59 protein-coding genes and 1 riboswitch (1 of these 60 running past the window's edge) are annotated in these 57,062 nt (G+C 48.1%); of the genes, 20 read left to right on the top strand and 39 right to left on the bottom strand.

All coding sequences use genetic code 11. The annotated features are described in order from the left end of the window. On the bottom strand, positions 1-358 hold the start of the coding sequence (locus ODZ53_RS27525) for an aminotransferase-like domain-containing protein (RefSeq protein WP_372681446.1). 1,091 nt of this gene lie to the left of the window's left edge; 358 of the gene's 1,449 nt are visible here — the first part of the coding sequence; its start codon is at positions 356-358; its stop codon lies beyond the left edge, outside the window. A gap of 147 nt (positions 359-505) precedes the next feature. Between ODZ53_RS27525 and ODZ53_RS27520 the strand changes: the two genes are divergently transcribed. The 4 genes from ODZ53_RS27520 to ODZ53_RS27505 all read left to right on the top strand — a co-directional run bounded on the left by ODZ53_RS27520 (position 506) and on the right by ODZ53_RS27505 (position 3,748). After that, entirely contained in the window at positions 506-1,120 is a 615-nt protein-coding gene (locus tag ODZ53_RS27520) for a LysE/ArgO family amino acid transporter (RefSeq protein ID WP_015893143.1), read from the top strand. Positions 1,121-1,202: 82 nt separating this feature from the next. Beyond that, positions 1,203-1,820, top strand: coding sequence for a DUF47 domain-containing protein (locus ODZ53_RS27515; RefSeq protein WP_142497011.1), 618 nt, complete (start codon positions 1,203-1,205; stop codon positions 1,818-1,820). Positions 1,821-1,838: 18 nt separating this feature from the next. Then, a complete protein-coding gene (locus ODZ53_RS27510) occupies positions 1,839-2,846 on the top strand; it encodes an inorganic phosphate transporter (protein ID WP_372681444.1) in 1,008 nt (335 codons plus the stop codon). Positions 2,847-3,070: 224 nt separating this feature from the next. After that, positions 3,071-3,748, top strand: a complete 678-nt coding sequence (locus ODZ53_RS27505) for a GNAT family N-acetyltransferase (RefSeq protein ID WP_372681442.1) — start codon at positions 3,071-3,073, stop codon at positions 3,746-3,748. Positions 3,749-3,978: 230 nt separating this feature from the next. On the opposite strand, the gene ODZ53_RS27500 is transcribed toward ODZ53_RS27505, so the two are convergent. Genes ODZ53_RS27500 through ODZ53_RS27490 form a run of 3 tightly spaced genes read right to left on the bottom strand, consistent with a single transcriptional unit; the run spans position 3,979 to position 7,586 of the window. Beyond that, positions 3,979-5,427, bottom strand: coding sequence for a hypothetical protein (locus tag ODZ53_RS27500; protein WP_372681440.1), 1,449 nt, complete (start codon positions 5,425-5,427; stop codon positions 3,979-3,981). Then, entirely contained in the window at positions 5,408-5,950 is a 543-nt protein-coding gene (locus ODZ53_RS27495; RefSeq protein ID WP_015893149.1) for an RNA polymerase sigma factor, read from the bottom strand. The genes ODZ53_RS27500 and ODZ53_RS27495 overlap by 20 nt, the downstream gene beginning before the upstream one ends. A 16-nt stretch (positions 5,951-5,966) precedes the next feature. Next, on the bottom strand, positions 5,967-7,586 hold the full coding sequence (locus ODZ53_RS27490) for a YcdB/YcdC domain-containing protein (RefSeq protein ID WP_372681437.1): 1,620 nt from the start codon (positions 7,584-7,586) through the stop codon (positions 5,967-5,969). A 242-nt stretch (positions 7,587-7,828) separates the two neighbouring features. On the opposite strand from ODZ53_RS27490, the gene ODZ53_RS27485 reads away from it, so the two are divergent. Continuing rightward, positions 7,829-8,218, top strand: a complete 390-nt coding sequence (locus ODZ53_RS27485) for a cupredoxin domain-containing protein (protein ID WP_016742915.1) — start codon at positions 7,829-7,831, stop codon at positions 8,216-8,218. Here ODZ53_RS27485 and ODZ53_RS27480 read toward each other — a convergent pair. The 3 genes from ODZ53_RS27480 to panE all read right to left on the bottom strand — a co-directional run bounded on the left by ODZ53_RS27480 (position 8,208) and on the right by panE (position 11,421). Continuing rightward, positions 8,208-9,428 (bottom strand): MFS transporter, encoded by a 1,221-nt coding sequence (locus ODZ53_RS27480; RefSeq protein ID WP_372681435.1) that lies wholly within the window; start codon positions 9,426-9,428, stop codon positions 8,208-8,210. The two genes, ODZ53_RS27485 and ODZ53_RS27480, sit on opposite strands and share 11 nt — an antisense overlap. A gap of 67 nt (positions 9,429-9,495) precedes the next feature. Further along, entirely contained in the window at positions 9,496-10,431 is a 936-nt protein-coding gene (locus tag ODZ53_RS27475; protein ID WP_173626728.1) for a 4-hydroxy-3-methylbut-2-enyl diphosphate reductase, read from the bottom strand. 60 nt (positions 10,432-10,491) lie between these two features. Continuing rightward, positions 10,492-11,421 carry a 2-dehydropantoate 2-reductase gene (gene panE / locus ODZ53_RS27470; protein WP_372681433.1) on the bottom strand — a complete coding sequence of 310 codons (930 nt, stop codon included), beginning with the start codon at positions 11,419-11,421 and terminating at the stop codon, positions 10,492-10,494. A 225-nt stretch (positions 11,422-11,646) separates the two neighbouring features. On the opposite strand from panE, the gene glnA reads away from it, so the two are divergent. Together glnA and ODZ53_RS27460 are read left to right on the top strand one after the other, a co-directional pair. Further along, a complete protein-coding gene (gene glnA, locus ODZ53_RS27465; protein ID WP_372681431.1) occupies positions 11,647-13,065 on the top strand; it encodes a type I glutamate--ammonia ligase in 1,419 nt (472 codons plus the stop codon). Positions 13,066-13,187: 122 nt separating this feature from the next. Next, a complete protein-coding gene (locus ODZ53_RS27460; RefSeq protein ID WP_372681429.1) occupies positions 13,188-13,901 on the top strand; it encodes a L,D-transpeptidase family protein in 714 nt (237 codons plus the stop codon). Positions 13,902-13,923: 22 nt separating this feature from the next. Here the strand turns inward: ODZ53_RS27460 and ODZ53_RS27455 are convergent, their stop codons facing one another. From ODZ53_RS27455 to ODZ53_RS27435, 5 genes are all read right to left on the bottom strand, one after another. After that, positions 13,924-14,208, bottom strand: a complete 285-nt coding sequence (locus ODZ53_RS27455) for a hypothetical protein (RefSeq protein WP_173606895.1) — start codon at positions 14,206-14,208, stop codon at positions 13,924-13,926. A 73-nt stretch (positions 14,209-14,281) separates the two neighbouring features. Beyond that, positions 14,282-14,365: a YjcZ family sporulation protein gene (locus tag ODZ53_RS27450; protein WP_041749637.1), complete on the bottom strand. Its 84-nt coding sequence runs from the start codon at positions 14,363-14,365 to the stop codon at positions 14,282-14,284. A gap of 112 nt (positions 14,366-14,477) precedes the next feature. After that, the gene (locus tag ODZ53_RS27445; RefSeq protein ID WP_372681467.1) at positions 14,478-14,879 is read right to left on the bottom strand and encodes a hypothetical protein; all 402 of its coding nucleotides are present in this window, start codon (positions 14,877-14,879) and stop codon (positions 14,478-14,480) included. 136 nt (positions 14,880-15,015) lie between these two features. Next, on the bottom strand, positions 15,016-15,570 hold the full coding sequence (locus ODZ53_RS27440) for a delta-aminolevulinic acid dehydratase (RefSeq protein ID WP_372681427.1): 555 nt from the start codon (positions 15,568-15,570) through the stop codon (positions 15,016-15,018). Positions 15,571-15,770: 200 nt separating this feature from the next. Next, a complete protein-coding gene (locus ODZ53_RS27435) occupies positions 15,771-16,265 on the bottom strand; it encodes a hypothetical protein (RefSeq protein WP_372681425.1) in 495 nt (164 codons plus the stop codon). Positions 16,266-16,463: 198 nt separating this feature from the next. Between ODZ53_RS27435 and ODZ53_RS27430 the strand changes: the two genes are divergently transcribed. Further along, positions 16,464-16,925: a DIP1984 family protein gene (locus ODZ53_RS27430; protein ID WP_199927301.1), complete on the top strand. Its 462-nt coding sequence runs from the start codon at positions 16,464-16,466 to the stop codon at positions 16,923-16,925. Between the two features lie 284 nt (positions 16,926-17,209). On the opposite strand, the gene ODZ53_RS27425 is transcribed toward ODZ53_RS27430, so the two are convergent. From ODZ53_RS27425 to ODZ53_RS27385, 9 genes are all read right to left on the bottom strand, one after another. Next, positions 17,210-17,374, bottom strand: a complete 165-nt coding sequence (locus ODZ53_RS27425; protein ID WP_172801895.1) for a hypothetical protein — start codon at positions 17,372-17,374, stop codon at positions 17,210-17,212. A 55-nt stretch (positions 17,375-17,429) separates the two neighbouring features. After that, positions 17,430-18,278: an energy-coupling factor ABC transporter ATP-binding protein gene (locus ODZ53_RS27420; RefSeq protein ID WP_372681422.1), complete on the bottom strand. Its 849-nt coding sequence runs from the start codon at positions 18,276-18,278 to the stop codon at positions 17,430-17,432. Further along, positions 18,275-19,072, bottom strand: a complete 798-nt coding sequence (gene cbiQ, locus ODZ53_RS27415) for a cobalt ECF transporter T component CbiQ (protein WP_372681420.1) — start codon at positions 19,070-19,072, stop codon at positions 18,275-18,277. The genes ODZ53_RS27420 and cbiQ overlap by 4 nt, the downstream gene beginning before the upstream one ends. After that, complete coding sequence (locus tag ODZ53_RS27410; RefSeq protein WP_372681418.1) at positions 19,069-19,353, bottom strand: energy-coupling factor ABC transporter substrate-binding protein; 285 nt, start codon at positions 19,351-19,353, stop codon at positions 19,069-19,071. The genes cbiQ and ODZ53_RS27410 overlap by 4 nt, the downstream gene beginning before the upstream one ends. Then, positions 19,350-20,114 carry an energy-coupling factor ABC transporter permease gene (locus ODZ53_RS27405; RefSeq protein WP_016742902.1) on the bottom strand — a complete coding sequence of 255 codons (765 nt, stop codon included), beginning with the start codon at positions 20,112-20,114 and terminating at the stop codon, positions 19,350-19,352. The genes ODZ53_RS27410 and ODZ53_RS27405 overlap by 4 nt, the downstream gene beginning before the upstream one ends. A gap of 142 nt (positions 20,115-20,256) precedes the next feature. Beyond that, a riboswitch (cobalamin riboswitch) is annotated at positions 20,257-20,450 on the bottom strand. A 133-nt stretch (positions 20,451-20,583) separates the two neighbouring features. Beyond that, complete coding sequence (locus ODZ53_RS27400) at positions 20,584-21,675, bottom strand: quinone-dependent dihydroorotate dehydrogenase (protein WP_372681416.1); 1,092 nt, start codon at positions 21,673-21,675, stop codon at positions 20,584-20,586. A gap of 282 nt (positions 21,676-21,957) precedes the next feature. Beyond that, positions 21,958-23,082: an alanine dehydrogenase gene (gene ald / locus ODZ53_RS27395; protein WP_015893170.1), complete on the bottom strand. Its 1,125-nt coding sequence runs from the start codon at positions 23,080-23,082 to the stop codon at positions 21,958-21,960. Positions 23,083-23,213: 131 nt separating this feature from the next. Continuing rightward, positions 23,214-24,452: a PucR family transcriptional regulator gene (locus ODZ53_RS27390; protein WP_372681414.1), complete on the bottom strand. Its 1,239-nt coding sequence runs from the start codon at positions 24,450-24,452 to the stop codon at positions 23,214-23,216. Between the two features lie 81 nt (positions 24,453-24,533). Further along, positions 24,534-25,103, bottom strand: a complete 570-nt coding sequence (locus ODZ53_RS27385; protein WP_372681412.1) for a helix-turn-helix domain-containing protein — start codon at positions 25,101-25,103, stop codon at positions 24,534-24,536. Positions 25,104-25,340: 237 nt separating this feature from the next. Here ODZ53_RS27385 and ODZ53_RS27380 point away from each other — a divergent pair, with 237 nt between their 5' ends. Next, the gene (locus tag ODZ53_RS27380) at positions 25,341-26,327 is read left to right on the top strand and encodes an ornithine cyclodeaminase family protein (RefSeq protein WP_372681410.1); all 987 of its coding nucleotides are present in this window, start codon (positions 25,341-25,343) and stop codon (positions 26,325-26,327) included. A gap of 68 nt (positions 26,328-26,395) precedes the next feature. On the opposite strand, the gene ODZ53_RS27375 is transcribed toward ODZ53_RS27380, so the two are convergent. Both ODZ53_RS27375 and ODZ53_RS27370 read right to left on the bottom strand, forming a co-directional pair. Further along, on the bottom strand, positions 26,396-26,749 hold the full coding sequence (locus ODZ53_RS27375) for a response regulator (RefSeq protein WP_015893174.1): 354 nt from the start codon (positions 26,747-26,749) through the stop codon (positions 26,396-26,398). Between the two features lie 119 nt (positions 26,750-26,868). Then, the gene (locus tag ODZ53_RS27370) at positions 26,869-27,060 is read right to left on the bottom strand and encodes a hypothetical protein (RefSeq protein WP_041749638.1); all 192 of its coding nucleotides are present in this window, start codon (positions 27,058-27,060) and stop codon (positions 26,869-26,871) included. A 172-nt stretch (positions 27,061-27,232) separates the two neighbouring features. Here ODZ53_RS27370 and ODZ53_RS27365 point away from each other — a divergent pair, with 172 nt between their 5' ends. Beyond that, positions 27,233-28,243: a BMP family ABC transporter substrate-binding protein gene (locus ODZ53_RS27365; RefSeq protein ID WP_064201563.1), complete on the top strand. Its 1,011-nt coding sequence runs from the start codon at positions 27,233-27,235 to the stop codon at positions 28,241-28,243. A 5-nt stretch (positions 28,244-28,248) separates the two neighbouring features. Then, positions 28,249-30,069 (top strand): ATP-binding protein, encoded by a 1,821-nt coding sequence (locus ODZ53_RS27360; RefSeq protein ID WP_372681407.1) that lies wholly within the window; start codon positions 28,249-28,251, stop codon positions 30,067-30,069. Here the strand turns inward: ODZ53_RS27360 and ODZ53_RS27355 are convergent. After that, positions 30,066-30,866 carry an alpha/beta hydrolase family protein gene (locus tag ODZ53_RS27355; protein ID WP_372681465.1) on the bottom strand — a complete coding sequence of 267 codons (801 nt, stop codon included), beginning with the start codon at positions 30,864-30,866 and terminating at the stop codon, positions 30,066-30,068. The two genes, ODZ53_RS27360 and ODZ53_RS27355, sit on opposite strands and share 4 nt — an antisense overlap. A 5-nt stretch (positions 30,867-30,871) precedes the next feature. Continuing rightward, positions 30,872-31,759 carry a LysR family transcriptional regulator gene (locus ODZ53_RS27350; RefSeq protein WP_372681405.1) on the bottom strand — a complete coding sequence of 296 codons (888 nt, stop codon included), beginning with the start codon at positions 31,757-31,759 and terminating at the stop codon, positions 30,872-30,874. A 119-nt stretch (positions 31,760-31,878) separates the two neighbouring features. On the opposite strand from ODZ53_RS27350, the gene ODZ53_RS27345 reads away from it, so the two are divergent. Continuing rightward, a complete protein-coding gene (locus ODZ53_RS27345) occupies positions 31,879-32,265 on the top strand; it encodes a rhodanese-like domain-containing protein (protein ID WP_372681403.1) in 387 nt (128 codons plus the stop codon). A 52-nt stretch (positions 32,266-32,317) separates the two neighbouring features. On the opposite strand, the gene ODZ53_RS27340 is transcribed toward ODZ53_RS27345, so the two are convergent. From ODZ53_RS27340 to ODZ53_RS27320, 5 genes are all read right to left on the bottom strand, one after another. Continuing rightward, on the bottom strand, positions 32,318-32,731 hold the full coding sequence (locus ODZ53_RS27340; RefSeq protein WP_015893180.1) for a S1 RNA-binding domain-containing protein: 414 nt from the start codon (positions 32,729-32,731) through the stop codon (positions 32,318-32,320). Positions 32,732-32,858: 127 nt separating this feature from the next. Beyond that, positions 32,859-33,977, bottom strand: a complete 1,119-nt coding sequence (locus ODZ53_RS27335; protein WP_015893181.1) for an acetate/propionate family kinase — start codon at positions 33,975-33,977, stop codon at positions 32,859-32,861. A 61-nt stretch (positions 33,978-34,038) separates the two neighbouring features. Next, the gene (locus ODZ53_RS27330) at positions 34,039-34,542 is read right to left on the bottom strand and encodes a VanZ family protein (RefSeq protein WP_372681400.1); all 504 of its coding nucleotides are present in this window, start codon (positions 34,540-34,542) and stop codon (positions 34,039-34,041) included. A 108-nt stretch (positions 34,543-34,650) separates the two neighbouring features. Further along, complete coding sequence (locus tag ODZ53_RS27325) at positions 34,651-37,896, bottom strand: efflux RND transporter permease subunit (protein WP_372681398.1); 3,246 nt, start codon at positions 37,894-37,896, stop codon at positions 34,651-34,653. After that, a complete protein-coding gene (locus ODZ53_RS27320; RefSeq protein WP_372681396.1) occupies positions 37,889-39,136 on the bottom strand; it encodes an efflux RND transporter periplasmic adaptor subunit in 1,248 nt (415 codons plus the stop codon). The genes ODZ53_RS27325 and ODZ53_RS27320 overlap by 8 nt, the downstream gene beginning before the upstream one ends. A gap of 265 nt (positions 39,137-39,401) precedes the next feature. Here ODZ53_RS27320 and ODZ53_RS27315 point away from each other — a divergent pair, with 265 nt between their 5' ends. From ODZ53_RS27315 to ODZ53_RS27305, 3 genes are all read left to right on the top strand, one after another. Then, positions 39,402-40,094: a CoA transferase subunit A gene (locus ODZ53_RS27315; protein WP_137032680.1), complete on the top strand. Its 693-nt coding sequence runs from the start codon at positions 39,402-39,404 to the stop codon at positions 40,092-40,094. A 46-nt stretch (positions 40,095-40,140) separates the two neighbouring features. Beyond that, positions 40,141-40,797 carry a CoA transferase subunit B gene (locus tag ODZ53_RS27310; protein WP_015893186.1) on the top strand — a complete coding sequence of 219 codons (657 nt, stop codon included), beginning with the start codon at positions 40,141-40,143 and terminating at the stop codon, positions 40,795-40,797. A gap of 185 nt (positions 40,798-40,982) precedes the next feature. After that, on the top strand, positions 40,983-41,663 hold the full coding sequence (locus ODZ53_RS27305; protein ID WP_372681393.1) for an alpha/beta hydrolase: 681 nt from the start codon (positions 40,983-40,985) through the stop codon (positions 41,661-41,663). Here the strand turns inward: ODZ53_RS27305 and ODZ53_RS27300 are convergent. Then, positions 41,641-42,855 (bottom strand): MFS transporter, encoded by a 1,215-nt coding sequence (locus tag ODZ53_RS27300; protein ID WP_372681391.1) that lies wholly within the window; start codon positions 42,853-42,855, stop codon positions 41,641-41,643. The two genes, ODZ53_RS27305 and ODZ53_RS27300, sit on opposite strands and share 23 nt — an antisense overlap. A gap of 125 nt (positions 42,856-42,980) precedes the next feature. Between ODZ53_RS27300 and ODZ53_RS27295 the strand changes: the two genes are divergently transcribed. Continuing rightward, positions 42,981-43,874, top strand: a complete 894-nt coding sequence (locus ODZ53_RS27295) for a LysR family transcriptional regulator (protein WP_372681389.1) — start codon at positions 42,981-42,983, stop codon at positions 43,872-43,874. Positions 43,875-43,961: 87 nt separating this feature from the next. On the opposite strand, the gene ODZ53_RS27290 is transcribed toward ODZ53_RS27295, so the two are convergent. From ODZ53_RS27290 to ODZ53_RS27260, 7 genes are all read right to left on the bottom strand, one after another. Continuing rightward, the gene (locus ODZ53_RS27290) at positions 43,962-45,734 is read right to left on the bottom strand and encodes a DUF4179 domain-containing protein (protein WP_372681387.1); all 1,773 of its coding nucleotides are present in this window, start codon (positions 45,732-45,734) and stop codon (positions 43,962-43,964) included. 5 nt (positions 45,735-45,739) lie between these two features. Then, positions 45,740-46,285 carry an RNA polymerase sigma factor gene (locus ODZ53_RS27285; RefSeq protein ID WP_372681385.1) on the bottom strand — a complete coding sequence of 182 codons (546 nt, stop codon included), beginning with the start codon at positions 46,283-46,285 and terminating at the stop codon, positions 45,740-45,742. A gap of 162 nt (positions 46,286-46,447) precedes the next feature. Beyond that, positions 46,448-47,344 carry a formyltetrahydrofolate deformylase gene (purU, locus tag ODZ53_RS27280; protein ID WP_015893190.1) on the bottom strand — a complete coding sequence of 299 codons (897 nt, stop codon included), beginning with the start codon at positions 47,342-47,344 and terminating at the stop codon, positions 46,448-46,450. Between the two features lie 111 nt (positions 47,345-47,455). Continuing rightward, entirely contained in the window at positions 47,456-48,136 is a 681-nt protein-coding gene (locus ODZ53_RS27275; RefSeq protein WP_016742878.1) for a TetR/AcrR family transcriptional regulator, read from the bottom strand. A 17-nt stretch (positions 48,137-48,153) separates the two neighbouring features. Then, complete coding sequence (locus tag ODZ53_RS27270) at positions 48,154-49,293, bottom strand: ABC transporter permease (protein ID WP_064201574.1); 1,140 nt, start codon at positions 49,291-49,293, stop codon at positions 48,154-48,156. Further along, on the bottom strand, positions 49,290-50,048 hold the full coding sequence (locus ODZ53_RS27265; protein ID WP_188066028.1) for an ABC transporter ATP-binding protein: 759 nt from the start codon (positions 50,046-50,048) through the stop codon (positions 49,290-49,292). The genes ODZ53_RS27270 and ODZ53_RS27265 overlap by 4 nt, the downstream gene beginning before the upstream one ends. Then, the gene (locus ODZ53_RS27260) at positions 50,045-51,235 is read right to left on the bottom strand and encodes an HlyD family secretion protein (protein WP_372681383.1); all 1,191 of its coding nucleotides are present in this window, start codon (positions 51,233-51,235) and stop codon (positions 50,045-50,047) included. The genes ODZ53_RS27265 and ODZ53_RS27260 overlap by 4 nt, the downstream gene beginning before the upstream one ends. Positions 51,236-51,562: 327 nt before the next feature. Here ODZ53_RS27260 and ODZ53_RS27255 point away from each other — a divergent pair, with 327 nt between their 5' ends. After that, a complete protein-coding gene (locus tag ODZ53_RS27255) occupies positions 51,563-51,940 on the top strand; it encodes a VOC family protein (protein ID WP_199927371.1) in 378 nt (125 codons plus the stop codon). A 53-nt stretch (positions 51,941-51,993) separates the two neighbouring features. Here ODZ53_RS27255 and ODZ53_RS27250 read toward each other — a convergent pair whose 3' ends face one another. Continuing rightward, complete coding sequence (locus ODZ53_RS27250) at positions 51,994-54,192, bottom strand: DNA topoisomerase III (protein ID WP_372681381.1); 2,199 nt, start codon at positions 54,190-54,192, stop codon at positions 51,994-51,996. Positions 54,193-54,436: 244 nt separating this feature from the next. On the opposite strand from ODZ53_RS27250, the gene ODZ53_RS27245 reads away from it, so the two are divergent. The 3 genes from ODZ53_RS27245 to ODZ53_RS27235 are packed head-to-tail and all read left to right on the top strand — an operon-like array spanning position 54,437 to position 56,923. After that, the gene (locus tag ODZ53_RS27245; RefSeq protein ID WP_372681379.1) at positions 54,437-54,925 is read left to right on the top strand and encodes a MerR family transcriptional regulator; all 489 of its coding nucleotides are present in this window, start codon (positions 54,437-54,439) and stop codon (positions 54,923-54,925) included. Between the two features lie 13 nt (positions 54,926-54,938). Beyond that, entirely contained in the window at positions 54,939-55,379 is a 441-nt protein-coding gene (locus ODZ53_RS27240) for an SRPBCC family protein (protein ID WP_372681377.1), read from the top strand. After that, the gene (locus ODZ53_RS27235; RefSeq protein WP_372681375.1) at positions 55,376-56,923 is read left to right on the top strand and encodes an MFS transporter; all 1,548 of its coding nucleotides are present in this window, start codon (positions 55,376-55,378) and stop codon (positions 56,921-56,923) included. The genes ODZ53_RS27240 and ODZ53_RS27235 overlap by 4 nt, the downstream gene beginning before the upstream one ends. Positions 56,924-57,062: the final 139 nt, after the last annotated feature.

The raw sequence follows: 57,062 nt of genomic DNA, 5'->3' as shown, positions 1-57,062 counted from the left end.
CTGGCTCATAACGATTGATATCCTGAATCGTCGGCGAATTGGGGAGATGCGCTCCTGCTTGCGCGTAGCCCAGCCAATTGGGTGGCGGCGCGGTCGTCAATAAGGACCACGTGTTGTTACTAACGACGGAGCCACTGCCTACGGTTGCTTCAATGAAACCATCCGCTTTTAGCTCTTCCAACGCCGTCACCACCGTACTGCGGTTTACCTCAAAAGCTTGCGCCAACGCTCTTTGTGTTGGCAATTTACTATTGATCGGCCATTCTCCACCTGCAATTTTACCCTTCATATAAGCTACGATCTGCGCGTAGATCGGTATGTCAGATGATTTGTCAGGCTTCCAGTCTATCGTTAGCACAGGCATATTCCTCCTCGTCTGATCATTGTACAAATTGGTTGGTTTGGATGTAAACCAATTGGCTGGAGACAACAGATTCACAACCGTGAATAATGAAAGTAATGCAATTAGCCTTTGCATCGAGAGAGAAACGGGGAGGAAACGATCATGCTGGAAGCGATTTTGCACGGTTTTGTGCTTGCTTTTGGACTTATTTTACCGCTCGGCGCACAAAATGTTTTCGTTTTTAATCAAGGGGCTCTACAACCTACATTACTTCGCGCCATGCCCGTCGTACTGACTGCGGCACTCTGCGATACCCTGCTCATTTTATTGGCAGTATTGGGAGTCTCTTTGGTTGTATTGACAGTCACATGGCTGAAAACGGTGCTGTATGTCATCGGCTTCTTCTTTTTGGTTTACATGGGATATTTAACGTGGCGTAGCCGTCCAGATACTGAGGCTGGGGAGAAAGAGCGCTTTTCGGCCAAAAAGCAAATCATGTTTGCTGCCTCTGTCTCTTTGTTGAACCCGCATGCGATTCTCGACACGATCGGGGTCATCGGCACCAGCTCACTCAGCTATTCGGGAACAGAAAAGTGGGGCTTTACTGTTGCCTGCATCCTCGTATCCTGCTTCTGGTTTTTCGGCCTTTCTGTAGCTGGTCGTACAGCTGGACGATTGGACCGGTCCGGAAAATTGCAGCGTGGCCTGAATATGGTTTCGGCTGTGATTATGTGGGGAGTGGCCTTCTATATGGCAGCCCAATTACTCATCTCGTAAAGAGTTCATGAAAAAGTGAATAATCCCCATCCCCTCCACTCAAAATACTCCTATTCGGGTTTTCGAAGTGGAGGTTTGTTTAATGCTTTTTACCAAATCGGATGCACTCTTGGATGACTTGTATGAGATTGCGAAAAATGTGCATCAGACGGCGATCTATTTTAACGAATACAAAATCACTTCACTAGAGACTGTCAAAACCTTTGCTACAGAGATGAAGGAGTACGAAACAAAGGGAGACAAGCTCATCCATGAAATCATCGTGCAAATCAACAAGACATTTATTACCGCAATCGAGCGTGAGGACGTTCTGGACCTTGCCGTCAAGCTGGATGATGTGCTGGACGGATTGGAGTTTTGCGCTTCGCGACTCTATATGTACGATATCATGGAACCAGATCAAACGATGGTGCGATTCGGTCAACTCATCGAAGAAGCTACCAAGCAAATTCTTCTCGCCATCGAACTACTTCAAAAGCAAAAGTTGTCTGCTATGAAGGAGTACATCATCCGCATTAACGATTTGGAAAGCGAAGGGGATGAATTGGTGCGGAGCAGCATTCGGCAATTGTTCAAAAACTCAAGCGATCCCATTCACATTATGCAGCTCAAAGAGGTTTACGAAGTGCTCGAAGATGTCATGGATCATTGTGAGGATGTCGCGGATGCGATGGAATCCGTGATCATGGGCAACTCTTAAACAAGGAGACCTACTTTCATGTATACGAGCCTTCCTCTTGTGATTGCCGTTATCATTTTGGCTGTTTTCTTTGATTTCATCAACGGGTTTCACGACACTGCCAATGCCATCGCAACCACCGTATCCACCAAGGCTCTCCCGCCTAAGATTGCCATTTGCCTAGCGGCTATCATGAACTTTATCGGTGCCCTGACATTTACCGGGGTCGCCAAGACTATTGGTGGAGATATCGCCGATCCTACCAAGCTGGAATTCGGTGTGCTTGTGGTCATGGCTGCTCTATTAGCTGCGATCCTTTGGAATTTGATTACGTGGTGGTACGGTATCCCCAGCAGTTCGTCTCACGCTCTCATCGGCTCGCTCGTAGGGGCAGTCCTCGCTTCCGCAGGGAGTGCGCAAATCAACTGGGCTGGTTTTTCAAAAATATTCGAGGCACTTATTGTGTCACCGGTTATTGCGCTGGTTGCCGCTTACCTCATGATGAATTTAGTTTATTTCATTTTCAGTCGGATCATGGTTCCTCCTTCCAAGGTCAACCGGGGATTTCGCTTCTTTCAGATTTTCACGGCGGCCCTGCAATCCTTTACACATGGAACGAATGACGCACAAAAAGCGATGGGCATTATCGTGTTCGCTCTCGTTGCCGCTGACCTGCATGCGGATACAAGCACGATTCCTTTCTGGGTGCAGTTTATTTGTGCCCTCGCGATGGGCTTGGGAACCTCTATCGGAGGCTGGAAAATCATCAAGACGGTCGGGGGCAAAATCACCAAGATTGAACCGATTAACGGAGCCACTGCCGATCTCACTTCGTCTTCGATCATTTTTACCTTTACGCAGTTAGGCTTGCCTGTGAGCTCTACTCATGTCATCTCTTCGGGGATCATGGGGGTCGGCGCAGCCAAACGGCTGAAAAGCGTCAATTGGGGCGTTGCCAAACGAATCGTGATCACTTGGTTTATTACGCTGCCAATCTCTGCCTTACTGGCTGCGGCCATCTATTTGTTGTTACATGTATTTATCTAAAAGCAAAAGGGACGAGTAACAGGCTCGCCCCTTTTTTCTGTTATCCGAATGAAAAGCCCAAGTAAGACTATCGCGGAGAACCGTACCTCAAATATGACGAAGACAGTTCAAAATGCTTCTGAAAGATGATATCTTGAATGCAGATTATGCCGAGAGCGAGTGATCTTTGATGATAATGAAATGGTACAGGGAAAGGGTGAGTGATCAATAGAGGAGGTAAGCCTTTGTACAACCATTTAGAACTAATGAGCATTCAAGCAAGAGTACTCTATAATCATGATCATGCTGGACGTATCACAACGATTAATGAGCCAACGAACCAACCTGCTCCTCGATTTTTTTGGGGACAGACGTCTGCTGGCAGTATTGTAAGATTTCACAGCGACGTACCAAATCTCATCATCCATGACATCATACAATCCCTGAATCAGGGTGATTCAACCGAGCAACTGCCTCATGTTATTCACGCGTTAGAGAAAGACAGAGAAATGAGAGGCTTATGGATGGGGCCGGCTTTTACATTTCATGAAACCGTAAAGGATTACACAGACGCCACTTTGGTCACTGAAGAGAATAAACATTGCTTGGAACCAGGGTTTCCTACCCTTTTATCGGAGCTTAAGTTTCGAGGACCTTGTTTTATGGTGACGGAAAACAACATGGCCGTATCTGTCTGTTTTAGCGCAAGAAGTAGCGATAAGGCTGCAGAGGCCGGGGTCGAGACATTAAAAGATTATAGAGGAAAAGGATATGCGATACACGTAACGTCCTCATGGGCACAAGCGATAAGACAGTCTCAAAGGATTCCTTTATATAGTACATCATGGGATAATTATTCTTCGCTGTCCATTGCAAAACGCCTTCGTCTTCACCTTTATGGAACGGATATTTCGATATATTAAAGTTTACATCAAAATGAAAGGCCATTCCGGAAAGGATGGCCTTTCCGTCTCCCCCTTTTGTTCGATCCAAAAATAAAAAAAGCAATGCATAACATAGAAGCTGCTTTGCTGATTCACATAGCGACCGTCGCTGTTTTCGAAAATGGTATTAAAATGCTTCTACTCACACAAAAAAACAAGACCACTCAAAAAGTTGAGATGGTCTTGAACAAATAGGCGGCCCGGTCGTTTTATTGTTTCACCTGGTACACCAGATAGGGTGCTGGCGTCCGTTTTCCGTTTAATTCCGGCCAAACATAAAGCAGTTCCAGTGGGGGGCCGTTACCTTTAATAGGCTCAGTTAATACCTTCCCGCCCTCAGTAAAATCCCCCTCCATCCCTATTACTTGCTTGCTCGTGCCATCCACCCAGACTTTATACCGGTAACTGTCTAATCGTACTCCCTGTTCAGTCGCAGTAAAATCAAGCCTGATGGCAGACCCCTCCACCGCCGCACCATCCATTGCAAGCTGCGTGATCGATGTTGGCAGATAGGACTCCAGTTTTTTAGCCCCAATTTGGGCAGCTTCTGCTTGGGACAGTTCCGGGAGAGTTTCTGAATCCGTCCGTTTTTTCATTCGATATGTCAGCAATTGACCAGACGGGCTTGCAAATCGTGCAGTGAGATAGGTAGCATCTGCGACTTTCCATGTGTATTCCATGTACGTTTCGTTCTCAACCGTTGCCAAAGGACGGTTTTCCCCTCCTATATGAACACCGAACTCATGCTGGATAAGGGAAGCTATCTCTTCTTCTGAGCTGGCCTTTAATGGCTTCGCTTGTGCCTGAATCGGGATGAGGTTGTAGCCGCTACCTGCTGTCAGGCTTTGAAAATGTTTGTCCAGCACTTCTCCATTCAATGCATTGATATAGCCAGAGAAGGTCGCCGCTTCTTCTGGTTTCAAATTGACCGTCAGTCTTTGAAGGGCCTCTTCTTTGGAAATCGCCTTTGCTGGACTGGGAAATAACGAAAGCTCTGCCTCTGCATGGATACTCTCTTCCATAACCATTCCCCTTGGCCTTCCATCCTCCGCCAGTCGAACCTTCACGACGCTATCCACGAAAGGAACACCGTTGATCTCGCGTTGAAAGACGGCTGTATTCGTTTCCTGTTGGCTCGAAACCATTCGATACTGCTTGCTTTTATCACCCAGTTTTTGTTGCATATATTTCTCTATAGACAGCGCAGGTCCATTGCTTTTGGATGTTGCTTCTTTTTGCTGTGCTTGCTTATTCGCGAACGACTGCGTCTTCGGTTCAACAGCTTGTTCTCTGCTTTGTTTGGTCTGTCCTTCCTCCCGCTTCACTGGCGGTTGTTTGCTAACAGGTTCTTGCGGTGTTACTCCCATTTTTTCCGATGGAGGTACAGACACTGGACGTTCCTCGGAACGGATACTGCTCGTTCCCTCTGGCGATTCTTTTCCAACAGGCATAGCCACGAAAAGAGCCAACACTACTGCGGCGGCTGCACCTCCTGTCACCGACAGCACGTGGTACACTTTTTGCCTCATCTTCATCTGCCTTGCCTGTTTAACCAGCGTCTGATCCAAATAGGTGACAAATTCCTGACGGGGGGGTGGGTCTTGCCTTCTTAACCCTCGCAGTTGGACCGTCAGCTCCTCATCCTCTAGCCCACTCATTTAGAAAGCCCCCTTCCTCCGTATCATCCATCATTTCTTTGACCAGCTTTAATGCCCGATGGGTGTTTACTTTCACCTTGGATTCCGATACACCCAGGATTTCTGCCGTCTCCTTGACGCTGTATTCCTCGATGCAACGCAAAATCAGAACCAGACGATAATGGGGCGCTAGCTTTTGGATCGCTTGCTTCAGCTCACGAACGTTTTCCCGCTTGGTCAGGACATTTTCCGGACTCCCTTCCTTGGTCGCCAGCTTCATCAGCCAGTTTTCTGAGAAAAAGGACTTGACCTTCTGCTTGCGATGCTGGTCAATCGCCGCATGCTTGGCAATGGAGAAGAGCCATGTTTTCAGAGTGACTCTACCATCAAATCCGGCGAGCCCCTTTAACACTCTCGTAAAAACCTCCTGCGTCAAATCCTCGGCATCATTCTGGTTGCCCGTAAAATGGAGCAGAAAGTAGTAAACGTCCTGATAGTGAGCATGATAGATCGCACTGATCCTCTGCTCGATATCCTCCTGCACGGGTTAGCCTCCTGTCTTAGTACGGACTTTTATGAAATTCAGCTGCAGTAGTAAATTTGCCGGTTAGGGCATCCATTTCTTGGTGGTCTAGGGATATGGCTGTTCTGTACACCAGAATGGGTTGATAACTTGGGTTATCCGACAAAATATCGGCTTCCGGTGTGAGATATTGCAGCTCCAGTGGACGCACTTTCAAGTATTCCTTTAGCGCCTGCTCATGTGATACAGCCTTTTTGGGGTCAGGCAGAATGAGTGGTTCCCAAGATACATCATACATATGCAGACCTTTCACCTCTCCCGTGATACGGTCTATTCTGATAGAAATCTCATCATCCAGAACGGGAATCCCTTCGTGCACATTTACAAACTTGAAACCCTGCTCAGCGCCTCTCTGTCGAAACTCTGCTGTCCCAATCGGCATCACTTCTTTTACATGCTTTGGTCCGTACTTTTCCAGCGCAGTAATAGCTAGTTTCATCGATTCTTCTGGCGTTAGCCATTTCTTTCCGTTTGGATCTTCTTCAGGGTATTCTCTTTCTTTCTTTTTCTTGTCAATCACACCGTAGCTCATGAATCGTCCTGTTTCTTCCTCCGTTACAATGATAGCCTCCAAGTCTTTATTGATTTCATGTGTATATTCCTTACCTTTCGTATCTTCAGAAATGCCTTCTTTTATTGTTTCAGCTTTGCTCTCGATCCCAAAAGCAGCGAACATAGCTGCTGCCTCCTCTGTCGTCTTTACGGTTACTTCCTTACCGACAGGATTCACTTTGACAATGGAATTATAAGCACTCCCCGAACCTTCATAATCAGGAACTTCCTTGCCTGTTTTGGCATCGATAAATTCCGAGAATTCCGATTTGTAGCGTAAGGTAGGAGAGCCATACAAGTATTTCTTCGTTTTCTCGTCCCATCCCTCTGCTGGCTGTTTCAAATAAAAGAGCTTCAGATGTTTGGCGAAGGCTTTTTCAGCCTGATCCTTGGATATGGCTTCCTTAGGATCAGCAAACTTCAAATCTTCGAGGGCTGGTGCATCATCGCCCCCGAGATTATATAAGCCTGACCCTTTCGATATGACTTCCCCCTTGCTGTTTACGGTTAGACGAACATTGATATTCAGATAGGGAAGTCCGTTTACCAGTTTTGTAAAATGGGCCTCGTTGTCGTGTGAATAGTTAGGGTTATAGGCAAAACCGCCCATATCTGGACCATACCATTGTTTCATAAAATCTGTTGCCTTACTCTTTACTTTGTCATGCTCAATATTCGGCCTTCCTTCTTCGGGAAATTCCTCGTAGTAGCTAAACCCCTTGGGATTCCCTTGTTCATCCAAACTGAATTCAAAAGACGGTTTCTTCTTCTCCTTGGACGTTTGCAAGATGACTCTGATGCGATTCCTTCCATCATTCTTTTCTAAAATCTCAAGCGTACTGTAAGAAAAATCGGCTAAATATGGCAGCCTTTCCTTTACCTTTTGGATTGCAAGCTCTACCTTCATTTTCCATTCAGGTGCAAGCTCCTTTGCCTTGCTCTCCTCCGCCAGCACTTGACCATTATTCGTCAGATAGATTGGCGTAGTAGCAAGTAGAGTTGCAGTTGTTACCGAAAAAATCACTTTATTCAGCTTTTTCATCATTTACATCCTCCCGTATTTTTCAACATTAATTAATCGTAAGAAATAGCAAAAGGTTACAAAAAATACAAAATAAAAAAGGCTGTTGAATCAATCAACAGTCTTTTTTATTTTGCATGACAGGGAAAGATACGTTTTCCACCTCTTGTTCAATCGAATAGGGAAAAAGTGTTTATCCCCCTCACTCCGGGGACAGGATAATAGTAACTTCCCATGCTATTGTCCTCAAAGGAGTTGAAAGCACAATGTCTCGTCACTGGTATCGGCAGCTTCGTTATCCAATCATCGCTCTGGCTGTGACATTAACGCTACTTTGGACACATCATCACCATCGCCTGCCCGCTTCGTACGCGATCGCCACACGGACACATACCGTTACGATTTCTAGCGCTGGCTTTTTGCCCAATCAATTGACTGCACACGAAGGAGAGCGAGTCTCGTTGATGATCGTCAACACCGATACGCGCCCTCACAATCTATCCATTCGTGATCTAAACCTTACATCCACAGAATTGAAGCCGACTCAATCGACTCTCTTACAGTTTTCAGCCGCCAAACGTGGTCGGTATCATTTCGTATCAGACGCACCTGGCTATCCGGAAACAGGCTTCCAAGGCATGCTCGTCATTGACTAGCTTGCACTTCTTCGACTGGTGATATTTGCTTCCACCGTCCGAATTTTATCATGAGCAGAGGAATGATCCCAATCGCGGTGATGATTCCAAAAAACAAATAAATGGCGAGTACCGAAAATGAATCTTTGATCCACCCTGCTACCAAATTGCAAAACATCGAACCAAGCCCGCCTCCCACCGAAAAGAAGATGGCCAACGCCGTCACTTGAAGGGATGCGGGCGTATTTTCGCGCACAAATTGGGCCGCCGTTGCCAAATAAAAGCCTACTGAAATTCCCTGCACAAAGAACATCGTAATCACGGCAGTCGTACTTGGAGCGGAGCTATACCAAAACCAGCGCATCGCGCAAAAAATCGCTGATAGAAGCAACGTCAACTCCAGTCCCCACCTGCGGACAATATAACCCGCCAGCTTCATAAAAGGAGCCTCACTGCCTGCAAACAACAAGAAGGCAAGACCGATCCCGGCAATGGTTCCTCCGATATCCTGATAAAACAGGGAAAACCAAATATTATTGGCGTTTACAGAGCCCATCATGCAGAACGATGAAATCAAGAACAACGCAAATCGCGGAATTCGTGCCAAATCCCTTATCCCCGCAAGCATACTGACGCGAAACCGCGAAGCCTCTGTCACTTCTTCCGGAACCTTCCTAAGAAACAGAATGGCAATCAGAAACGCCAGGCAAAACGAGTAAAAAAGAACATGTGGCCCCCACTGCTCAACGAGAAGACCCGTGATGAATGCCGCTAGTGCAAAGCCGATTGCTCCCCACAAGCGAATGTCGCCGAACTGAAGGCCATGTCCCTTAGCATAACCAAGAGCCAAGCTATCAGAGATGGGAACAACGGCACTTTGAAAAAACGACAACAATATGTAGAGCAAAAAGACGTAGACAAAGGTGGAGACACCCGTAAAGAGGAGTCCCACCAACCCGGTGATGATCAATGTCAGAATCAGCACAGTTTTGCGAATTTGATAGCGATCACAGATCATACCCCACATCGGCTGTGCCACGATGGAAACGATCGGCGCGACTGCACTGATGAGACCAATTTGGGTCCCCGTTAGATGGATGGATTCGTAGTATTGCGTAATAAGCGGAGCAAAAGCGCCAAACCCGTAGTAAATAAAAAGATAAAGGGCGCAAAGACTAGCGTATCTGCCTTTTGCGCCCCCCAGCCCGAAACCGGAAAGTGATTCTGGCATACAACTCTCCTATTTTGAGGTTAATTAACCGTGTAAGAAAACATAACACAGAGCATGCCTACATGATTTATTTTACCGTTGGCAATATTTTCGCCATGTTAACGGTCCGTTTTTTCTCCCATGTAGCCGGGTTGAACTCATCGAACTGCTCCAGGAAGGAGATGACTTCCTTCGTCAATGGAGTCGGCGTCGAAGCGCCAGAAGTAACCGCCACATTTTTCTTTCCACGCAGCCATTCTATGTCGAGCTCAGACAAATCAGCGATCCGATACGACGGAACATCCGCGATTTCTTCTGAGACCTGTGCCAAACGATTGGAGTTGTTGCTGCGCGGATCGCCTACGACGATACACAAATCTGCCTCTCCTACTTGCTCCGCTACAGCTTCCTGACGAACCTGCGTAGCGAGACAAATTTCATTATGCACTTCCACGCCAGGAAAACGCTTAAGAATGGCGTCCATCAGATGTTTGACATCCCATTGACTCATCGTCGTCTGGTTCGTAACGATCAGCTTGTCTGTTGGCAGATCGAGTGCGTCCAGCTCTTCCAGCTTTTGAACCAGATGTACGTGATCCGGCGCAATCCCCATAGCGCCCTCTGGCTCTGGATGTCCTTTTTTTCCGATGTAGAGCACATGATAGCCTTCCGCTACTTTTTCACGGATCAAATCATGTGTCTTCGTTACATCTGGGCAAGTCGCGTCGACAACGGTCAAGCCTTTATCGCGCGCTTTCTTGCGCACCTCAGGAGACACGCCATGGGCAGTGAAGATGATCGTTCCCTCCTGAACCTGATCCAAGAGAGCGAGCCGATCCTCTCCATCCAATGTTTTTATCCCTTGTTTTTCAAACGCCTCGACGACGTGAGCATTGTGTACGATCATGCCCAAAATATGAATCGGGCGGGGCAAGTCAAAGTTTTGCGCTGTTCGCAGTGCCAATACCATGGCATCTACCACACCGTAACAATATCCACGGGGGGAAATCTTGATGACTTCCATCTTTACCCCTCCTACTTTTTATAATGCGTAAGCGAAAGACATTTCACCCAGTATTATACCTTATTTGTCTCCTGCACGCTTCTGTTCGTAAACCTTCAGATTATTGTAGACAACTTTTAAAAGCGGTGTGGACACGCCTTTTTGTTCTGCTCGCTCCAAGAGGTAGCCTTGAAGATGATCTGCTTCCACCGGAAGACCTTTTTCCATATCGCGCAGCATGGACGATTTCGTTTGAGGACGCTGATTTTGGAAAGTCTCCATTTGTTTATCGACGATATCTGGCTTAATTGGTGCCTCCAAAGCATTCATGACAGAAGCGATTTCGTCTGCGAGCTGACGTGTCAGCTCTACACCCCAAGCCGATTCCCGGATCGGTCCAACAGCGGAATTCATCAGTGTGGTAATACCGGAAAACGTCGCAATAAACAAGTATTTGTGCCAGGCTTCCCTTTGAATATTTGTACTAGCACGCATCGTTCCGTTGATCTTGGAAAAGGCTTGCTCCATTCGCTCTACACGCTCACTTTTGCCACCTTCCCACTCACCGAAAACCGCATTATGAATAGGACTTGTCTGCACGACATCGCCATCAGCATTCAGCGTCGTCTCAATGAAACAAAGACCCCCGAGCACGCGCTCCCGCCCAAAACGATCCCACAACACTTCCATATGCGCAATTCCGTTCAGCAGCGGAATGACGACTGTGTCCTCGCCTACGTACGGAGCGATGGCATCCACGCTTTCTTCCAGCGTGTAGGCTTTGTTGGATAACAGCACAACATCAAATGGTCCTGCTTCCTCCCCTGCTTGAATCAGTTGTGGCTGCTCCAAAAGCAAATCTCCATGAATGCTCTGAATGCGCAAGCCTCGCTCCTGCAACTGTTTGTATCTACGCTCACGCACAAGAAACGTTACATCTACTCCCGATTCAACCAGCCTGCCACCAAAATAACCGCCAATGCCCCCTGCTCCCAGTACGAGAACCTTCATCTATATCGCCTCCGCGTTTATAAGTCTTGGTTTGTCTACATTTTATTAGAAAGTAACCATTTTCTAAACCCCACAATATAATGTTAGAAAACCTCACAACAAACGTAAGAAAACCTCTTGACGAACAATTATAACTGTCGATATAATTCAGAATATAGAAACCGAGGAAAAACCGAATGTTGATAGTGAATTCATAAATTTAATTCGTGAATGGAGTGAATCTTGTTGGATATGAAAACAGTCCTGTCCACAATTGACGCGGAAAAAGTGGAATATGTAGATTTTCGCATCGTTGACCTGCTCGGCCGCCAACACCATGTCACCGTTCCTGCCTACGCGGTAGATGAAGGAACATTCCGCAATGGCGTCGCATTTGACGGCTCCAGTCTAATCGGCTACAAGTCCATTGAAGAAAGCGACATGGTGGCAATGCCCGATCCGGCAACCGCCTTCATCGATCCTTTCGTAGAAGCCAAAACCATGAATATCATCTGCAACATCGTCAACCCAGACAACACCGTCTACACACGCGATCCTCGCGGCATTGCCCTCAAGGCTGAAGCCTATCTGCAACAATCCGGCCTCGCTACCGCTGCTTACTTTGGCCCTGAATCCGAATTCTTCCTCTTTGACAACGTACGCTTTGCCTCTGGTCCGTCCGGTTCCTTCTTCCACATCGATTCAGAAGAAGCTTTCTGGAATACGGGTAAAGAAGGACAAAACCTCGGCTACAAGGTACGCAACAAGGGCGGATACTTCCCTGTTCAACCAACAGACTCCCAAATGGATATCCGCAATGAAATGTGCACATTGATGACGAAATGCGGTTTGCATGTCGAGCGCCATCACCATGAGGTGGCAACTGCCGGTCAAGGTGAGATCAATTTCCGCTTTGATACACTGACTCGTACAGCAGACAATTTATTGCTATTCAAATACATCGTGCGCAATGTAGCTGCCAAACACGGCAAAACTGCTACCTTCATGCCAAAACCAATCGTTGGAGACAACGGATCTGGCATGCACGTTCACCAAAGCTTGTTTAACGGCGATACCCCATTGTTTTATGAGCAAGGCGGCTACGCAAACCTAAGTGAGACTGCGCTGCACTACATTGGTGGTATTTTGCACCACGCCCCTGCGTTGATCGCCCTGACTAACCCGAGCACCAACTCGTTCAAGCGACTGGTTCCCGGCTACGAAGCACCAGTGAATCTGGTCTTCTCCAAAGGAAATCGCTCTGCTGCCGTTCGAATTCCGATTGCCGCCGTTACGCCAAAAGCGTCCCGCATTGAGTTCCGCACTCCGGACTCTACTGCTAACCCGTACTTGGCTTTTGCCGCCATGCTGATGGCTGGCCTCGATGGCATCAAGCGCAAGCTCAACCCGCGTGAACTGGGCTTTGGGCCAATGGATAAAAACATCTATGACTTGTCCGATGCGGAAAAGCACGAGATCAAGAGCGCTCCCGCCTCTCTCGCTGAAGCACTTGTCGCCCTTGAACAAGACCATGATTTCTTGCTCGAAGAGAATGTTTTCACAAAAGAAGTAATAGAAGGCTGGATTGCACAAAAACGTGGTGAGATTGAACAAGTCGAGCGGACAGTGAATCCAAAAGAATATGAGCTGTATTACGACCTATAAGCAAAGAAACAGCCCTTCTCTTGATGAGGAGGGCTTTCACTTTCTCCCGAATAAAATGCTGTTTCCATTCACAAATTAAAGTTGTACTGTGAAAAAAACAGATGATCGGATGAACATAGACAATGGTGAATCGAACGATAACCAACTTGCTTATTTGTTTTGCTGCCATTCTTCTCCTAACCATTAGCTTTCCTGTAGAAATTGAAATCGGTCAAAAAATTGTTTACGCCGAGCATTCGTTACCAATCATTAGCGACCAAGGGATTTTTACGATTGAGGTTTATCCCAGGAAACACAAGTTAATTGTCAAAAAGCATGGGAAAACAGTAAAAACGTATCCCGTTGCCGTTGGTAATCCTTCTACACCTACACCAGTTGGAGAATACAAAGTCATATACAAAGGAAAAGATTGGGGACCCTCATTCGGTCCACGATGGTTGGGCTTAAACGTCCCTTGGGGAATTTATGGCATCCACGGCACAAACAAGCCATACTCCATCGGACAGCATTTGAGCCATGGTTGTATCCGCATGCGAAACAACGACGTCATCGAACTGTTCAAGATGATTCCACTCGGAACAAAAGTAACGATTTACGGTCATGTATTAGGGGACCCGAGCCACGATCCTAGAGATTTAGCCGAGGGCGATGTTGGTGGAGATGTACAGCTCATTCAATCTCGATTGAAGAGCGCTGGTTATTATCACGGGATATGCGATGGCAAGTTTCGATCCTCGACAACTGCTGCTCTAAAGAAATTTCAACGGGATCGAAAATTAATACCAAACGGTGTCGTGTCCAGCAAGGTTTACCAAGAGCTGGGGTTGCTGGAATAGCTCCCAACAAGATTCATGATCACTACATGAACCTTTTAAACATACTTCCAAGCCCATTTGCTCCTTGGAACGTTCTGAATACCTCGTTTGCTATGCGTACACCATTTAAAATGGTACCCATATCAAGGTTTAGATTGGAAACCCTTGGCGGTCGAGACTCTTTTCTCGTCCTACGGCTTGTTTTTGCCCACTCTTGATAATACTGACCAAGGGATTCAGGATTTTTTTGCAGCTTTCTGACCGAAACCTTATTTGACTTGAGCCAGTCAGAGAACTCAGGGGTAAAACCATTGATTTTTCTAGCCAATTTTCCTCCTCACCTCCATTCGTAAATGAATAATGCAAAGGGATTGTATGTCCCTTTGCATTACTTTGTTACCCTAACAATCACAACCGACAATTACCAACAAAATGAAAAGGACCAGGATCAGAGCAAAGTCATCGAAGCCATCAAAGAAACCCATTCTGTCTCCCCCTTTCCTTAGACACACTACTCTATGCGCTTTTCTCATGATTTGCCTGTACCCTCACCTAATAGCAAAAGGACGCAAGCATTTGCCTGCGCCCTTTTTCATCCTATTGCAGTCCGATTTGCGACTTTACTTGCAGAATTCCGCCTTGGAAAGAAAAATTCGCATTTGCTCCAATCGACCCTTCTCCCTTATACATATAGACGATCGTGTGTCCTTCCTCTCCCTTTTTCCCAACCTCAGCAAGCAGTTCGCCTTCTCCGCCCACTATTTTTTTCACTTCCTCCAAGCTCATCCCATTTTCAATCTGTTCAAATTCACTCTTCGTGATCGTTGCTTTCTCTGTCTCTGCAGGAGCAGTCGCTTCTTGTGCTGGTGTAGCTGGCGCGGTTGCTTCAGCTGGAGCCGTGCCAGCTGGCGTTGTTGGCACAGGTGCTACCGTATTCGTTGATTGCCCGGAGCTACATCCAGCCAACATGATGGCGAAAGCCACTATGAAAAAAGCCATTTTTTTCAAAGAAATTCCCCCTTAATTGAAATAAATCTCTCCTACCATAATCCAAAATATGACTACCAACAAGAATAACAGCCTGACAATTCTCGACACAAAAAGAGCCTCGTACAAGGCTCCCTTTGCGTTGTCATTACTCTTTTACATAAAGCTGGTACATCTCGGTTTCTTCATCAGTTGCTTTTGCGATTCGAAAAGCTTCTTCCACGCTTTTCTTGTTTTGAATTACCTCGTAGAAAAAGCGCAGGGCGAACATCAGCGCAGAACTTCCGTCCGGGTAATCATCTGGCCCAATATACATATGGCAACCACTTTCCAGAAAGGCCTTCGCTAATTCGGGATCACCCAGCGAGCATCCGTTACCTAACACGATTTTTCCATCCAGCTTGGAAAAACGTCTAACCTCGTCAGGACCAAAATTATCCTTTGGTTCTCCTTCCTCGTAAACGTCCTCGCCCAGCTCTGGCATGATGAGGCTTCCCTCATCGCCATGGAAATTCAAAATAATCATGTCGGTATTTGGGTAGAGGTCGCTGCCATTCAATACATCGATCAAATCGCTTGGTCGACCAATCCAGTACGTAAAGACTCGAGCTCCAAAATACTCAAGTGTATTTCGGATTGCTTGGCTATCCTGGTCCGTATCCGGACCGACTACTAGGGCAACGTTCATTTCAGGTTTACTCATTGTGATATTCCTCCATTTTGTTGTAAGTGGTTTTTATTTGTGGGTAAACAAAACCATTTACGTGGAGGGGGGCGGGCCAACTGGCGAATGGCAAGACGTTACTTCTTAATCATCAAGCAGGAAAACTCCTCTTCAATTGGAATATTTTATAAATTTTCAGTAGTATATCACCCAAAACTTGGCGTGTAAAGTTTCTCTAACTATGCAAATCCTTTTTTGATTTTGGACTTTATGTCACGATACAGCTCCCCGTATGTAATCGCATGCTCGATATGCGAATAGGAAAGAACGGAATCGCCATCCTTGCTCTCGCAGCAAGCAAAGAACAGGCTTTCCATCAGATTGTGATTTTCGATGGAATTGGTAATATGAACGCACTCCTCAATCGAATCCTGAGCGTCATGCTTGTAAAAAAGAAACGTCCCTTCTTTGAACGCCCCTTTTTTGTTGGCGTCTTTCCAAATGAGCATGCCTAAGGTAATAAAGTACCCTTCCTGAAAGCGGATGACGCCTGTAATGACCGAATTAATCGTAGTCGGAATGATCGCAATCGAGTCATTGAGCTGATTGACGTATTCAAACAACACTTTATTGGATTCTTGAAGATCAGCGATTGGTACATGAAGAAGCTGCTTGTCTCTTAATTTTTCTACGAGCTGCTGAACGCATAGCGTCTTATTCAAAGTTGAAATCACAACCTCATCACTTCTCCCATTGTAAGTAAGTGCCTTCTTTACGTTATTCGTGATGAATGGACATATCCCTACAAAATTCGTACAAATCTTCTTACCTTTTCAGCGGAATCCAAGTTTTCCTATATTTTATTTTTTTCACCACAACCAATCAAACAAACAAGCGTATAAACTATCAGATTGGTTTAGGGGGTTACGGTTGTGAAACTCGCGGAAGCGTTAATCATTCGTGCCGATTATCAAAAGCGAATCGAACAGTTGGGAGACCGCTTGCACCGCAGCGCAAAGGTCCAGGAAGGTGAACAGCCTCCAGAAAATCCTGACGATCTCTTATCTGAGCTGTATCAGTTGTTTGACCAGCTCGAGCGTATTGTTCAGCAAATCAATCGAACCAATGCGTCTTGCCGCTTTAACGAAACAATGACGCTCTCCGATGCGTTAACCAAACGTGATGTTCTCGGTTCAAAACGCAATGAGCTGGCCGACCTGATCAAAGCAGCTACAGTCAAGCATGATCGCTACAGCCGTTCGGAGGTCAAGATTCACTCGACTGTTAATATTGCCCAGTTGCAAAAGCAAGTCGACGAGCTGTCCAAGCAGTACCGGGAACTGGATGCAAGCATTCAACAATTCAACTGGTTAACGGAGCTGCAAGAAACCTGATGTAAGAGACATGGAAGTCGGTAGTCTGTCTGCAAAAGGCGAACACGTCCCCATTCAACAGGGTTAATGTTGAAAACTCATTGGTCGGGTCGAGGGGCAACCCTGAGGGTTCAAATCCCTCTCTCACATAAAACGCCCAGTAATGTGACATGAGTAATGTGTACTTGGTATTGTAACTACCGTGTGTTGATTTTGTCTGACAGACGAGGGTGGGTACGGGGATCTTTCCATGTAAAAAAGCCCTTCGCGCCTTTATGTGGCGAGAAGGGCTTCTTGGCGCAAATTTACGCCTTTCCTTTTAGGTAATCATCCTTTATCTTCTTTTCCTGTTCAGCGGTGGTCATGTCTTTCTCCAACACTTGATACATCAGTTCATCCTTCACTTGGCGAGGGATTCCTTTTTCCTGATGATTCGGGACAGATGAACTCGAGACAGAGTCATGTTCCATACTGCGTACCTCCATGGCTTTTTGGGGTTAGCTTACCCGAAAGCGCCCACTCCATTCACCACACCCGCTGAACACTGAGCATTTTTCTCAGCTCGTCGACCGAACGTGGAATATTTCCGCCCAACTCTCGCTTCCACTGTTCAGGCAGTGCCTCCCACACATCAACGAGCAACGGCATACCCAGATGAAGGCTTTCCAGCATGTCTCTGTTTTCCAATGCCTCCTGCGGATCTCCCGCGAATACAAGCCTGCCTTCATCCATGATGCAAATCCACTCGGCCCATTCAAACGCAATATCCATATCGTGTGTTGCCATCAAAACAGTCGTTCCTTGTCGGTGAATGGCATCGAGCTCCCGCAGCAAATTTTTGGTCTGATAGCGATCCAGATACGCAGTAGGCTCGTCCAATAGCAAAAGCTCTGGCTCCATGACCATGACCCCCGCGAGTGCCAGTCTCCGTTTTTGTCCCAGGCTCAAATGATGAATCGGAGCTTCTGCCAGCTCTCTTAACCCGAATGCATCCAGCACCTTTTCTACCTTTGCCCGGATTACGTCCACGGGCAGCTTCTGATTGCATAAACCGTAGGAGATATCTTCCGCCACTGTGCTTGCGATCAACTGATGCTCGGGATCTTGAAAGACCAAGCCTACCTTTTGCGTCATCTCTTGCAATGCGACCCGTTTGTAGACAAGCGGTTTCCCCTTCCACAGCACCTGTCCCTGCTGTGGCTCGATGATCCCGTTTCCATGCAAGAACAAGGTCGACTTCCCACAGCCATTCCGCCCCAAAAGAACACACTTTTTCCCCTCTGGAATCCATAAGGACAGCCCTGACAGGACTGGTCCCCGCCCTCCCGGATACGTGTACTGCAAATCGATGAACTCCAACAACCGTGATGTCATAACCGCCAACCTCCTGTCCACCACTCAAGCAGCACCAGCAGCATACAGCCTGCGATTGATTCCCACTCATAGCGGCGCGAGCGGGCATGGGAATGAAACGAGAGCACCTGCATGCTCTCCCCGAAACCTCTTGCCGCCATTCCTTTGTGCAGAGCTTCGTATTTGCGCATCGCTCTGACAAACAATTGCGCAACGAGAACCCCTGCATCCCGAAGTGTCGCCCGGAAGCCGCGATGACCTCCGCGCGAACGTTGGGCAATCCAGAGCTGGTGAGAAATCGTTACCAACACAAAAATAAACCGATACATGATCATTAATAAGTCAGTCACAAGAACAGGCATATGAAGCCGGCGAAGCACCTGCAAGATTTCGGCAAACGGCACGGTAAACAAAAGGAAAGCAAAGCAAGATAAGCTCGCCATGGTCCGCCAAAATAAAATCCAAACTTTACTGAAGGAGGACATCGGCACATAGAGCACATACGAACCGAATTCCCATGCTGCCGCGACCTGGACCTGTACTCCTCCTGCTCTCGCCCCTTCAATCAATAGTGCAGGGAGCCCCGCCGCGAAAAACGAGAGTGACACGATCATAAAGGCACAGTAGATACGGACCGGAATACGGGCATACACCACTACCCATATCGTCATCCAAACCACGACCGCCATCTGCATCCATACATGTCCCACCAGGACGAGCAGTAACATTGCACTCGCCAGCAATAGCTTATGAGCTGGCGGCAGATGTTTTAGCCTGTTTTGATAAGAGAGAGAATCAAGCTGCAGCCCGTTCATTTTTTGCGTTTATCCAACCGACCTTTGTACAAGCCCACGGCGTAGCCAACCACTCCCGCTCCCAACGCCGCCTGCACCGCAAACAATAGACTCTCCGTCTCTCCCCCTGGCGGTTCTATCAGCGGTTGAAACCACGGTTCGTAGCTCGGAGCGATTTCCTTGATCGCTTCTTCTGCCACGCCGTCTGCGCCACCAAATTCCGAATCCTGCACCAGCAACAACGGGACAGTAGCCAGTACGATTACCCCCAAGAGTAAAAGCCAGTTCCATCCTTTTTTCACAGCGATTCCTCCCGTTTGAGCAAACGAAGCTGTGTAAGCTCTTTTGCGTTATAAGATAACAACCAGTTCCAAACAAGAACGGTCAACAGACCTTCACTAATAGCGAGCGGTACTTGCGTGAAGGCAAAAATTCCTGCGAATTTGGCAAACGAGGCCAACACTCCGCCAGATTCAGCTGGAAATGCGAGTGCCAGTTGAAGCGAAGTCACCACATAGGTAGCGAGATCAGCCAAAGCCGCCGCGGCAAAAACCGCCAGACGCTGACTTCCGGCCACTTTCATAATCAACCGATAGATTCCGTATGCCACCATGGGTCCTACTACTGCCATAGATACAGCATTTGCCCCTAGCGTAGTCAAACCTCCATGTGCCAAAAGCAAGGCTTGAAACAAGAGCACCATACTCCCTAACACAGACATCGCAAAAGGCCCAAACATAATGGCGCCAAGACCCGTTCCAGTCGGGTGAGAGCTGCTGCCTGTAACCGAAGGGATTTTCAGTGCAGATAAAACAAATGCAAATGCTCCTGCAACGCCAATAAGGAGCTTCATCTCGGGATGTTCTTTTACAATCTTGTTAATCGAGCGAATCCCAAGAATAAAGAATGGCAAGAACACAGCCCACCAAAATAAGGCCCAGGATAATGGCAAATACCCTTCCATGATGTGCATTGCATGTCCTGTTTCAGGTTCATTGAGCAAAAAATACAAGACAAAGCCCGCGATCATCAAACAAGTAGATACGAGACGAGATCGATTCATGTTTATCCTCCTTCACTGACTTTCATTCTTTCCTCCAAACAAAAAAATCCCATCCATCAGTGGACGAGATGTGCACACAAAACAACAGACTGACTAGACAGCCTCATTGCCTCGTATTCACCGCTCCTTTCCGCGAAGGTTCTGTGGGTGTGGCTACTAGGTAGGTCTCCTGGCTTCCAGATCCATGCGCTCCTTGTCCTTCCCCATACGAAGATGAGTGGTTTCCTTCTCAAAGAGAGCTCCCTGGTTACAGTGGCGGGACCGCTCGGGACTTTCACCCGATTCCCTGTTACCCTTTATGCGTCACATAAAGGCACCTAACGCCGACTATATGCAATTGACTGACAATTCATGTTTGTCCCACATCATTATACCGGATCACTACATAAATCGGAAGAATATAAGCAAAAACGCATAAGTCGATGACCCACTACAAACGGAGCCATCGACCTATGCATACTTATTCTTTCTATTCTTTTGCGTCTACGCCAATTACTTCACTAATATGTTTAAAACCATCGCGTTGCATGAGCTTGAGCAGTTTTTTGTTGATTTGTTTGGCGATACCTGGGCCCTGATAAATCATCCCCGTATACACCTGAACAAGACTGGCTCCTGCCCGGATTTTCGCGTAGGCGTCTTCGCCGTTATAAATACCGCCGACACCGATGATTGGTACCTTGTCTCCTACTTCTTGATAAATCTCCTTCACCCAAGCAGTGGAATGCTCTGTAAGAGGTCTACCGCTCAATCCGCCCGCTTCCTCGGCAAATCGATGTCCGGAAACGGCCTCACGTGACAGTGTCGTATTGGTAGCGATAATTCCGGAAATGCCCTCTTCTACAGCAGCGTGAACCACATCGCGCATGTGCTCATCTGACATGTCTGGCGCTACTTTCAACAAAATCGGCTTTTTTTTGATGGAACGCCCTTCCATCTCGGTTGCCTTTTCTTTTACTGCACGCACCAAATGACGCAAGCTCTCCGTTTCCTGCAAGTCACGAAGATTCGGGGTATTTGGAGAGCTGATGTTAATGACGAAATAGTGACCGTATGCATAGAGCATGTCCATACATTTGCTATAATCGATGGCCGCTTCTTCATTCGGCGTTACTTTGTTTTTCCCAATGTTAATCCCAATCGGAACATCTGAGTATGCGTAGTCGACCAAATGCTGGGAAGCCAGATAAGCACCGTGATTGTTGAAGCCCATCCGGTTAATGACAGCTTGATGTTCCGGCAATCGGAACAATCGGGGCTTTGGATTACCTGGCTGCCCCTGCGGCGTCAATGTCCCGATTTCCACAAACCCAAAACCAAGAGCACCCAGCGCATGATAAACTTCTGCATTTTTATCAAAACCGGCTGCAAGTCCGACTGGATTCGGAAACGTCATTCCCCACAGCTTGTTCTCCAACCGCTGGTCTTTTACCTGATAGATCATCTTCAGGATGCTTTTGCCTGGAGCAGAATCCTCCACCAGCCTTAAGGCACCAATTGTCTTTTCATGAATCTCTTCCGCATCTTGCTGGAACAGATATTTTCTTATGAGCTGATACATCGGCTGCACTCCTTACTCCGTTTCTACCTTTTTACCTCATAGTAGAATACCATACTTTTTCGGGAGGATGTAACCTTTATACGTGATACATATTTCCAAGTAAGCAGGCAAATCCTAACAGCACCACCACACACAGGGGGATTAGTCTTTCATGAAAGTGGACGACTAAAGGGGTTCGTTCGTGAAATGTTGATCTATATAGCTTGGAGGAGAGTTTAAATAAAAAAACTGCTTGCCGTAAACTCGGACAAGCAGTTTCTTCTTTTCTATTTACCGTTGAAGCTAGTTTTTCACCAGCAAAACTTCTTCGATAGAAGCATACGGCAGGTTATGCGCATCAGCGACAGCCTTGTAAGCTACTTTTCCGTCGATGACGTTTACGCCTTTTGCCAATGCTTTGTTGTCGCGAATCGCTTGTGCGTAGCCTTTGTTCGCCAATTGTACCGCGTAAGGAACGGTTACGTTGGTCAGGGCCAATGTAGATGTACGAGCGACTGCACCAGGCATGTTCGCTACCGCGTAGTGAATCACACCATGCTTCTCATAGGTTGGCTTGTCATGAGTCGTGATGCGGTCAACGGTTTCGATCGATCCGCCTTGGTCAATCGCAACGTCTACGATCACTGAACCAGGTGACATCTCTTTTACCATGTCTTCTGTTACCAGACGCGGAGCACGAGCACCTGGAATGAGTACAGCGCCTACCAGCAAATCTGCTTTTTTCACAGCGTTTGCGATATTGAAGGAATTGGACATCAGCGTCTGAACGCGGCCTTGGAACAGGTCATCCAGTTGGCGCAGACGGTCTGCGTTTACATCGATAATGGTTACATTTGCACCCAGTCCAAGCGCCATTTTCGCTGCGTTTGTTCCAACGATCCCGCCGCCGATTACGACTACCTCGCCTTTTGGCACGCCTGGTACGCCACCGAGCAGAACGCCTTTTCCGCCGTATTGCTTTTCCAAGAATTGCGCGCCGATTTGAACGGACATGCGACCTGCTACTTCAGACATCGGCATCAACAGAGGCAGAGCGCCATTGTCGAGCTGGATGGTTTCGTAAGCGATTGCAATCACTTTTTTATCGAGCAATTCACGAGTCAATTCAGGCTCTGGTGCGAGATGCAAATACGTGAACAGAATCAGACCCTCGCGAAAATATCCGTATTCAGCAGGGAGTGGTTCTTTTACTTTCATGACCATGTCAGACGCCCATGCCTCTGCTGCTGTTTCTACGATCTCAGCGCCTACTGCCTTGTAATCTTCATTCGTAAAACCACTGCCTTGCCCTGCGCTTGTTTCTACACGAACGGAATGTCCGTTTTGTACCAGAGCAGCTACACCTGCCGGAGTAATGGCAACGCGGTTCTCATTATTTTTAATTTCTTTTGGAATTCCAACGATCATGATAAGTATGTCCTCCTTGGAAACGCCAATTTCTTTGCGGTTACTATTATTGTACAGCGTATCTTCGGGCATACTCCTTGGAGATTCCTTTAATTTTAGCATCTTTTCATTTGTGGAAATTCACAAACGAACTACTGTTCCCTATCTAATTTGGCTATTTTCAACTCTAAATATAAGGCAGCCCGCTGGTTCATATTGTCGAGGTCGACACGCATGATCTCCTCAATTCGTCTCAGCCGGTAGCTCAACGTATTGATGTGGATATGCAAGCGCTCTGCTGTCTTGTTGACCTTGCCAGCGGCATCCAAAAAAGTTTCCAAAGTCGTCAAGAGCGTGGTCTGGTTCTCGCGATCGTACTGTCTGAGCTTTTCCAGCCGTTCATTCTGATAGCCCTGCTCCTCTTCCCACTGCTTCAGTTGAAGTAAATAGCGATAAATCCCCAGCTCGTGGTACCCGTGAATCCCTTCATTTTCCTGAGGAAACAGCTTTTTGATCTTGAGTGCATGCAACGCTTCCCTGTAGCTTTTCACAATATCCGTATAAGACTTGTAATCTCTCCCGTACCCGGCAATCACCTGGCGTCCTTCTGTGACATGTGCTTCGAGCTTGCCGAGCGAGTCGGAGAGGAACTGTTCCACCTTGCGAATGAGCACATCACTCTTCTCTTTTTTCGCATCGGACAGACCGATCAATAAGATGATTTGCGATCCGTCGACAACCCAGAGCAGCTTGTCACGCATTAACAACGGATACAAGTACTGGTCCAGACGGGCTCCTGCCGCTTCAATAATACAAATTAAATAAGAGGTCGGAAGCTGCATCTGCAAGGTGTCCGCTTTTTGGCGAATGCCAGCCTCACTGCTGTGATTCCCCAACAACAGCTCCCACAGAAATTCCTTGCGTCGCTGTTCTTCCGCCTTGCGTTTTCCCTGCCGTTGGATGAGACGCGAGACAGCTACGCGTGCTGCCTGACGAAGAATTTCATCATCTTCCTGGGTAATTGGTCGATTCACCTCTTGTGCCCAAATGTAACCGAGCACGTCGCTCCCTCTGCGAATGGCAATCGCCACACGCTTCCCCAAGCCGATTTCGTCCTTGGCCGGGATGTGTACGGGGTTGTCGTGCGTTAACAGCTCCTGGAATACGCCGTCCTTCCAGAGGCGCGTCAGCACTTTTTCCGGTACCCGTCGCCCCATGATGGTAGACCAGCGCGCTTCATCTGTGCTTTCTCCGTGTGAGCTGTAAGCAATCAGTTTATGATCGGCATCTTCAACCGTAATCGGATTTTGCAAAAGTTCTCCAATGACATCAGCTAATTCGTCGATATCGGCATGCTGATACTGTTGAAAATAGTTAGGCTCTACGGGCACACTTTCACCTCTTTACCGCTCTTTTCTACGTGTTCCTCTATTATAGTAAAAAACATGACTTCGCTAAACGCTCTCGCTCCATTAATGAGGAGCGGTCGTAATCCTGTCGCTGTCATGCGAATTGACACAAAGGAATCTGGTGACCTCGCCTGTACGGTTCACCCAGTTGTGTGGCACGGATGAATCCATGTGAATGCTGTCGCCAGGGAACAAATCATGCTCCTCTTCCCCCAGTAAAAGTGTCAGTACACCCTCCAGGACATAAATAAACTCTTGCCCCTGATGAACAAAAGGCGTGCCTTTTTCTCCATGCGGGGATAGCGTGACGAGAATCGGTACCAACGTCGGATTCGCCAAATCACTGGACAGGTCCTCATACACAAAAGGCGCATGTAGAAGCCCAGATCGCTCCTTGCCCGCCCTGCGTACCTGCTCATTCCCTCCACTCGACTCGCCCGAAAAGAAATAGCCTGGGCTCACTCCCAAGGCTTCCGAAATTTTTTTCAATGACTCCAGCGTAATGGAAGACTTCCCACGCTCTACTTGGGACAAAAAGCTGATCGACAGCTGTGTTTTTTCCGCAATTTGTTTGAGTGTCTTCTTTTTGCCGACACGAAGCGATTTGATTAATACACCAATGGTGGGTTCCATTTGCATACCTCGCCGTAAAAAGGATAGGTCTATCATACTCTTTCCCGAAAAAAGTTGTAAAGTTAGCATAAGTATCAATTTTTACTATTGCTACCAATTGTGTTGCATTTTAAAATATTTATTATTATCCGATTTTTGATTGTTTTATTTTTACAAATTGGGGTGTTACTTCATTTATAAATTGAAGTGACACTTCAATATCTACTGACAAAGGATCCCGATGAAAGGATGAATGTCATGCTCGTATTAAGCCGTGAAAACATTGAACAAATCTACACGATGAAAGATTGCTTGGAAGATGTGGAACACGTCTTCCGTGAGCATATGCTGGGAAATGTCACCACCCCCGTTCGTACTGCCATTGACCATCCGAAATACGGAGCAACCAGTCTATACATGCCGTCCTATTTGGAAACGGACGATTATGTAGCGGTAAAAATCATCAGCATTTTCCCGGAGAATCACCAGCACGAGATCAAAGCACTCCAAAGCGTCATCGTGTTGACGGAAGCAAAAACGGGACAGCATGTGGCGATGATGGACGCGAGCCTATTGACGATTATACGCACAGGTGCAAGTAGTGGCGTTGCAACCAAATACTTGGCAAAAGAAAATGCGCAAAGCTGCGCTGTATTGGGATGCGGGGCACAATCCATCGGACAGATTCAAGCCGTCATTGAGGTCCGTCCGCTGACAAACATTTATCTCTATAACCGCACACGTCAGAAAGCGGACGAAATGAAACAAACACTACTCTCCCTCTATCCGGAGTGGCAAGGCGAAATCACGGTTTTGGATGATGCCAATGAAGCGGTTGCGAATGCCGAAATCGTGATTTGCAGCACCAAGGCTACCAGCCCGTTGTTTGATGGCGAACACTTGCGTCCTGGTACGCATATCAATGCCATCGGTGCTTTTCTTCCTCATATGCAGGAGGTCGACTCGACTACCGTACAAAACAGCAAAGTTGTGGTCGATACACTGGAGGGAGCCCGGCACGAAGCAGGCGATCTGCTTATTCCGGTTGAACGCGGGGAATGGAGCTTTGAACAAATGCACGCTGAGCTGGGAGACATTTTGATTGGGAAAAAGCCCGGCCGAGAAAACGAGGAAGAAATCACGATGTACAAATCAGTGGGGGTTGCCTACCTGGACACAGCCGTAGCCAAAACGGTCTATGAACGGGCGAAAGCAAACGGCATTGGAACGGAAATCAGCTTGTAAAATCTTCTCTTAATAGAAAAAAAGCCGCCTTCCCAACCGGGATTTGGCGGCTGTTTGCTTTTTCCTGTTTACAAAAGTCGTGCGATTGCATCGAGAATCTGCTCTTTTTGAAAAGGCTTTACGACGAAATCACTCGCTCCTGTCCTCATCGCTTCCAGCACCTTCTGCCGGTGCCCGACTGCCGAGCAGATCAAAATTTTGGCATCACGGTCAAAATCCAAGATGTGACGCGTGGCTTCAATCCCGTGCATGTGCGGCATAGTAATATCCATGGTGACAATATCTGGCCTGAGCTCCTTGTACTTTTCAATTGCCTCCAAACCATTGCTCGCTTCTCCACAAACTTCATGTTGCTCGCCTAACATATCCGTCAGCACCCTTCTCGTGAAGGCTGCGTCATCTACTATCAGCAATCGGGCCATGCAATCTTATCCCCTCGCATCTCGCTTGCTATTCTACCTCCTACTTTTGCAGAAATCGCAAGCCTTGTCCACGAGAGAAAATGACTTCTTTTGTCGAATGGCGCGAAATCCGATCGGCTTTATGAAATAAAACCGATTCGCTCACTGCTCTCATTCGAAACGCTCTCGCTGGCGAGTTCGGCTGTTCCGCTCGACGCCAGAGGGCTTTCCGGTTTCGGGTGTGGAGTAGTCTCTCCAATCTCCGGTCGATCGACCTGTGTAACCTCATCAGGAATATGAATCTGTGGGATTTCCACCATATCGTTTTCCATCGCGTGCATGCCTCCCTTCTGTTCCCTCTTTGCAGGGGGATATGTTCTCCATATGCTTAGGCTGTCCGTATCCCTTTTTTCCATGCACAACCCTCAGAGAACCGATATAATAGGCATGACGTGTATCTATATTTTCAAGTGGATTATGCTTTTTTCTATGGAGGAATCCCGCATGCCAAAGCTGCTGCCATTTCCCGTCTTATTTACCGGTTTGGTAGTCGGGCTGCTTCTGCTCATTACCAGTCAATTCGTTACAAGTATGAAGCATCTCGATAAAGTCATAAATAAAAGCAGCCATTCTTCTGACAAAGTGCGTGTCGCCCTATTGCTGGAGGGCCCCACATATGATCAGGGCTGGAACAGCAGTGCACTGGAGAGTATGACAGAACTGCAAAAAAGATTTAACTTTTCACTCGAAATCGCCAATAATATAAAACCGGAGCAGATCAGAAAGGTGGCTGAGAAATATGCAGCCAACGACTATGATCTCATACTCGGTCATGGCCTCATCTTCTCTGATCCTTTTACAGACGTAGCGCTTCGCTATCCGAAATCACACTTTGTTTCCTTTAACGGAGAGGCTCCGCATCCGAATCAGACGACGATTCGTTACGATATGAAGCCTGCCGGCAAGCTCGTCGGTATTCTTGCCGCCAAAATGACGAAATCGGATAAAGTCGGATACATCATGGTGGACAAGCCCACTGAGTTAACGCAAGTAGAAGGCTTTATCGAAGGAGTGAAAAAGGCATCACCCAACACTACTATCGTTATTGGAAAGGTACCTGATTTCAATGATAGTACGGGGGCCATTCGCACGACTCGCAACATGATTTCGCAAGGCGTGGATGTTATCTACACCACAGGCGACAGCTTCAATCTCGAAGTGATTACAGAAGCGCAGCGCGCAGGAGTATTTACCATCGGATATATTGCCGATCAAAGCTACATCGCTCCAGAATACGTGCTGGCCTCCATGATGCAGGATGTTCGTCAGTGCTACCGCATCATCATGGAACAGTTTATTCAAGGGGATCTCCCCAATGGAAAAGTCATGTATGGACTTGCAGAGGGGGTCAACCATCTCAGTCAATTCGGACACATGGTGCCAGAAAATGTACGTAAAGATTTAGAACGGGAACTGCAAAATCTCATTCCTTCCCGTGGCTCGTATGGAGGTTAATCAGCATGCCCCTTTTCAGCAATCTCGGATTTCAGAAAAAAATCATGCTCAGCTATCTCGTAATGATGCTTCTCATCGGTTGCGTAACGACCCTTTTCAGTTATCAAATGACCAAAGTCACCACTGATGAAGTGTATTTAACGCAAAACCTCTTACCGCAAACGAGTGCCTTATTGGAAGTCAAAAACCAGATATACACCAAGACATATGCCTTGAACATGTATACATTGACACGCGACGAGTCTTACCTGGATCAGTACTATACAAATCTAATCGATACGGCGCGCTTTTCCTCGCTTCCCAAAACCGAAGCCAACAGTGGCTTGTTTACCATTATTGAATCGATATCAAAACTGGATTTTATTTTTCTGAACAAAATCAATCCGTTGCTGCAAGCAGGGAATGTTCCTGCCGTCAGCTATGTCCTTACCAATGAAGTACAGCCATTGCTCGATCGGTTTGAACGGGATCTGTCTTTTTCACTCAATCAGCTGGAGTATCAGACGAATAAAGAGTTTCAGGATTCGAATGAGAGCATCAAAGTTTCGTTGATTCTGACCTATACGGTTTCCGTAGCCTCTATCTTGTTTGGGCTATTCTGTACGTTTTACTTCCGAAATGAGCTGTTGCGCCCGATTCAGTCTCTTATGCAACAAGCCCGTGAAGTATCGAAAGGAACATTCGGTCAGCAAATCGTCTATACCCATCAAGATGAATTCCTTGAGTTGGCGCAGGAGTTCAATAAAATGTCGAGTAGCATCGCCAATCTATTCGCGCAAGATGAACGGCAACGGCAAATTTTGACCGAAGAAAAAAACATCCGAGAGCAAATCTTAAACTCCCTGCCTGTTGGAATTATTACACGCTCCCATGCGCCAGTCGGTCTTCATGTAAACCAGTTGGCGCAGCATTTAGTCAAGCTCGACGATCTCGGCTACCCAGTGTCCAAGGATTCCTTTGAAGCACCCACAAGCAATGAGCCGACTCCCTGGTTCGTCAATCGCAAAATGACCTTGTACAAAAAAGACGATACACCATTCATTGCTCTGGTCTCCTACATCCCTTTACACAATCATCACCACGATCAGGAAACTGGGTGGATGGTCGCCTTCTTGGACATTACGGAGCAGGAGCAAATTCAAGAGTACTTGAATCAATCTGAGAAGCTGGCCATGGTCGGTCAGCTAGCAGCGGGAGCCGCTCATGAAATTCGCAATCCGCTAACGGTCATCTACGGCTTTATTCAGCTATTAGAACAGCGTTTATCGAATCAAGAGCGCGATTTGTACTATTTGCCCTTAATCTTGCAGGAAATTGAACGGGTCAACCGCATCGTGACGGAGTTGTTGATGCTCTCCAAACCATCCAAGCCCGATTATCGCGAGGTTGCGCTAACCGGTGTCATTCATTCGATTCTTCCCTTGATGAATGCCGAGGCTATGCTGCATGGGATTGAAATCGTAGACCGCTGTGATCCGGGCATTCGCATTCACGTCGATGTCGAGCAATTAAAGCAAATCCTGTTAAATTTAATGAAAAACAGCATTGAAGCCATGAAAGACGGCGGCGTTCTCTCCATCGAAAGCCGCCTGGATGATCAAGCTGTCCATATTCATGTCAGAGACACGGGAGAAGGCATTCCCCAAGAATATCTGGTGCGTATATTCGATCCGTTCTTCTCCTTAAAAGAGGATGGGACTGGACTGGGGCTGCCAATTTCGCGGCGAATGGTGGAAAACCACGGTGGGGAGCTGCACGTGAACAGCAAGCTGGGGAAAGGAACGGAAATCATCATTACGCTGCCGCTTACACCAAAAGAAGATTAGGCTTGCGCATCCAGCCAAGCGAACATCTTGCGCGTATACATCTCCATATCTTCCCCGACAAACAGATGGCTGGCCCCTTGCGCCAGCCATTTCTCATACCGTTTGCCTGCCAGCGTCAGCGCATCTGCCAATTTATGAGCATGCTCCACTCCCACATTCTCATCTTCCGTTCCATGTATGATTAGCACAGGACAAGAAATCTCGTCCATCCGGTACAAAGGTGTCCGATCGCGGTAAGCATCCTCCTGCTTACGTGGATGACCGATGATTCTGCGCAGCATCCTTCTTAGATCAACCCGCTCCTCATAGGTCAAAAACATGTCGCTGACACCACTCCATACGACGCAAGACAGCATGCCTTTGCACTCTATTGCTGCAAACAAAGCCATGATACCACCGCGTGAAAAGCCGTATACGCTGATTCGCTCCTTGTCTACCCTCTCCAGTCTACGGAGCAATTCAAATGCGGCAAACACATCATGCCTGTCTGCCCCACCGAATTCATCCCGGCCCTCTCCGCCTTCGTTGCCACGGTAATGAGGAGCGAGGATCACGTAGCCAAAAGCAGCCATCTGACTAATTCTCTCGGGTCTGACGCGTCCCACTCCTTTAATCCCACCTCGACAATACAGGAGAGCCGGCAGACATGCTCCCTCCTGAAAATACACCTCCGGCACAGCCAATGCAGCTTTTACCAGCAAGTCTTGACTGTAGTAGCTGACGGTGTAGAGCCGCACTCCCGGATAGACTGTCTCCTCAGGTGTACATGCGACAAATGGTGAAATATCTAGCTGCATCCTGCTCACGATTCCTCTCTCTGTGATCTCGTAATCGTATCCACAAGCGTCACCATCGAAGGTGATAGCCATTTCTTTTTATGATAAACAAGCTGAATGGAAAACGGCGGCTTATCCGACTGAAACGGGATGGCTGTGAGCACCCCTTCTGCGAGCTCTCTATGGACCGCCATAACAGGCAGCAATGCCACACCCAAGCCACAGCGTACACACTGCTTGATCGCTTCCGGATTGCTGAATTGGCAGGCGATTCGTTGGGTCATCCCAGCCTCACCAAAAGCCTCCAGCAGCATGCCCCGATACGTACAGCCTTCTTCGGTCAATACAAGCGGCTCCCCGCCCAAATCATGGACTGTGAGTACAGTTGCTGTTGTGAATCGATGGGCGGGTGGCATGACGACCACCAATTCTTCCTCGCGAATGACGTGGATGACTAACTCAGGGTCTGTACAAGGGCGATCGAAAATGATCCCAAAATCTAGATAACCATCCCTGATCTGTTGCACGATTTCTGCTTCTCCAGCCGTCCGCAATACTAAATCAACCTGAGGATATTGGTGGCAAAAAGCCTGCAAATACGGTGGCAAAAAGAATGCCGCCAGTGTATCGATCGTTCCAATGGCAATGGGACCTGTCGTCTGTTGCTTGATCACTTCTTTAGATTCCCCATACAGGCGAATCAATTCCCGTGCGTACGGCAGCAAGGCTTCACCTGCTTGGGTCAGTCGCAGCTTGCGTCCATATCTTTCAAATAGCGGGGCTCCATACGACTGCTCCAGCTTTTGCATTTGTGCCGTTACCGTCGGTTGAGCATAGCCCAGTTCTTCTGCTGCCCGTGTAAAGCTTCCATACCGGGCTACTTCGCGAAAAGTATGTAAATAGACCAGCTCCATCCCGCTTCCTCCCATAGAAATTAGTAATGATCCTCATTAAATAGTATAGATAACTGTGATAATTGGTTCAATGCTATGCTGGGTGCATCACCATCAAATATAACGAGGAGGATTTTGATATGTCCCTTATATTGCAAACACCCGCCGCGTCACCTGAAGTAGCCCGCACTCATTTTCTCGACAAGCTTTCTCTTGAGACAGATGTCTCTGATGTATGGAGTGACATTCAGAACCGCGTGGAAGACTTCTACATCCTGGATGCTCGCAGCGAGAAAGCGTATCGGGATGGTCACGTTCCTGGTGCTCTGAATCTCCCCCATTCGCTCATTTCCACTGAAACGACGGCTGCTCTGGACCCGACCAAGCTCCTGGTCGTCTACTGCTGGGGTCCCAACTGCAATGGTGCTGCAAAGGCTTGTGCGAAGCTATCCGCTCTTGGCTTTCGGGTAAAGGAGATGCTCGGCGGGATGGAATACTGGGAAAAGGAGGGGAATCCTATCGAATAGGAAACGCAAAAAAGGACGGGGCTGATCCCGTCCTTCTTAGTTATCGCAAGGCTTAGTAGCCGCGTTTTGCGTTCTTTTTGTTGATTGTCGCAAGGTTCTCTTCGCTGTGCTTCATCCATTTTTTCATCTTGTCTTCGAAAGAAGCTCCGCTATCTCGTTTTGCATTCCCTCCGCGGTCGCCTCCACGATATCCACCGCCACGGCGTTCTTCACGTTCCGGACGCTCAGGCGCTGGGAGTGCTGCGCGAACCGAAAGCGAGATTTTACCTGCATCATCAATGGAGAGTACTTTTACCTTTACTGGTGCCCCCACGGTAAAGTGATCATTGATATCCTTAACAAAACCGTTTGCTACTTGGGAAATGTGGACCAGCCCCTGCTCCGTTTCGCTGACTGCTACAAACATCCCAAACGGTTTAATCGCTGTCACTTTTCCTTCGATGATGCTTCCCACTTGTACTGCCATCCAGTTTGCACTCCTTTTATTTTTTCAGAAAAATGGTGAGAACCTCAAACCAGAAGCCTCATTCTCCTAGTATAGCAGAGAAATTCCAATACTGAAAAGCCTATTCTTTCTAGGGACATACTCCAAGCTAGTTATTGCCCAGTTCAAATGCATCCATTGCCATGACAAGTTCTTCATTTGTCGGGATGACCATGACTTTTACCGGGGAGTATTTCGTACTGATAAATGCCTCACCTTTGCTGCTGCGGTTTGCCTCACGATCCAGGTTTACCCCGGCAAATTCCAGACCAGAGCACACCAAATCACGCACGGCAGCACTATTTTCTCCAACCCCTGCTGTAAAGATAATGCCGTCGACTCCATTCAAGCGCGCAAGGTACAGTCCCACATGCTTATGTAGAATCGTAGTAAATAATTCCAAAGCGAGTTTACTGCGGAGATGTCCCTCTTCTGCTTTTTTCATAACGTCGCGCAAATCATTGGATACACCCGATACGCCCATGAGACCGCTCTTGTTATTCAGAATCTTGATAGCGCCAGCTGTGTCGGTCCTTTCAATTTCCTCAATATACGGGATGATACCTGGGTCAATGTTTCCACTGCGCGTACCCATGGACAAACCTGCCAATGGTGTCATACCCATCGACGTATCATAAGATTCACCATTTCGGATCGCCGTAATACTTACCCCGCTTCCAATGTGGCAACTGATCAGACGAAGCTGCTCCTTCTGGCGCCCCATCATTTCTGCTGCACGGCCCATTACATAGCGGTGAGACGTTCCATGGAAACCGTATTTGCGAATGCCGTATTGTTCGTAGTATTCATAAGGCAGTGCGTACAAATACGAGGATGGTGGCATGGTTTGGTGAAATGCTGTGTCAAAAACAGCTACGTGAATCAAATCAGGAAACAGACCTTGAGCAACTTCAATCCCGGTTAGGTTAATGGGGTTATGAAGCGGGGCGAAACGGGACAGGTTACGAATTTCTTCTTTTACTTGGTCATTGATAATAACGGACTGCTTAAATGCTTCTCCACCGTGGACAACACGATGGGAAACGATATCTATCGAATATTGTTTGAGGGATTCAAACACTCCCCGTATCGTATCTTCATATTGGTCACGCTGGATTTGTTCCAAATAATCATGCGCAATCAATGTCTTGGAAGGCATTTCATAAAGCTTGTACTTCACCGAAGAACTACCGCAGTTCAGTACAAGGACATTCTTTTTTTCTCCCACGATCTAATCCACTCTCCAATCGTTCATCACAGCCTTCTCTCCCATAGGATGGATAGGCTTCCTACATTTTATAACGATGTGCTCTTCGTGAATACAGGTAATTGAGAGCAATTATCAACAACATCGTGACAGATCCAGTTGCATCGAGCAAAACATCCTGCACCATTCCGGTTCGATCCGGTGTAAACGTCTGGTGCCATTCATCCAAAGCAGCCGTCATCACACTACAAAAAGCGCTCCAGGGCAGTGCTTGCCCAAACGAGAGATGATGTGAAAACACGCGATACCAGCTAAAAGCCAAGAGGGCAAAAACAGAAAAGTGTATCCCTTTCCGTAAGAAGAACTCTATAAAACCAGCCGCTCCCTTTTCTTCCAGGCTCACATCCTTGCCTCCGTAAGGAATGGATATGTTGCCTATACGGTTCTGTAAGCTCTGTTCGTCCACTAGCTTGTCTATCGTCCCTCGCATGTCTTGCTTGGCGTATGGCTGTGATGAAGAAATAAATAACCCGAGCAGAATCGCAATCAAAAGCAAGTAATCCCATACTTTTCGATATCGACGCACGTGTTGCTACCCCCTGCTTTCGATTCTCTTTCTATCTTACCATGACGCATACCTAGTACGTTGGTTACAGCTACGTGAACGATTGAAAATGAAAAACGCCAACCTATTTTAGCGGTTGGCGTCATGTGAAGAAGAAAGAGGCAGGAAGTCCTCTTGTACAGGGACATAGTCCCGGGAATTGTGATTCGAGGCTTCGGCTTGCCCTGTTTTGGGTGAGCGGGCCTGTTCCCGTTTTCTTTCTTTGAAATCGCGGCGACGTACTTGGTTGTTTTCCCACCATATCCGCAAATGACGAGCGAGGATCGGCAAGGACATTTCAGAATGGGCAGCCTGTCTTTGCATAGCTGCATACTGCATACCGGGAAGAAGTGCCATGGTGACAAAAGCCCCCATTAGAATGCCAAACAACAATACGCTGGCAAAGGACGCAAACGAATCATTTCCTTCACCCAAGCCCCCAGCAAGTGGAAGGCTGGCTAACGCGATCGCGAAATATATCCCCGCTTGATTGGCCATGGTGCTTTTGTCCCCCAGCTTGATACTGTCCCAAACTCGCTCTTGTTCGGCTTGGGCCTTGTGCAGCTCATCCATCGTAAGAAGTGCCTGCAAAACGATGACGGCAATGGCACCCACCATACCATAGAAGCTCATCATGTTCATAGGTCGATCCAACCACAGCAATCCCAGCGCAAAGCCTCCAGACAAGACTGGCAAGAGAACGAGGACAAATAATCCGTCGCGTGTTCTGCGTTGCAAAAGCAAGCTCATGATAAGTACGAGGGCAACCAGGCTGCCAATCGTCAAGAACCGACTGCTCCAATCAACCTTGTTGAGTTTTGTCTCCTCCAATTTCTTCAGCTCATCGTCGTTATATACCGTGTAGCCTTCGGGTATCTCCACCTTTTCTTGCATGGAAGAAGGGATGATATAAGACCACAGCTCAATTCGACTTGGGTCTGAGACGGCACTGCTTACCTTGAAGACATACAGTCCATCTTCCCGTTGATAAACGGGCGGTTCGCTGCCGATCGACCAATCTACCAGCTCAGATAATCGCACATTACCTTGTGATGTTCGAATCAATATATGTTTCACCTGATCCGGATAGTCCATCCACCCGTCAGGGAATCGGACGTGGATAGGTACCTGACGCTCGTTCCAATAGACACTCCCAGCTGTTTTTTCTCCCAAATAGCTCTCCAGCTGTCTCTTGATCTCCTCCTGCGTAATCCGGTAGCGTGCCAGCATCTCTTGTTTCGGACGAATGTCGATAAAGGTCCCCTCTGCACCTGGACCGATTCTTTCATCGGTTACAAGTTCTCGCCCCTCTTTATCCTTCGCAGTCTGCTTTTCCATGAATGCCAATACTTCATTGGCAATGTTCTGCGTCGTTTGCAAGGATGGTCCCATGATCGTCAAGACGAGACGAGTCGCCTTATCTTTATTAATGACCAGCGCAAACGGATCTGTCTGAGGAATATCCCGCAGCTCTTTGTCCAGTACTTTTTCCAGCTCAGAGACTGATTGCGTCCAATCGTATTTATCCACGAGCTTTAGTTGAAAGCTCAGGTTTTCTTCGGAGGCAATCGTGTAGACATCTCGGACTTCGTCAATGGCGAGTAAACGCTCCTCAGCTATTTGTGCTGCCCGCATGGCCTCATCGATGCTGCTTCCCTGCACCATTGGCAATGAAAGCGTCTTGTTGCCATAATCAAGCTTTGCGTAGGGATCAACGAGAATAAACGACTTGAGCAAAAAGACAAAGACAAGCGAGGCAACCAGTGTGATTCCATAGGGCAAACACCCCTGTTCCACCAGTCGTTTCCAGCGATCTTGAAAATAACTTGTCATTTTATTGGAAGCCCGTGGCGTTTCCTCCTCTATTCGTACGGAAGCTTCTAGCCACGTTCCTGTCAGTACCGGCGTGATAAACCCATAGATAAGAATAAGAGCAAACGTCCCCAGCAAAAGTATTGGCCAGGCATCGTACAAGACAACCTTGTCTTCTGCCTTGAGGAAATCAGTGAAAACGACACCTGTCCAACAGGCCGCCACTACCACAACCGTAAGCAAAAACGGCTTCATCAACCCCCACGCCACTTGCAAACAACGAACAAACGAGTACGAGGGCAACCCTGAAAACCGATGAAACAACGTAGAGCCTGCTCCTGTGAACAATAGCGAAAACAACACAAGTGGCCCAAGTGTAGAGAGCGTCAATGGGATTCCCCAAAGCCACATGCCCCCAAGAACACTGCCGACCGCGAGTACGTTTGCCAAAAGCGCGAGTACAGCCCCTGCCCATTGTTTTCGGGTCAGGTACAAAAAGAGTGAACAGATGACAGCGGTTAGAGCCGCCAGTGTTCCAAGCTGTCTCAATGCAGCGGTGATTGTCTGCGCGTCGTCATGAAACAAATCGAGGCGGTATTTTCCGCCTGAAGCCTGATTCAACTCACCAATTGCTTCCTTTACTTGCTTGCTGATAACAGACAATTGCCCGACATCTGCTGCGTACACCGTGATTCCTAAGGCAGGCGAGCCTCGATACATCCCAATTTGTTCGCCTTTGCTCCCCCGTCGATCACGTATGTCAGCCAACGTATGTAATGGCACGTATCCTTTATCGGTGGAGATCAAGTGCTTACCCAGATCTTGCAGCCCTTCCGATTTACTCGTCCATTGAATCCTGGTTCGATCCTTATCTGCACCAACAGAGCCTACCTCTTCTCCAACCACATCTGTTGGCAGCTGCGACAGCATATCAGCAGGTGTGAGCCCGTAGGCGAGTAGCATGGACGGTCGGAAAATGATATCTACCTGCTCCTTCAAGCCTTGCTTGTCCATTTCGATGCGAGCGATTCCTGGCAGATTGATCAGTTTGTCGTAGACCGTATTTTGAGCAACGTCAGACAAGGTCTGCAAGTCCGTGCCGTACAGGACATAAAAACCAATTTTGTTATCTGCCAAATTGCTTTGACTGATGCTCCACTCCTGCACGGGTAGCTGCTTCGTGATCTCTCCCAGCTTCTTTTCCAACCGTTCCTTGTAATCCGAACCGATTTGTTCTGATGTTTTTACAGTGATAACCGCCGATCCCGTCCGAGATTCCGTAGCAATCGTAAGCACACTGCCTAATGAACGTACAGATTCCTCTACTTTTCTCGCGACCGATTCATCTACTTCCGCAGAAGAGAGCTTGGGTGCCGAGAGACTGATTGTATATTCAGGCACAGACCGATCCGGAAAAGTCTTGATATCCAGCCCGAACCAAGCTCCTACCGCAAGTAGACAGCAAATGACCGCCAGAATGCGGGCAAAGGAGGGGACCGTCGCTAAAAATGTCTTGTTATTCATCCGCCACCTTCACCGCCTCACCATCCACTACATACGACAAACCTGCAGCGACAATCTGGTCACCAGGCTCAAGACCTTCCACTACCTCATAGAAGGTTCCTTGCAATGCTCCCACTTTGACAAACGTCTTTTCCACTGAATGTTCATTGATTTTCATGACGTAATATTCTTCATCAGAGACACCGATGCTGCTAACAGGAACGAGCGCAACGTTTGACGCTGGCAGCGGATACTGACAAGTAACAGTCATGCCACCCTTCCACGCTACTTTCTTGCCGTCTACGGTCACCTCGACGGGATAAGATCCCAAGCTGGTATCCATAACAGGTGAGACAAACGTCACTTTTCCTTCTGCTTCACTGCCGTCCGGAGCCTTCACCTTTACGACTTTCCCTGCCTGCCAATGGGCGATTTGCTCCCTTTCTATATGTAGCTTGACAAGCCATGAGCTCGTATCGACCATTCGAATGACCTCTGTTCCAGGTCCAGCTTGCTCCGACGCTGTCTTGGAGATCGCTGCAACCACACCTGTAAAAGGAGCTTTGATCACCGCATCAGCTGCTTCCTGCTTCGCTCGGCTCAATTGAACATTGGCCTGCTGGATGCTTGCATTCGCTTCTTCGATGTCCAGTGGATCGGCGCCCTTCAGCAGGTTGTTGTACGCCACTTGTTCTTCTTCCAGACTCAGCTCGGCCTGTCGCAGTGCAGAGGCCAGCTTGTCTTTTTCATCCTTCGAGATGGCTCCATTCGCATACAAAATCTCTGCTTTGGAGAGCTCGTCGCGAGCTTTTTGCATCTGTTCTCGCGCTTTTTCTACCTGTAGCTTCTTGGTTTGCACCTCATGACTCTCCGGTCCCTTGGCGGCCTTTTCCCGCTTGATTGCAGCACTTGCTACCTGTCCCTGGGCTGCGTGAATACCTTGCTGCAAGGCCGTTCCATCTAATGTCGCCAACGTCTGCCCTGCCTTGACAGTGGCTCCTTTTTCAACGAGAATGCCTGAAATTTTGCCTGAGGCGCCAAACGATAAAGCCAGCTCCTGACGCGGTGCCACTACACCTGCTACTTCCATCAGTCGCTCATCCTTGCCACTCTCCACCGTATACGCACTTACCGTTTTCAGCTTGATATCCGTTTCTTCTCTCGTCCGTTTCAGACTTGAGACATCCTCATTTAGCTTTTCGCACCCTACGAGCAGCAGGACCACAACCGTGAGACTTATCCATTTATTCGTATTTTTCATTCCTGCAACCCCACATTTCCCCTCGAGTCTTCCTATACTGACCAAAAAAACGACGAATATTGACAAAATATATTTTACAGAAAAAAATGGTATAGTTGCACTACTTTTCTGTCATTTTACATTATTTTTTATAATCCAAATGTCTCGTCACTTGTTTGTAACTCGCATCTAGTATGATAGAAGGGCAGGAAAACGGGGCACTGCATCGCCCTTATTGTTAACGCTTACAAAAATCCTTTATTTTTTCATGGTGGGAGTGATCGTCATGGCCAAAATTTACACTTCTTACACGGACATCGTGGCTGATATTCACGATGGTGCCACTTTATTAGTGGGTGGCTTCGGACTAGTAGGAATTCCGGAAAATCTGATTATCGCCCTGCGAGACAAGGCAGTGAAAAACTTGACAGTTGTCTCAAATAACTGTGGGGTAGATGATTGGGGACTCGGTCTCCTTTTACGTGAAAAGCAAATCAAAAAAATGGTTTCCTCTTATGTGGGTGAAAATAAGGAATTCGAGCGTCAATTTTTGTCCGGTGAGCTCGAAGTCGAGTTGACGCCACAAGGGACGCTGGCGGAAAGAATTCGTGCAGGTGGAGCTGGTATTCCGGCATTTTATACCCCAGCCGGAGTCGGCACACCTATCGCTGAAGGCCGGGAAACGCGTGATTTCGCGGGGAAAGAGTACCTGCTTGAGTATGGCATCACAGGAGATTTCGCACTGATCAAGGCGTGGAAGGCTGACAAGATGGGCAATCTCGTCTTCCGCAAAACAGCCCAAAACTTCAATCCGATGATGGCAACAGCCGGAAAAATCACCATCGTCGAAGTAGAAGAAATCGTAGAGACAGGTGAACTAGACCCTGAGCATATTCACACACCAAGTGTTTATGTGCAACGTGTGATACAGGCACCATCGTTCGAGAAACGCATCGAACGACGCACAGTCCGCTCATAGAGAGCAACAGAGAGAATCGGATTACATTCAAGGGAGGAAAACACAGATGTCGCTTACACGTGAGCAAATCGCCACTCGTGCCGCCGGGGAAATAGAAGATGGCTTTTACGTAAACTTGGGAATTGGAATGCCCACCCTCGTCGCCAACTACATCCCGGAAGGAAAAACGGTCGTTCTGCAATCGGAAAACGGCTTGCTCGGAATTGGCCCTTACCCGACGGAGGAAAACCTCGATCCTGATCTCATCAACGCCGGAAAAGAAACCGTTACCGCTATTCCAGGTGCGGCCTACTTCTCCAGTGCTGAATCGTTTGCGATGATTCGCGGCGGCCATATCGACCTCGCTATTTTGGGGGCGATGGAGGTTTCAGCTGCGGGTGATCTCGCAAACTGGATGATTCCTGGAAAAATGGTCAAGGGCATGGGCGGTGCCATGGATCTCGTCCACGGCGCGAAAAAAATCGTCGTCATCATGGATCATGTCAACAAGCATGGTGAGACAAAAATCCTGAATGAATGTGCTCTGCCACTTACCGGCAAGAAGGTTGTCAACCGTATCATTACAGACAGAGCTGTCATGGACGTGACACCAGACGGGCTCGTCCTCGTCGAAGTAGCAGAAGGCTATACAGTGGAAGATATCCAAGCCTGCACGCAACCTACGCTGCTTATCTCTCCAGAACTGAAAACAATTGGGCTGTAACTTTTTTTTCAGGGACAGAACCCCGTTAGTAAATAGCCGACTTCATCGCAGCTGCGTGGAGTCGCTTTTTCTTTCCTTTTTTGCTTGGTGTGGGCACACTTGCGCGGGGTCGCCTCCTTCTCACCTTTTCGTATATAATATGGATGATTCATCAAATTTCCCAGTATCTGAGAGGAAGAGATTCCATGTCAGGAACAGTCGGATGCTTACTCATCCATGGATTTGCCGGAGACATCAACGATATACTCCCACTCGCCAAAAAGCTCCGCGAGGCTGGCTATCAGGTGGAATGCCCTACCTTGGAGGGACATGGGACTACTCGTCGTCACATGGCAAAAAGCACCCGCCACGACTGGCTTCGCTCGGCAGAAGAAGGCTACAAGCGTCTGTCCATGCGCGCTGACACCATTGTGGTCATTGGATTTTCCATGGGGGGGCTGCTCGCCTTTCACTTGACGACGAAATACCCTGTCGCCCTGCTAATTACCATCAACACTCCTTATAAATATTGGGATGTCAAAGAGGCGATGCACTATTTGCGTGAGGATTTCTCTACCCACTCCAAACGCTACATCCATGGCATCGGCAGAATCCCTATTAGCAGCATGCTGCAATTTCGCAGGCTTCTGGCAGAAACGAAGCCGCTTCTGCCTCAGATTACGACCCCTTACGTCCTGCTGCAAGCAAGGCGAGACGATACTGTACACGCCGTAAGTGCCCAAATACTCGCAACAAGTGTAGACGAATCTGCCTCCCCGCAAATCACCTGGTACGAGCATTCGAACCATATGCTGCTGCATGGTCCGGACAAGGAGGCAGCCATTGCTCACGTCATGACAACCATCAAGAAGCGCTTTCCATCTTGATCAGCTTTGGTCGCCACAGCCATACAAGACCAACCAGAAGCAAGATCATCGCTATTCCTATGTACACCAGACCAAGACCTACGTGTTCATCCAGCCAGAAAGCAAGGAGCGGCCCCAGCGCCGCCCCTAGATCGCTTACAACTGAATACTGTGTCATTACCCCTTGGCTGTTGGCCTGCCTCGCAGCTTCATCTGCCGCAAGAGTATCCATCACGGTTGTGATAATTGTCGCAGTCAACTGGATGCCGAATAAAATCGCAAACCATAGCACAAGCGAAGACGTTGCTTGCAACGTGGCAAACAAAACGGCAGCAACTAGCAACGTCCCGATAAATAGATTCGTCCGACCATGCCTATCCGACAATTTGCCTACCAATGGGGCAGCCCACGGCTCCCACCCCCAGCGAATGCCTTGGATCACACTTGCAATCACTGCTGCCCCCAGCACGACTCCGCCAATCATGATGAGCGGTTCACGTACTTCGATCACTCTGCTTAGCGTGGAGGTAAACACCCCCTGGTACACCATCGTGACGAGCAATCCCGTCATCAGCGTCAACAGCACCTGCGTCTGATTCCACAAGCGTTTTCCTGTATCCATCTGCTTCACGTCTTTCGGATGCTGACCGGTAAAGGAAGGACGTATATAGCGAAAAATAAGAATGAAAGCTAACAAGGAAGGCACCGCAAGTACGATGGAGGCAACAGAAAGCCCGTACCAAGAAGCCAGCAGCGCTCCGACCAGCATGCCGCCAAGACTGCCCAATCGATACAGTCCGTTGTACAAGCCCATGAGCTGCCCGCGATTATGCCTTTCGGAAACACCCACGATCAGGGAAAATGCACCTAATCTTAAAAATGTCCAAGCTACTCCCCACAAGCAACGCATCACAAGCCACAGCCAAAAGCCTTCCAAGCTGTACGAAAGTGTCGTCAGAAAAGCCAAGACCACTGCCACAATCAAACCCATGCGTCCACCCGAGCGCTCATACCATTTTCCAACAAGAGGGCCGAGTGGTACACGAATGAAACGGTTCACCGCAAGCAATACCCCCACTTCCCACAGCGATGTTAATCCTGCCTCCTTCCAGAAAAGAGGAAGCGCCACATACAGCATCGAATCCCCTATCATGCATAATGCTGTCACCAGTGCGACTGCCACGACTTGTGTCTTTCCACAGACTTCTCTCATTCCATGATCCTTCTCTCTATCCGTTTTTACGTCTTTCTGAGTTATACCTTACGTGCAATCACTTATCATTTCTAATACATCTTTCTCTATCACTCATAAACAAAAGTTATGAATCGAGGTACAGGATGAACTTACATGCTCTCCGCATTTTCGTAGAAGTCGCGTCACGAGGCAGTGTCACCGAAGCAGCATTCGCCCTCTCGATCAGCCAGCCTGCCGTAAGTGCCCAAATCCGCAAGCTCGAAAATGAATTGGACATGACCTTGCTCATCCCGGATGGTCGCGGCATTTCTCTCACCTATGAGGGGCGTTTTCTTTTTGAAAAAGCACGCCGCATTTACGACTGGGAACGCGAAATCGAATCACAGCTGACAGAAATCAAACAAGGGAAGAAAGGACGACTAAGAATTGCCTCTACCTATCTCCCCTCCCATTATCTCGTGCCACAGTGGCTGGCTCAGTACAAGCGCGAATATGAAGGAGTCGATGTGGAAATTCGCACGCGTAATTCCATGCAATCCATTGAACTGCTTCTTAGCTGTGAGGTCGATGTGGCTGTTATTATCAAGGAATCGTGGGATGAGCTGCCTATTACGCGAATACATTTGACGGATGTGCCCTATTGGTTTATTTTGCCTGCCTATCATCCGCTTGCAGGAAAAGAGATCCGTATGGAGCAGCTCGTGGAGGAACCGTTTTTGCTACGCGAGCAAGGTAGTTCTACCCGCGATTGGCTTTTTGCCCTCTGTCGCGAGCATGGTGTAAAACGTCCACAGGTCGGTATGCAGTATCACGGTCTGGTCGAATCTATCCAATCCGTTCGCGCGGGTTATGGGACGATGCTGGCTCCTGCTCTGGCCGTTAGGGATATGGTAGAGCGTGGGGAGGTCGGGTGTGTAACTGTGCCAGGGGTAGAGGTCAAGCGTCCCTTGTATGTCTGCACGCGTGACGATGAGACAGACCAGCGGCCTGTTGTTGCTCAGTTTCTGGAGATGGTGAAGCGTGAAAGCTCTTCGTAAGTGTAGGGGAGAATATATGAAAAAGGGCGTTCGCATAGCCATTATTTCGGCTATTGAGACGCGCCCTTTTCTACAACAATCCCATTCTTACTTTTTCGCTTGTAAAGGTACTTCCCAGCTAACATCAGGCTGAATTTTTCGCTGATAGAGGTATTGAATCGTCAGTTCCTTGATTTCCTTGTCCGGAGGTGCTGCTACTGATTTTCCAGGTTTTATTTTAAATTCGGCAGTATCCATAGAAAGTTTGCCCTTCAATACGACATACCCATTTTCATCCTTACTTTTTTCCCCAATGTAATCTATACTCCGTTCTGTTCCATGCTCGTCTTCAGCTTCCCAGCCTTCAACCTCTACAATATCTTTTCCTAGCATACCCTTGATGTCTATCACGATCTCCTCATCCCCATATTTATCCTTCTTCAACTCCGCGTTACCAAACGTAATGATACTCCCATTTTGATCTACTGTTACCGGTTTCTCTACTAGACTTGCAAGAGTGAGCTTTGGCGTTTTAAAATTTGCTTTCTCCAACTTGTTGATTTCACCAAGCTTCAACGTATATTTTTTATTTGGATCAAGGGGGGAGAAAACCGAAAAGAAAGTTGTTTTGTCTTTTGTGTTGTATTGAACGACACTCGCGAATGCTATGACGTTCTTTCCGAATGTATACCCGTTATTGCCATCAGGATATTTCCCTCTCACATCTTCCCAACTTGCGACAACAGCTCCTTTTTCGTCAAGAATCTGGAAGCTGTACATATCCCGATCGCTGCCGCCTTTGATGTTTGTCTCTGTGACAAGTACAGTTCCACTCGGTGCGAACTTCATTTCTTTGATAGCAAAAACAGTCCCCTGCGGGCTGCTATATTGCTGATCGATATGGACAGTTTCCGTGGCTTTTTTTGCTTTTTTCATATCAACAGGAATTTCAAAGTTCCAGTTTCCTTTGATTGTTCTGGTTAGCTTTCCGTTCTCACGACACTTAATCTCGGTAACGTTATATTCTACGATAATTTCATCCGGCAGTGGATGATCTTCGTTGAAAAAGTTGTTTAACTCCCGTTGAAAAATTTGGTAATTATTAAGGCTTTTTGTATACCAATTTAATTTTTCCGGTATGGAACCCCCTTGCTTTGCTGGTAAATCTCCCTCAATATCTGTCGAATAAAAAGGTTTCAATATTTCACCACCTTTGTCCTTCAATGTGATTTCGCCTTCCCAAGTTTGCATTTTTTCCTTGAGATACTTCCCTTCTTTATCCTTCGCTACCCCAGCAATCATGATCCGCAATGGATCGGCCAAAACTTCTTTGATTTCCAGTGTTATTCCCTGATCTATAGCAGACAAACTAAGCGGTTGGAGAAATCCATTGTTGGCCGCTTGCTTCACACCTGCGTCCAAACCTTTGATGGTGGAAAAGATACCTTGACTCGTAGCTTTGCTTTCATTTGCAAGTTGATGTGCATACAGACCGCTCACATACGTAGCAAACAACGGTAATATCGCTATCCCCATCGCTACTACAGCGGTGATACTCGCTACGGCCAATGCTGATTTTTTCATCAGATTGTTCCCCCTTCTCTTCCATCCCATTTGTAGCTGGGCTTCTTCCAGAGGTCTCAGCTTCAGGATGCCAAGGGGATAATCAGGTAGCTTCTCTATGATTTTTCCGGCTATCCGCTCCTTCTGTAGCTCTTCTTTCGTAGCTACTTCCATGCGATAAACATCTTCAACAAAACTGTCTAACGCCTCGTGGCAGTGAAGGCACTTCTCCAGATGCGCTTCGAATTCTTCCCGCTCAACACTGGACAGATGATTTTCCAAATAATCAATGAGTTGTTTCGTTTTCAGACATCCCATAGATACTATTTCCCTCCTTTACCCGATTGCTGAAGGATCGCCCGAAGCTTCTTTTTCCCATGAGCAATACGTGTTCGCACAGTACTGAGCGGTATGCCCAATGATTTTCCAATCTCTTCATAGGTGAGGGACTGGAGATAACGCATTTCGAGAACAACCCGGTAGTTTCTCTCCAAGCTCTTCATCCTCTGCTGAAGAATCGTCTTTTGCTCTTTTTCCAAATAGACCGTTTCTGGCGTAGCAGGATCACTCACGTCAAAATCCATTTCCCCGACATAGGGCGTTCGCTTTCTTCTGCGAATCTCGTCCAGACAGTGATTCGCTGTGATGCGATAGAGCCAGGACGAGAATTTGTGTTGCGGCTTATACTGAGGTAAATGGTAATAAGCCTTCATAAATATCTCTTGAACGTTATCCTGCTTCTCTTGCGGATAACCAAGCATTTTATGAATCAGAGAAAGTACTCTACCCTGATATTTGAGAATGATCTGCTCGTATGCTTCTTTGTTGCCTTGAAGCACCTGCTCGATAATCTCTTTGTCGTCCTCCATGTGGTTGCTCCCCTCCAGCCAAAAAGGTTGCTGCGCAGCTTTTGCCTTTTTGTCGTACACCTACTATGACGAATCAAAAAATGGAAAATCTCTTCTTGTGGAAAAAAATGCAAAAAAAGAGGCTTTTCCTCAAAAAGGAAGGCCTCTTCTTATGCGCAATGCTTATGGGAACACAATCGTCTTGTTACCGTACACCAGCACCCGATCCTCCAGATGCCAACGAACTGCACGTGCCAGCACCGTACGCTCTACCTGACGTCCCAGCTGCTTCAGTGTCTCGACGTCTTCCTGATGCGATACACGTTGAACGTCTTGCTCGATAATCGGTCCTGCGTCCAGCTCTTCCGTGACGTAATGCGCAGTCGCTCCAATCAGCTTCACGCCGCGACGATACGCCTGCTCGTAAGGCTTCGCTCCGACAAAGGCTGGGAGGAAGGAATGGTGGATATTGATAATCCGCATCGCGTAGTCCTCCAAAAAGCGCGGGGACAAAATCTGCATGTAGCGAGCCAGCACGATCAGATCGACGCCCTCTGCTGCTGCAATCTGCTCTTCTTCTGCCTGCGGCTTGTTATCCTTCGTGACTGGAATGCAACGATACGGAATACCGAAGGACTCGACAGTCTCCTGCATGTCAGGATGGTTGCTGACGACAACCGCGATATCCGCGAACAGCTCCCCGGACTTCCAGCGCCACAAGAGCTCCAAAAGACAGTGATCCTCTTTGGAAACAAACAACGCAACCTTTTTGCGCTTGTTCGCTTCGACCAGCGACCATTCCATGCCAAAGCTCTCGGCTACTGGGCTGAATGCTTGCTTAATCTCTTCGCAGCGCTCGTCCAGATTGATGAGATCGAATTCAATGCGCATAAAGAACCGGCCTGTTTCCGGATCGGTCGTGTACTGGTCAGACTGAACGATGTTGGCTCCTTGTTGGAACAAGAAGTTCGACACCGCCGCGACGATACCCGCGCGATCCGGGCAAGAAATCAGCATGCGCGCACGATCTTTGTTTTTCTCTCGATACGCGAGCCATTCTCTCTCTGATAACAATTGCATGGTTTACTCTCCTCCAAAAAACAGCAAAAAGTTGTTTGCAATTATACCATTCCCAGAAGGGATTTCTATACCCAAATAGAGAGAAAAATGTTCACTTATCGATAAAAATTTTTAGATAGAGTGATTTCCAATCCCATTAAGCAAAATATCTACGGTCAGGGCGATTTGCTCGTCGTCGCTGAACTGCGTAAATTCATCGGTATCTAAAACTTGCCGGAACAAAACGAGCCCGATCATCGAGGACAGGATCGCCCGAAAGACAGCCTGTGTCGGGAGCGGACGCAATTCGCCGACCTCTACCTTTGCTTCGATCAGCTTGTTTGCCATCTCCTTCACACCCGTGAAAACGGTAGCGATCAGTGCTTCCCTGATTTCGTCATGGAAAAAAGCTTCTTGCAGCAAAATCCGAATATGCTTTTCATTCGCCAGCACCAGATCGATCCGGTTTCGGTACAGCTCTGTCACGATTTGAGAGAATGTTTTATGATTCTGCTCTTTGAAGATCTCACGGACATCTTTCAAGATAAACGGCGCCGCGAATTTGACCAATACAGGTGCAACGACGGCAAGTAAAATATCCTTTTTCGATTTATAGTGGCGAAAAATCGTTCCCTCTGCCACTCCTGCTTCTTTGGCAATTTCAGAGGTGGAGCTGGCATGGAAGCCTTTTTCAGCGAACAGCTTCACTGATGCACGCAAAATATTGCGCTGCTTCTCCGTCATCTCACTCTCATCTTTCAACTCTTCTACATATTGCAACAGGCCTTCTACAAATGTTGGCGGCTTGTTCATCACCCATTACGCTCCTCTTATTCGATCTTCTTGCGGAATCGCAGGATAGCGACGGTCAGGATCAAGAGACAAAAGCTGCTCATTCCGACGACATCCTTCCAGAGCGCATCGATGCCCACGCCCTTTAAGAAAATTCCCCGCAGGATTTCCAGAAAATAGGTCAACGGGACGAGCCCGCCTACCCATTGTATCACGAGCGGCATCGAATCGCGCGGGAACATAAAGCCGGAGAGAAGCACGCTAGGCAGGATAAAGGCGAATGCCATTTGCATCGCTTGAAGCTGGGTCTTTGCCACCGTAGAAATGAAAATGCCCAAGAGAAGCGTCGTCACCAAAAACAAGACAGACAAAGTCACCAAAAGCGAAATGCTGCCTTTGACCGGGACTCCGAACCAATACGTTCCAACCAATAGCACCAGACAAAACGAGAAGAGACCTACACCTACATAGGGGGTAATTTTGCCGAGCATCAGCTCCAATGGGCGTATCGGCGTCACGATTAACTGTTCCATCGTTCCCCGCTCCTTCTCTCGTACGAGGGAAAACGCCGTCAGAATCATCGTGACGTTTTGCATAATCAAGCCGATCAAGCCGGGAATATTGAAGACGATACTCTCCATATTGGGGTTAAACAGCACGCGTGTATCCAAGCCGAGTGGCTGTTCCAGCTCCCCCAAGCCTTGTTTTTGCAGCTTCATTTCCTGCAACGTGATCGCTTTGTGCTGGACGATCAACTGCGCTTGAGAGGTCGCAGTGCGGGCGATATTCGGATCGGAGCCATTAATGAGCATTTGCACGTCTACCGGTTCGTTGCGATCACGCTTGCGGGTGTAGTCAGGTCCGATAATGAGCGCGACATTTACGGAGCCATCGTCTAGCATGGCTTCGATCTCCTTGTAGCTACTTACCTGGGCTGCCACCTCGAATACATGCGTATGGACGAACTGATCTACCAGCTCTCGACTGGCAGCAGAAGGGCTTTGATTCCAGACGGCCATCTGGATGTCATTCACGTCTGTATTGACAGCATATCCGAACAAAAACAACAGCATCAGCGGCATGACCAGCGCAATCGCTAGACTGGGACGATCCCGTTTGATTTGGATGACTTCCTTTTTCACGACAGACCAGTAACGCTCCCAGACAAAATGCCTCATCTGACTCCCTCCTCCGCCGCCTGTCTGGCTTCCTCCCGCCTAACCAGATCGATGAAGACATCCTCTAGATTGCCTACTCCCATACGATCGATCAACGCTTGTGGAGTGCCTTCCGCCAACAAATTGCCGAAAAAGATAAAGCCGATCCAATCGCAAGTCTGCGCCTCATCCATGTAGTGTGTAGTTACCAGCACGGTGATCCCCTGTCTTGCCAGCTCATGAATCACGTCCCAAAAAATCCGGCGGGAAACAGGATCGACTCCTGCTGTCGGTTCGTCCAAAATCAACAGCTCCGGCTTGTGCAAAAGAGCGCAGGAGAGCGCAAGACGTTGCTTCCATCCCCCTGACAGCGAACCCGCAAGCTGCTTTTCCCTGCCTGTCAGGCCTGCCATCTCAATCAGTTCCGCTTTCCGCTCCTTGCGTTCTGCTGCACCTAATCGGTAAACCCCGGCATAAAAATCGAGATTCTCTTCCACTGTCAAATCTTCATACAGGCTGAACTTTTGCGACATATACCCGATCCGCTGCTTAATTTCCTCGCTCTGTGTCATGACATCGAAGCCAAGAACCGTCCCCTTTCCCGTCGTCGGGGTTAGCAAACCACAAAGCATCCGGATTGTGGTCGATTTCCCTGAGCCATTCGGACCCAAAAAACCGTAAATCGAACCTCGCGGAACTGTCAGCGTCAAGCTGTTCACTGCTACTCGATCTCCAAAACGCTTCGTCAACTGCTCGCATTGGATAGCGGCGTTCATTGTCCTCTCTCCTCGTCTGCCAGCAGCACATCGGCAGGCATACCTGGTTTGATTTTGTCGAGTCCATCTGTGATGTGTATCGTAACAGCGAACACAAGCTTGGTGCGTTCATCAGGTGTTTGTACATTCTTCGGCGTGAATTCTGCTTTTTCCGAGATGCGACTGATCGTTCCTGTAAACGTTTCTTCTGGATAGGCATCCACCTTGATGCCAACCTCTTGCCCTTTTTTCACCCGATTCAATTGTGCTTCCGGGATGTACACGACGAGCTCAAGCTGATCTGACTTCATCATCGTAAACAAGGTGGCTCCTGTTTTTGCTACTTCCCCCTGTTCGATAGAGGAGCGCAAGAGAGTACCGTCGTCGGTTGCCGTAATCTTGGACTTTTCCAACTGCAATAAGGCTTGATCCAGTTTCGCTTTCGCCTGCTCCTGGGCGGCGAGCAGTGCCCGAATCGCGTAATCAGTACTTCCTTCCTTCACCTGGTCGAGATCTGCCTGCGCTGCGGCTTGCGCGGCTTGTGCTGTACCGATTTGGGCCACAGTAGCGGCGATGTCTTCTTGTGCAGAATGGTACTGTGCCTGTGTCTGCGCTACTTGTGCCGCCCATTGATCTGCCTGCGTTTTTGCCTGATTCACTGCTTCTTTTTGCGTGTCGAGGTCTTTGGCAGAGATCGCTCCTTTTTCGAAGAGCGCTGTTGCTTCCTCGAGTCGTTTTTGTTGATACAACAGGGTCTGCTGCGCCCCCTGCCATTGCGATTCTGCCTGCGTCATCTGCTCAGCAGCACGTGCTTTTCCTGCTTCTGCCTGATTTTTTCTCGCTTGGGCCAGTTGGATATTCGCATTTGCCTGCTGGACGTTGGCCATGCTTCTTTGGATTGTTGTGTCGCGTGAACCCGCTCTCGCCTCTTCTAGTTTGGCTGTCGCTTGGTCCAATGCTGCCTGTGCTTCTGCCACAGTCATTTGGTAGCTTCGTTTATCGATTTGGGCCAGCACTTGTCCTTTTTTTACTGTATCTCCCTCTTCTGCCGTAACGTTTGTCACCAATCCGCCTACTTCAGCTACGATCGGTAGCTCGTTGGCCTCGATTGTGCCAGACAGAGACGAATGATTTTCCGCTGTCCAATTGCAGCCTGACAAAGCCAGTAAGAGTCCTCCGATACAAATGGAACGAACAACTGGTTTCATAAACGCTTCCCCCTACCTACGTAATAGAGTGAGTAATCACTTTCTTTTATGAGTAAAAAAACAAGTCACAGAATCAAACTGGAGATGAGCTTTTTAGATTAGCGAGTGATTACTCACTTTTAATTGTGAGTATATGCTCCTCTTTTACGAAATGCAATTCCTTTTTCTACAATGCGCAATTGAAAAGAAATCCTGTCTGATTATTCATGCTATGATGAAGACAAGCTAGACTAGTCCGTTGGCATCGGGTATCAGATACTGTCGCGATGGAAAGGATTAGGAGCATCGGGTTATAAACTACCATGTAGGGAGTGGAACATGTCTATGATGATTAGCAAAGTCGGTCAAATCATGTTGTATGTCAATAACCAGGATCAAGCAGTGAACTTTTGGACCGAAAAACTAGGGTTTCGTGTGGTTTCAGAAGAGAAGAACGGTGAAATGAGATGGATTGAAATTGCTCCCGCACAAGGTGTTGAAACAAGCATCGTTCTGCACAATAAGGAATTCGTAGCGAAAATGTCGCCCGGAATGAATCTTGGCACTCCTTCGCTCCTGTTCTTTTCGGAAAATATCGAGGAATTGCGTAACAACCTTATGAATAAAAATGTGAAGGTTGGAGACATTGTCACGATGCCTTCGGGCCGTGTCTTTAACTTCGCAGACGATGAAGAAAATTACTTTGCTATTCTGGAGAAAAAGTAAACAGAAGGAGGCGGCTGACTTGAATGGTCGGCCGCCTTTTGTTTCATGCCTATTTAGTCGAACTTTAATTTGGACAGTGCGTCTTTCAACGCTGAGTTGATACCTTCGTCCGGCTCCTTGTCCTGCCCCTTCAAATACTTGGCTACTTCTTTCTTCGAAACCTTGCTGCCCTTTTCCTTGTCGCGACGCTCCTGGAAGGTCTTCAGTTTTTCCTTGTGCCCACAACCGCAGACAAAGGTTTGTCCTTCCCCTTCTCCGCGCAGCTCCAATCTTTTGTGGCATTTTGGACATCTGGCATTGGTTTGCTTGGCAATGCTTTTGCGATAGCCGCATTCCCGGTCCTGGCACACCTGCATTTTGCCGCGCTTTCCGTTTACCTCCAGCAAAAACTTATTGCACTCCGGGCATCTGCTTCTGGTCAGGTTGTCGTGCCGGAAAGTCTGATCGCTGTTCTTGATCTGCTGGACAACTTCTTTGGCGTACGTTTTCATCTCTTCGATAAACGCTCGCTTGTTCAAGCTTCCCTTGGCGATGGCACCGAGCTTTTGCTCCCATTGGGCGGTCAAGGTCGGCGATTGCATTTCATCCGGGACAAGCTCTAGCAATTGCTTTGCTTTTGCGGTGACAAAAATATGCTTGCCGCGCTTCTCTAGCAAAAAGCTGTTGAACAGCTTCTCAATCACATCCGCGCGGGTTGCTACCGTACCAAGCCCGCCTGTTTCCCCAATTGTTTTGATCAAATCCTTGCTCTCGTTTGCCATGTATTTCGCCGGGTTTTCCATCGCAGATAGCAGACTCGCTTCTGTAAATGGCTCTGGCGGCTTCGTCTCGCCCTTGGTCTGGGAAATCGACTGGATTTGCAAGCGATCTCCTTTGGCAAGAGAAGGAAGGCTTTGTTCCTTTACGCCGTCCTTCGCATCGTCTTCTTCTACATCGTGGTCGTACGCCTCTCTCCAGCCTTGGGAGAGCACGGTTTTTCCTTTTGCCAGGAATGTTTCATTCCCGATTTTTGCTTGGATGGTCGTTTGCTCGTATTCGAAGGCAGGTAGCAAAACGGCCAGGAAACGCTTCACGATGAGGTCGAAAATCTTGCGCTCCTTATCGCTCAAATCACCGAGAAAAACAGCTTGCTCCGTCGGGATAATCGCATGGTGGTCGGATACTTTGCTGTCATCCACGAACGATTTGTTCGCTTTGATCGGCGCACGCAGGATTCTGGCGGCGAGGGGCGCGTATGGCTTCATTTGGACAGCCTTGATTCGATCCGGCAGCGTCTCGACGATATCAGCAGAGAGATAGCGAGAGTCCGTTCGTGGGTATGTCACTGCCTTGTGATGTTCATATAGCCCTTGCATGATGGACAGTGTCTGCTTTGGTGAATAGCCAAACATCCGGTTGGCATCCCGTTGCAGCTCCGTCAAATCGTACAGCTGTGGTGCATACGTCTTTTTGTGCGCACGAGTAATCTCGATAACTTCTGCATTTTTCTCCTGTTTGAGAGCGGCTATTAGCTGATCAGCCTTTTCCTTCGAAAAGGTTTTGAAATCCTTCGTTTGCTGATCCTGCCATTGGAGCTGAATCGGACCTTGGGCCACCGCAGACAATCCGTAAAATGGCTTGGGCGTAAAGCGACGAATCTCCTCTTCTCGCGTTGCCACAATGGCGAGTGTTGGCGTCTGGACACGACCGCATGAAAGCTGGGCGTTATGCTTGCACGTCAAGGCCCGGGTAGCATTGATTCCAACGAGCCAGTCGGCTTCTGCACGAGCAGCCGCGGAGGCAAACAAGTTTTCATAGTTTTTGCCGTCCTTCAGATTGCGGAAGCCCTCACGGATCGCCTTATCTGTCACCGAGGAAATCCACAGACGCTTGATTGGTTTATTCACGTGAACCAGCTCGAGAATCCACCGGGCTACGAGCTCTCCTTCACGTCCTGCATCCGTCGCAATGACGATCTGCCCGACATCATTGCGTCTCAATTGTTGTTTGACGACCTGGAATTGCCTGTTGCTTTCCTTGATCACGACCAAGCGCAATGGGGACGGCATAATCGGCAAATCCTCGATTCGCCACGAGCTGAATTGCTGCCCGTACGCTTCAGGATCAGCGAGAGTAACCAAATGCCCGAGCGCCCACGTTACAATGTATTTATCTCCCTCAAAAAAGCCGTTTCCTTTTTTGTGACACTGCAATACTTTGGCAATGTCTCGTCCAACCGAAGGCTTTTCTGCCAGTACAACTGTTTTACTCATGTACGACATCCTTTCAAACCAATTCAACAATCTGTTATCCATTGTAAACAAAAAAGCAGGAAGAAGGGGCTTAGAAATTTTTCGAGATCATAAAGTTTTAGACTCTCAGGGTTATGAAACGCTAGCAGGCAGGCCTCACGTTCCTTCTGGAAAAAAATTCATATGGCTTCTTGACCATTACGTAACGTAACGGTTTATAGTGAAGTTACCGGTGAAACGCTAGCGATCAAGAAAGGGGCTGATCATGAAAAGTCATTGGAAAGTCGGAGAACTTGCGAAAATGGCGGGAATTACAATACGGACTTTACGTTTTTACGATCAGATAGGCTTGTTTTCGCCATCCGGCTACTCGCCATCCGGATACAGACTCTACACCGAAAAGGACATTTCACGCCTACAGCAAATTTTGTCCTTAAAGGAGTTGGGGCTATCACTGGAGCAGATTAAAGCCGTTATGGCCGGAGACCAGCTCAGCCTGTCAGACATTGTTTCCATTCAAATAGACAGCCTGAAAGAAAGTATCCGCATGCAGCAGAAACTCTTGCATGAGCTTGAGAATGTTTCGAGTCGGATGCAAAGGAACGAACCGTTTACCGCTGAGCATTTCATGAACATCATACGAACGATGAGAATGAAGCATGAGAAATTTTTCGCCGAGAGAAAATCGAGTATGGATCGCCACCTCGACCGACTTGGTGAATATTTAGATGAGCATCCGGAAGAACCCGGATAAGGAGGTTTCGACTGTGAGTGAACGATCAGCCAAGCATTCCACATTTGTCATTGAAAGGAACTATAAGCATTCCCCTGCTCGTGTATTCGCTGCATGGGCGGGTCAAGCAGCCAAAGCCAGTTGGTTTCCTAAAGCTGAAGAATACGACTTCCGCGTCGGCGGACGCGAATTCAATCGTGGTGGTCCGCCTGGGGGACCCGTTTACACATTCGATGCCTGCTATCAGGAAATCGTTCAGAATACGCGAATTGTATACTCTTACACGCTGGACATGGAAGACAAGCGGATGTCTGTCTCCGTGACGACGGTGGAATTCGATTCCGTAGACGGCGGCACGCGCTTGATCTATACCGAGCAGGGCGTTTTTCTGGATGGTCTCGATACGCCTGAACAGCGTGAGCACGGAACAAAGGTGATGTTGGATCGGCTCGGAGAGGTTCTCGACGCCCAATGAAGGCTGCTGCGCTTGAATCGAGTCACCGGGCCGGTTTGAACGAATGGATTGGACTTGCCGTGCTTTCCTTGCCTGCACTGCTCGTTTCGATAGATTTGTCGGTCATGATTCTCGCACTTCCTCACATAAGTGTCTCTATCGGCGCTGACAGTACAGAACAGCTCTGGATCATGGACATATACGGCTTCATGCTCTCGGGGTTTCTGATCACGATGGGCTCGCTCGGAGATCGGCTCGGACGCCGTAAGCTGCTGATGTTCGGAGCAGGGGCATTCGGTTTGGCTTCGGTGTTGGCTGCTTACTCTAGCACCTCCGGGATGCTGATTGCAGCACGGGCGCTGCTTGGCTTAGCCGGGGCAACGGTATCGCCTTCGTCCCTGGCATTGATCAGCAATATGTTCCGCGATCATAAGCAGCGTTCCCTCGCCATAGGCATATGGTTCATGTGCTCCATGGGAGGCATGGCGCTTGGCCCAGTAGTCGGCGGGATGATGCTGGAGCATTTTTCATGGGGTTCGATTTTTCTACTCGGCGTTCCAGTCATGGCACTACTGTTGTTGACTGCAACCCATCTTCTACCCGAATATCGGGATCCCGCACCTGGTCATTTGGATATGACTAGCGTCATGCTGTCGATGTGCACCATTCTACCGACAATATACGGCCTAAAGGAAATCGCTAAGCAAGGTCTACATATCTTGCCGCTCATTGCCATCGTGGCTGGCGTTGTTTTCGGGACGTTATTCGTAAGACGGCAGCAACGGTTGGACAGTCCGCTAATGGATTTGCGCCTATTCGCAAACCCCGCCTTCAGCACAGCACTGGGCGGCTTGTTCGGCATCACTTTGACAGGTGCTTCCATGTTCTTCATCGCACAGCATCTTCAATTCGTGGAAGGACTATCGCCGCTTGCGGCAGCGATGTGCATGCTCCCGGGAGTGGTTGCGTCGATGGCAGGCATGTTGTTGTCACCGATCATCGCTCGATGGGTCCGTCCGTCGCTCCTTATCGGGGCAGGCCTTGTCGTCTCGGCGACTGGTTGTATTTTACTGTCCCAAGTAGAGGCGGGATCCGGGCTCTCTACCCTGATCGTCGGTTATATCTTTTTTCATGTAGGAGCCGCCCCGTTTGCGAGCTTGTCCAGCGATATCATTATCGGCTCAGCCCCGCCTGCAAAAGCAGGTTCGGCGGCGTCCTTGCTGCAAACAAGCGGTGAATTCGCATTCGCACTGGGTATTGCTGTATTAGGCAGCATCGGAACATACGTGTACCGCACTCAAATTGCCAGCTTCATACCGGGAGATGTTACGATGTTAACATCCGCAGCCTCCCGCGAAAGTCTCGCTGGAGCAGTCACGGCAGCTAAAGCTTTACCCGAACCTATTGGTTCAACACTTCTTCATGGCGCCCAGATAGCATTTACCGACAGCATGCATGCTGTTGTGGGCGTTAGCGGCGGGCTCATGATCGCTATCGCCATACTCACTGTGATCAAGCTTCGGCATATCCCCCCCATCGGGCAGAGAACACCAGGTGAGATGTAATGATCCGTGGCAGTCTAGGACTTTATATTCTCGTCCCAGACTGCCGCTGTCTCATGTATGGGAGACATCCTTTCAAACCTAGTCAAACATCCCTGTAACGATTGTAAACAAAGAAGTCGTAGGAGGGATTCAGGAATGA

Origin of the sequence: Brevibacillus sp. BD137 (assembly GCF_041644655.1) — a bacterium.
Lineage (GTDB): Bacteria > Bacillota > Bacilli > Brevibacillales > Brevibacillaceae > Brevibacillus > Brevibacillus brevis_D.
This window is presented reverse-complemented; position numbering and strand designations above follow the sequence as displayed.

Coding starts and splice junctions, on each gene's coding strand:
- ODZ53_RS27520 (WP_015893143.1), top strand. CDS start 506: ATGCTGGAAGCGATTTTGCACGGTTTTGTGCTTGCTTTTGGACTTATT.
- ODZ53_RS27515 (WP_142497011.1), top strand. CDS start 1,203: ATGCTTTTTACCAAATCGGATGCACTCTTGGATGACTTGTATGAGATT.
- ODZ53_RS27510 (WP_372681444.1), top strand. CDS start 1,839: ATGTATACGAGCCTTCCTCTTGTGATTGCCGTTATCATTTTGGCTGTT.
- ODZ53_RS27500 (WP_372681440.1), bottom strand. CDS start 5,427: ATGAGTGGGCTAGAGGATGAGGAGCTGACGGTCCAACTGCGAGGGTTA.
- ODZ53_RS27490 (WP_372681437.1), bottom strand. CDS start 7,586: ATGATGAAAAAGCTGAATAAAGTGATTTTTTCGGTAACAACTGCAACT.
- ODZ53_RS27485 (WP_016742915.1), top strand. CDS start 7,829: ATGTCTCGTCACTGGTATCGGCAGCTTCGTTATCCAATCATCGCTCTG.
- ODZ53_RS27480 (WP_372681435.1), bottom strand. CDS start 9,428: ATGCCAGAATCACTTTCCGGTTTCGGGCTGGGGGGCGCAAAAGGCAGA.
- ODZ53_RS27475 (WP_173626728.1), bottom strand. CDS start 10,431: ATGGAAGTCATCAAGATTTCCCCCCGTGGATATTGTTACGGTGTGGTA.
- panE (WP_372681433.1), bottom strand. CDS start 11,421: ATGAAGGTTCTCGTACTGGGAGCAGGGGGCATTGGCGGTTATTTTGGT.
- ODZ53_RS27460 (WP_372681429.1), top strand. CDS start 13,188: ATGGTGAATCGAACGATAACCAACTTGCTTATTTGTTTTGCTGCCATT.
- ODZ53_RS27450 (WP_041749637.1), bottom strand. CDS start 14,365: ATGGGTTTCTTTGATGGCTTCGATGACTTTGCTCTGATCCTGGTCCTT.
- ODZ53_RS27445 (WP_372681467.1), bottom strand. CDS start 14,879: ATGGCTTTTTTCATAGTGGCTTTCGCCATCATGTTGGCTGGATGTAGC.
- ODZ53_RS27440 (WP_372681427.1), bottom strand. CDS start 15,570: ATGAGTAAACCTGAAATGAACGTTGCCCTAGTAGTCGGTCCGGATACG.
- ODZ53_RS27425 (WP_172801895.1), bottom strand. CDS start 17,374: ATGGAACATGACTCTGTCTCGAGTTCATCTGTCCCGAATCATCAGGAA.
- ODZ53_RS27420 (WP_372681422.1), bottom strand. CDS start 18,278: ATGACATCACGGTTGTTGGAGTTCATCGATTTGCAGTACACGTATCCG.
- cbiQ (WP_372681420.1), bottom strand. CDS start 19,072: ATGAACGGGCTGCAGCTTGATTCTCTCTCTTATCAAAACAGGCTAAAA.
- ODZ53_RS27405 (WP_016742902.1), bottom strand. CDS start 20,114: ATGAATCGATCTCGTCTCGTATCTACTTGTTTGATGATCGCGGGCTTT.
- ODZ53_RS27400 (WP_372681416.1), bottom strand. CDS start 21,675: ATGTATCAGCTCATAAGAAAATATCTGTTCCAGCAAGATGCGGAAGAG.
- ald (WP_015893170.1), bottom strand. CDS start 23,082: ATGATCGTTGGAATTCCAAAAGAAATTAAAAATAATGAGAACCGCGTT.
- ODZ53_RS27385 (WP_372681412.1), bottom strand. CDS start 25,103: ATGGAACCCACCATTGGTGTATTAATCAAATCGCTTCGTGTCGGCAAA.
- ODZ53_RS27380 (WP_372681410.1), top strand. CDS start 25,341: ATGCTCGTATTAAGCCGTGAAAACATTGAACAAATCTACACGATGAAA.
- ODZ53_RS27375 (WP_015893174.1), bottom strand. CDS start 26,749: ATGGCCCGATTGCTGATAGTAGATGACGCAGCCTTCACGAGAAGGGTG.
- ODZ53_RS27370 (WP_041749638.1), bottom strand. CDS start 27,060: ATGGAAAACGATATGGTGGAAATCCCACAGATTCATATTCCTGATGAG.
- ODZ53_RS27365 (WP_064201563.1), top strand. CDS start 27,233: ATGCCAAAGCTGCTGCCATTTCCCGTCTTATTTACCGGTTTGGTAGTC.
- ODZ53_RS27360 (WP_372681407.1), top strand. CDS start 28,249: ATGCCCCTTTTCAGCAATCTCGGATTTCAGAAAAAAATCATGCTCAGC.
- ODZ53_RS27355 (WP_372681465.1), bottom strand. CDS start 30,866: ATGCAGCTAGATATTTCACCATTTGTCGCATGTACACCTGAGGAGACA.
- ODZ53_RS27350 (WP_372681405.1), bottom strand. CDS start 31,759: ATGGAGCTGGTCTATTTACATACTTTTCGCGAAGTAGCCCGGTATGGA.
- ODZ53_RS27345 (WP_372681403.1), top strand. CDS start 31,879: ATGTCCCTTATATTGCAAACACCCGCCGCGTCACCTGAAGTAGCCCGC.
- ODZ53_RS27340 (WP_015893180.1), bottom strand. CDS start 32,731: ATGGCAGTACAAGTGGGAAGCATCATCGAAGGAAAAGTGACAGCGATT.
- ODZ53_RS27325 (WP_372681398.1), bottom strand. CDS start 37,896: ATGAATAACAAGACATTTTTAGCGACGGTCCCCTCCTTTGCCCGCATT.
- ODZ53_RS27320 (WP_372681396.1), bottom strand. CDS start 39,136: ATGAAAAATACGAATAAATGGATAAGTCTCACGGTTGTGGTCCTGCTG.
- ODZ53_RS27315 (WP_137032680.1), top strand. CDS start 39,402: ATGGCCAAAATTTACACTTCTTACACGGACATCGTGGCTGATATTCAC.
- ODZ53_RS27310 (WP_015893186.1), top strand. CDS start 40,141: ATGTCGCTTACACGTGAGCAAATCGCCACTCGTGCCGCCGGGGAAATA.
- ODZ53_RS27305 (WP_372681393.1), top strand. CDS start 40,983: ATGTCAGGAACAGTCGGATGCTTACTCATCCATGGATTTGCCGGAGAC.
- ODZ53_RS27300 (WP_372681391.1), bottom strand. CDS start 42,855: ATGAGAGAAGTCTGTGGAAAGACACAAGTCGTGGCAGTCGCACTGGTG.
- ODZ53_RS27295 (WP_372681389.1), top strand. CDS start 42,981: ATGAACTTACATGCTCTCCGCATTTTCGTAGAAGTCGCGTCACGAGGC.
- ODZ53_RS27290 (WP_372681387.1), bottom strand. CDS start 45,734: ATGGGATGTCTGAAAACGAAACAACTCATTGATTATTTGGAAAATCAT.
- ODZ53_RS27285 (WP_372681385.1), bottom strand. CDS start 46,285: ATGGAGGACGACAAAGAGATTATCGAGCAGGTGCTTCAAGGCAACAAA.
- purU (WP_015893190.1), bottom strand. CDS start 47,344: ATGCAATTGTTATCAGAGAGAGAATGGCTCGCGTATCGAGAGAAAAAC.
- ODZ53_RS27275 (WP_016742878.1), bottom strand. CDS start 48,136: ATGAACAAGCCGCCAACATTTGTAGAAGGCCTGTTGCAATATGTAGAA.
- ODZ53_RS27270 (WP_064201574.1), bottom strand. CDS start 49,293: ATGAGGCATTTTGTCTGGGAGCGTTACTGGTCTGTCGTGAAAAAGGAA.
- ODZ53_RS27265 (WP_188066028.1), bottom strand. CDS start 50,048: ATGAACGCCGCTATCCAATGCGAGCAGTTGACGAAGCGTTTTGGAGAT.
- ODZ53_RS27260 (WP_372681383.1), bottom strand. CDS start 51,235: ATGAAACCAGTTGTTCGTTCCATTTGTATCGGAGGACTCTTACTGGCT.
- ODZ53_RS27255 (WP_199927371.1), top strand. CDS start 51,563: ATGATTAGCAAAGTCGGTCAAATCATGTTGTATGTCAATAACCAGGAT.
- ODZ53_RS27250 (WP_372681381.1), bottom strand. CDS start 54,192: ATGAGTAAAACAGTTGTACTGGCAGAAAAGCCTTCGGTTGGACGAGAC.
- ODZ53_RS27245 (WP_372681379.1), top strand. CDS start 54,437: ATGAAAAGTCATTGGAAAGTCGGAGAACTTGCGAAAATGGCGGGAATT.
- ODZ53_RS27235 (WP_372681375.1), top strand. CDS start 55,376: ATGAAGGCTGCTGCGCTTGAATCGAGTCACCGGGCCGGTTTGAACGAA.